Below are 45,171 nucleotides of genomic sequence, written 5' to 3'. Positions count from 1 at the left end.
AGCCTGAAGGCCTTTTTTACCCTGAGTCACTTCAAAGCTGACTTTTTGACCATCCTGGAGGGTCTTGAAGCCTTCAGCTTGAATTTCGGAGAAGTGGGCGAACAGATCGTCTCCGCCGTCATCAGGAGAGATGAAGCCGAAGCCTTTAGTATCGTTGAACCACTTAACTGTGCCAGTTGCCATTTTCCAATTTCCTTAACATGCTTAGTAATCAAACGGGCAACTCAATTGTCCACCCGCTACAATTACTCTAGATGTAAATTTGGCTGTCGTCCAGCCAGATTCCTAAGATTTTTTTTCATTTCGTGACGAGCAAGCAATCATGATGCAGTTTGGCTTTATTGATCCACAGTTTCTGTCTTTTCTAGTGGCGATCACGCTATTAACCATTAGCCCTGGGGTGGATACGCTGCTGGTGATTCGCAATACCGCGCGTGGCGGTATTCGTGATGGAGTCACTACCAGCGTTGCTATTTGCTGCGGGCTATTTGCTCATGCAACTATTTCTGCGCTGGGGATCTCACTGATTCTACTGCAGTCAGCGTGGGCGTTTCACTTGCTTAAACTGGTCGGGGCGGGCTATCTGATTTGGCTGGGCGTGACGAGCCTTTTGGCGGCACGCCGTGGGCAGCCGCTACCCGTTAACGGCGTGTTGCAAGGGGGCGCTGCCGTCTCTCGCTGGCAGCCTGTTAAAGAAGGGTTCTTGTCTAATGTGTTGAACCCCAAGACGGTGGTGTTCTATATGGCCTTTTTGCCTCAGTTTATTGCACCAAGCGACCCTGTTTTACTGAAGTCTCTGTGGCTTGCGAGCGTGCATTTTATGGTTGCCAACGTTTGGCAAATTGGTGTCGTGCTGATGGTCGGCAGTGCGAGTAAGTGGCTGGCTAGTGCGCGGATTGCGCAAATCTTAAACGCTGTGACCGGCACGGTGTTGATTGCCTTTGGCATTCGGCTTGCGCTAACGCAGCGCCCCCTATAGAAGGGGCGCTGCGCAATGCATGGTTTTGTGAGTGGCGATTTCGCGCTAAGCGGCTTCGCCAGTTGGCTTAGATTCAGCGGCGGGCAAGTAGCGCACGGTCATAGCGTACTTGCTGTTCAGCGCCGCTAAGCAGAGAAACGCCTTCACTATCACCGCCGTTTGCAAGGCTTTCGAAAATCACTCGATAGCTGAGCACCGCTTGCACATAGTCGCGAGTTTCACGAAAAGGAATGCTTTCCACGAACAGATCAAACTCTTCTACGCTATTGCCGAGCCACTGGTCAACGCGCCCTGGACCTGCATTGTAAGCCGCCGTCGCTGCAAGGCGGTTGCCTTGATAGCGCTGTAGCTTATCGCGCAGATAGGTGCTGCCTAAACGAATGTTTAGCTCAGGCTCCAACACGCCATAAGGCCCCGGATCGCTAATCCCCAGTTCGCGGCTGACCTGGCTGGCAGTGCCCGGCATTAGCTGCATTAATCCACGCGCGCCTGCAGGTGAAAGGGCATTGGGGTTATAGGCGCTTTCACGGCGCGTAATGGCCATGAGCAGGTAAGGATCTACGCCGGTTAGCCTGCCCCAGTGTAAAAAGCTGTCGTGATAGGCCTGCGGGAAGCGCCAGTCGAGTGCGTCCCATAGTTCTGCTGCAATCGTGGTTTGTACTAATCGTGCGTGCCACTGCTGGCTGGCGGCATAGTCTGCCAACGCCCTGGCCTGTTGGGGCGTGCCGCTCTGAACGGCGTGTAGCCACTCGCTGTTAGCTAGCCCATCTTCACCAATGCGCAGTAATGCTTCAGTACGCTGGACGGCCGGTAGTTGGGCGATGCGCTGCCGCGATGCTTCGTCAAAATGATTGCGTTCAAGATTCAACTGGTAAGGCTGGCCAAGTTTTTCGGCAGCGGCAAAGCCATAAAAGCTGCGATCCGAGGCGGCCTGCTGATAGCTCGATTCGGCGGCTACCTGATTGCCAAGTTGGCCATTTGCACGTCCCAACCAATATTGCCAGCGGCTGTTTTCCTGCTGGTCGGCCGGCATTTCGGCAATCCAATGGACGACATCATTCCAGCGGTGTTCTGCCAGTCCACGGCGCACGCGTAGCTCTAGTACGCGTGCGCTATCCAGTGACGGGAGTACGCTGTCGACCCAACTAAGTGTGCCCGGCACTTCGCGTACCAGCGCATAAAAAGCTAACTCTTCCTCAATGGCCTGTTGATCACTGGGAAGCAAGCTTAGGCGCGGGGCTATTTCTTGCCAAGCGGCAAAAGCGGCGGGGGTATCTTCGCGGGTAAAGCGCTGCATCGCCGCTCGATAGAAGCTTGCGGTTGCTGCGCACTCAGGACCCAAACATAGCGGCGCCTGAGTAATAGCTCTGCTGCGTGTTGAAACGTCATCGACAGTATCTAGAGCCGTTTGCCACTGCCCGCTTAATAGCCCGCTCAGGTAGCTTGAGAGGCTGCTTTCTCCCGCTTGCCACGCCAACATCTTGCGCTCCCAAATTGCCGTGGCGTCAATCGTTCCATTGGCACGCAGTCGCTCAAACAACGTATCACAAGCATTCGGCTGAGAACCGCCAGTCAGCCACAGATCAAGCCCCGCCTGATTGGCCTGCTGCGGCTGCTCATTGAGTAGCGCTGTGTAGTAGTAACACTGGCGTGCGGTGCCCGCTGGTTCGCCATCAGCTACACTAAGTAAGTCGCTATAGCGTCCTGCATGGCCATAGTTGGCAATGGCTTGACCGCGAATCCAGCCGGCCAGTGGCGAATCTGCATACTGATCCATAAATTGCTGGACCCTTTCAGGAGACACGTTCGGCAGCTGTCCTCTTATGCGGTGATACTCCACGTAGCCGCGCAGCGGGTGGCTCTCAATCAGGCGCTCGTCAATACGTTGCCACTGCTGCTCCCTTGCTGCGCTAAGGGCGTCACGTAGATCGCTATCTGAAGCGGCCCAGGATAGCGTGGGAATTCCGGCCAGCAATGCCGTACATAGCACACGAGCGGTATGGCGAAATGGCGAAACCAGCATGATGCTCTCTCTTTATTGATTGACGTCGATTTAAACCTGAGGGATTGCTGTGCAACCGCTACACTGAACCAATATTAACGCTGATGATCTGACAGTTTAGAAGCGAGGAGGATTCAATTACGATGGCCCCATTATCCACTTGGTGGTTCTTGCGTCGACTCAAATCACGCGTTTGGGTCACAAAACGTATTTTGCGCGCTTTAAAATTGTTTCTACCCATGACGCGGGACGTCGTGAGAGGCGACTTCCGGCCCGTTCCTTGGTCGGCATTCGCCATGATGGCATTGGCGCTGGCGTATTTAGTCATGCCGTTCGATCTCATTCCCGATTTTTTGATGCTGATTGGCATTATTGATGATGTGCTGATAGTCGGGTGGCTGCTAAACCGTATTGATCAGCGCTTAGAAGGCTATCGTGTTTGGCGATCGGCCGACCCTGGTATGGCACCCTCTTAATACTTGACCACTCGTTATTGCCTACCTGCTTGAAAAAAAGTTGCTTAGCACCATATAAGGCTCACGAAACCAGATTATGCCTCTGAGCGCATGTCGCAGAGGCGCATCTCAACCTGATCCGAAACGTGATCCATAAATAAGGGGCTAAGCGCATGACCACTGATACCCACGAAGAAACTCTTGGCTTTCAAACGGAAGTTAAGCAGCTCCTGAATCTGATGATTCACTCCCTGTATTCTAATCGTGAAATCTTCTTGCGCGAGCTTATCTCGAATTCGGCGGATGCCTGCGACAAGCTTCGCTATGCCGCGCTGGATAACGATGCCTTGTATGAAGGCGACAGCGAGCTACGCATCGAAATTGAGCATGACCGCGATGCCAATACCATCACTCTGCGCGATAACGGTGTGGGCATGAATCGCGAAGATGTCATTGCCAACCTGGGTACTATTGCGCGCTCAGGCACGGCTGAGTTCCTTAAGCAGCTTTCCGGCGAGCAGCAGAAAGATGCCAAGCTGATCGGCCAGTTCGGCGTGGGGTTTTACTCAGGCTTTATTGTGGCTGACGAAATTGCAGTGCGTACTCGTAAGGCGGGTGCCGACGCAGCCCAAGGCGTTGAGTGGCGCTCAAAAGGCGAGGGCGAATTTACCGTTGCTGATATCGAGCGCGCGCAGCACGGTACCGAAATTACGCTACACCTAAAAGAGGATGCAAAAGAGTTTGCCGACGACTATCGCCTGCAAGGCTTAGTGCGTAAGTACTCCGATCATATCGAAGTACCGGTCCGCATGCCGAAAACCGAAACGGCTAAAGACGACGAAGGCAACAGCATTGAAGGCAGTGAAGTAACGACGTGGGAAACGGTTAACGAAGCGACTGCGCTATGGGCGCGTCCGAAGAGTGATGTTTCCGAGGACGAGTACAAAGCGTTCTATAAGCACGTGGCGCACGATTTTTCTGATCCGCTGGCCTGGAGTCACAATAAGGTTGAAGGCAAGCTTGAATACACTAGCCTGCTGTATGTGCCCGGCCGTGCGCCGTTCGATATGTTCGACCGTGATGGTTCACGCGGCGTTAAGCTCTATGTTCAGCGCGTCTTTATTATGGATGATGCCGAACAGTTCCTGCCGCTATACCTGCGCTTTGTCAAAGGCGTGCTGGACACCCGGGAGCTGTCGCTAAATGTATCTCGCGAGCTGCTCCAGCAAGATCCTAAGGTTGACAAGATCAAGGCAGCGCTCACCAAGCGCGGCTTGGACATGTTGAAAAAACTTGCCAACGACAAAGAGCAGTATCAAACCTTCTGGAATACCTTCGGCAGCGTACTGAAAGAAGGCCCGGGAGAGGATTCAGCCAATCGTGAAAAAATTGCCAGCCTGCTGCGTTTTGCCTCAACGCATACCGATACTGCTGCCCAGGAACACGCCTTAGCCGATTACGTTGAGCGTATGAAAGAAGGTCAGCAAAAGATTTATTATGTGGTCGCTGACAGCCTCAATGCGGCAAAAAATAGCCCGCACTTGGAGATCTTCCGTAAAAAAGGTATCGAAGTACTGCTGCTTTCTGACCGTATCGATGATTGGCTGATGAGTCATTTAACCGAGTTTGATGGCAAAACCTTTGCCGATGTGGCCAAAGGCGAGCTCGATCTTGGCGATGTCGAGGACGAAGAGGAAAAGAAAGCTCAGGAAGAAACGGCTAAAGCCAAAGAAGATCTGGTCAAGCGTGTCAAAGAAGCGCTGGGTGACGGTGTCCAAGACGTTAAAGTGACCCACCGCCTGACCGATTCTCCGGCGTGCGTTGTGCTGCCTGAGCATGAAATGGGCTATCAAATGCGCCGTATTATGGAAGCTGCGGGACAGCCGCTGCCTGAAGTGAAGCCGATTCTTGAGCTTAATCCGGATCATGCGCTAGTAACACGCCTTGAAAGCGCCGAGGGCGACCTGTTCACACAGCTTTCCTACATATTGCTGGATCAGGCGATTATTGCCGAAGGCGGACACCTGGATGATCCCGCTGCTTACGTGAAGCGCCTTAATAGCGTGTTGACCGCCTAATGTAAGCGCTGTTTTACGCACGCCCTTAGGCAATGTCGGTAACGTAGCGTTGCTATGCCGTCGGCCCGTTTGGTTATCCAAGCGGGCCGTCTGCTTTAATAAACCGATTTTGATACAGTAGCTATACGTTCCGCGAGACTTATTAGGACATCATCATGGCTGAGCAGCAAACCAACGGCGCGGTTCCCATTAACGTTGCGGTACTTGGAGGCGGTAGCTTCGGTACGGCGCTGGCAAGCATTGCCGCGGATAATAACGCCCGCGTTCGCCAGTGGATGCGTGACGAAGCGCTGGTGGCGCAGATTAATCAGGAGCATCGTAACGGGCGTTATTTGCCCCATTACGCTATCAACCCCGCCGTGCAGGCCTCAACCGATCTTCAAGCCGTCCTGGCCGATGCCTCGCTAGTGCTGATCGCGATTCCCTCAAAGGCCTTTCGCGGCGTAGTGCAAGCGGCCAAAGCATGGTTAACGCCTGAGCAGATTTTGGTTAGCACGACGAAAGGGATTGAGTCAGATAGCTTTTTATTAATGAGCCAAGTGCTTGAGCAAGAAACCGGCTTTAAGCACATTGGTGTGATTGCAGGCCCCAACCTAGCCTCGGAAATTGCCGATAAGCAACTCACTGCTACCGTGATTGCAAGCGCTGATCCATTAACGCGCACGCGCGTTCAGCAGGCATTAGGCTGCCGCTACTTTCGAGTGTATGCCAGCGATGATAGCCATGGCGTCGAGCTGGGCGGTGCGTTGAAAAATATTTATGCGATCGCCGCTGGAATGGCCGCCGCGCTGGGCATGGGCGAAAACACCCGCAGTATGCTGATGACGCGTGCCCTGGCAGAGATGAGCCGCTTTGCCGTCGCTGAAGGCGCTAATCCGATGACGTTTTTGGGGCTGGCGGGGGTCGGAGATTTAATCGTTACCTGTTCGTCTAACTTGTCGCGCAATTATCGAGTCGGGCATGCCATGGGTGAGGGGCGCACGCTGGAAGAGGCCGTCAGTTCGCTTGGCCAGGTCGCGGAAGGGGTTAATACCGTCAAATTGGTGTGTGCTAAAGCGCGTGAAATGGGTGTTTATATGCCGTTAGCTGAGGGGCTTTCTCGCGTATTGTTTGACGGCGTACCGGCACAGGATATGGCGCGCACATTAATGATGGGGGAGCAGAGCAGCGACGTAGAGTTTATCTTGCCTCGCGAGTCCGTGCAGCAGGCCCATCGTGATCAGCCTAATCAGCATGCTTCTCTTCAAGCCCCCTCACCGCTAAAGAAAGGGTATTAGTATGCAGCGTATGCTGATCATGCGCCATGGTGAGGCAGCGCCGGGATTTCCCGATCATGCGCGCCAGTTGACGCCACGTGGCGTGCAGGAAGCTGAAGCAATGACTAACTGGCTGGCGCAGCGTGTTGCCAAGGGCGAGCTGCCCATGCCAAGGCTTTACGCTAGCCCCTATGTGCGCGCGCAGCAGACGGCACAAGTGTTGTGTGATGCGCTGGGCATTGGGCTTGAAACGCTGGATTTTATTACCCCTGATGACGCGCCCGCTACCGTTGGCAACTGGCTGCTTGAGCAGGCAGAAGGCGCGCCGATAATGCTGGTCAGCCATATGCCCTTGGTGGGAAATCTGGCGGGTTGGCTGGTGAAGGGTAGCCGGGCTCAGGGCGTTGGTTTTCCTACCGCGGCCATTGCCGAGCTGAAAGCCGAGGTCTGGGCCGCAGGCTGTGCGCAGTTACTGAGTTTTACCCAACCTAGCCAACTAGCTAGCCGCTAACGCGACATAAAAAAGCGGCTGCCGAGGCAGCCGCTAACGTCAAAGAATATTCAAGCGTGATTAAAGCAGCGCATCCAGTTTCTGTTTCAATATGCCGTTCACCTGCTGTGGGTTAGCGGTGCCCCTTGACGCTTTCATCGCCTGGCCAACAAAGTAGCCTATCATTTTGCCGCGCTTGTCGGGTTCCGAGTCTCGATACTGGGCCACCTGAGCGGGGCTGTCTGCGATCACTTGATCAATCATGGCTTCAATAGCAACGGTATCAGTGACTTGCTTGAGGCCTTTAGCGTCAATGATCTCATCGGCTGTTTCGCCCTGACCGTTCCAAAGCGCCTGGAAAACGTCTTTAGCCGCTTTGCCGCTAATCGTATCGTCGAGTACACGGCTAATCAGTTGGCCGAGCTGACGTGCGGAAATGGGGCTGTTGGCAATGCTCAGGTTTTCGCGATTAAGCGCACCGGAAAACTCTCCCTGCACCCAGTTGGCCGACTGCTTGGCATCACCGCAAGTGTTATGCACTGCTTCAAAGAACTCGGCGATGTCCCGGCTAGCGGAGATGACGTTGGCATCATATGCCGACAGTCCCAGCTCGCTTTGAAAGCGCTCGCGCTTATCGGCAGGCAGTTCGGGCAACTGGCCGCGAAGGTGGTCCAGGTAGGCCTGATCAAGCACTATTGGCAGTAGGTCTGGGCAGGGGAAGTAGCGGTAGTCGTTGGCTTCTTCCTTGGTACGCATGCTGCGCGTTTCATCGCGGTCTGGATCAAACAGGCGTGTTTCTTGAACGACCTTGCCACCGTCTTCAATGAGCTCAATTTGGCGCTCAACCTCGAAGGCAATCGCGCGTTCGACAAAGCGGAACGAGTTAACGTTTTTGATTTCAGCCCGAGTGCCTAACGTTGCTTGGCCTTTCGGACGCACCGAGACGTTCACGTCGCAACGCATGGAGCCTTCCGCCATGTTGCCATCGGAAATGCCCAGGTAAGTAACGATTGAGTGAATCGCCTTAAGATATGCAGCGGCCTCTTTGGCATTGCTCATGTCTGGCTCAGACACGATCTCTAACAGCGGCGTTCCCGCGCGGTTGAGATCAATGCCCGTCATGCCTTGGAAATCTTCATGCAGCGACTTGCCTGCATCTTCTTCAAGGTGCGCATGATGAATGCGAATGCGTTTGGTGCTGCCATCTTCTAAAGTGATCTCAACATCACCAGGGCCCACAATCGGGTGGTACATCTGGCTAGTCTGATAGCCTTTAGGCAGATCAGGGTAGAAGTAGTTCTTACGGTCAAATATTGATACTTCAGCAATATCGGCATGCACTGCCAGGCCAAACTGAACGGCCATGGCAACGGCCTGCTCGTTGAGCACTGGCAGCACGCCCGGTAGACCCAGGTCGACGGCGCAGGCCTGAGTGTTTGGCTCAGCGCCAAACGCCGTTGAGGCGCCGGAAAAGATTTTTGAACGCGTAGCGAGCTGAACGTGGACTTCAAGCCCAATCACGGTTTCCCATTGCATTAGGCGTTCTCCTCGGCAAAAGCAGGACGTTGTAGGTGCCAGTCCGTCGCTTGCTGGAACTGGTGGGCGACGTTAAGCAGCTGCGCCTCAGCAAAGTGGGTGCCTAGAATCTGCAGACCAACGGGACGCTTGTCGACAAAACCGGCGGGTACGCTGATGCCAGGAATGCCCGCTAGGTTAACGGCGATGGTGTAAATATCCTGTAGGTACATCGACACAGGATCTTTTTTAGCACCCAGGTCGAAAGCGGGCGTAGGCGACGCTGGCCCCATCAGTACATCCACCTCTTGAAAAGCGTCTAAGAAGTCCTGGCGGATCAAGCGGCGCACTTTTTGTGCCTTGGTGTAATAAGCATCAAAGAAGCCTTCAGAGAGCGTATGAGTGCCGATTAGAATGCGTCGCTTGACCTCTTCGCCGAAACCTTCCGCGCGTGAGCGGGTATATAAATCAATTAAGTCGCTGGGGTTTTCGCAGCGGTGACCAAAGCGCACGCCGTCGTAACGTGACAGGTTGGAAGATGCTTCGGCGGGAGCGATAACGTAGTAAGCCGGAATAGCGTAGTGCGTATGCGGTAAGCTGACTTCACGCACTGTGGCACCCAGCGACTCGTAAACGCTGACCGCTTCACGCACGGCTTTTTCGACGTCTGGGTCTAAACCGTCGCCAAAATACTCTTTGGGTAGACCGATTTTAAGGCCCGAGAGGGGCGCGTTGAGGCCTTCCACATAGTCCGGCACACCGCGCGCAACGCTGGTGGAGTCGCGGCCATCGTGGCCTGCAATTACCCCTAACAGGTGAGCGCAGTCTTCAGCACTACGTGCCATGGGGCCTGCCTGGTCAAGGCTTGAGGCGTAAGCGATGATGCCGTAACGCGATACTCGGCCGTAAGTAGGCTTTAAGCCGGTAATCCCACAAAACGCCGCCGGTTGGCGAATGGAGCCGCCAGTGTCGGTGCCCATCGCCGCGGGTACTAAGCCTGCTGCCACTGCTGCTGCGCTGCCGCCGGAGCTGCCGCCGGGTACAGCAGTCACATCCCAAGGGTTCTTTACCGGGCCGTAAAAGCTATTTTCATTGGAAGAGCCCATAGCGAACTCATCCATATTGGTTTTACCCACGCTGACCGTGCCCGCCGCGTTGAGCTTTTCAACCACGGTAGCATTGTAGGGTGCAATAAAATTATCCAGCATTTTGGAGCCACAGCTGGTCTTTACATCGCGAGTACAAAAAATATCTTTGAGCGCTAGAGGAATGCCCGTGAGCACTCCTGCTTTGCCAGCGGCGCGCGTGCTGTCAGCTGCGTCAGCCTGCGCCAACGCCTGCTCTGCGGTTACGCTGATGAAGCTATTGAGCTTGCTATCAGCCTGTTCGATACGCTGTAAATAATGTGTGGTCAGTTCGCGGCTCGAAAACTCGCCTTTTTTTAAGGCGACAGCGAGTTGCGTTAATGTTTTCTCATACATGACCCAGAAGCTCCGTTCAGGGGCGAAAAAAATAGCGGCGAAAGTGGTGGCTCAGTAATCTCGAATGCGCTTCTATTCAATAAATTCACTCAGCAAATTTATTCAACAAATTTATTCAACAACGCGGGGGACGAGATACAGGCCGTTTTCCACTGCCGGAGCACAGCGCTGAAAGGTATCGCGCTGGTTGGTTTCAGTGACTTCATCGGCGCGCAACCGTTGGGTTGCATCTAACGGATGAGATAGCGGTAAAACACCTTCGGTATCAACGCCTTGTAGTTGATCGACCATGTCCAGAATCCGGCTTAGGTCATCTACAAAGCCGCTGGCTTGGTCATCGCTGACGGCGAGTCGGGCTAGGTGGGCAGCCCGGCGCACATGAGATTCTTCAAGCGCCATGATCGGAATTTCCTCATAAACGTAAGGGAACATAATCCGCTTTAAGCGGTATACATACCGATATCAAAAAAACGTCTTGTGCCGCAGACGTGGAAAATAGCCGCAAAAGGTACCACATCTTGGCCTTCACGGGCAGTATTAGGCACGACTCGTGCTTGCTGCCAGGGGGTTGCGGTGATACCGTTTGCATCCGCACAGGGTTCCCGGTCTGCACTAGGTAACAACATCCATGTTTAAACGTTTGAGGGGGCTGTTTTCCAGCGATCTGTCGATCGACTTGGGTACGGCCAATACACTGATTTATGTACGCGGTCGCGGTATCGTGCTTGATGAGCCGTCCGTGGTCGCTATTCGCCAGTCTGGCACTATGCGCAGCGTTGCGGCAGTCGGTACTGATGCCAAGCGAATGTTGGGTCGTACGCCTGGCAATATCACTGCGATCCGTCCGATGAAAGATGGCGTTATTGCCGATTTCACCGTGACCGAGCAAATGCTTCAGCATTTTATCCGCAAAGTTCACCAAAGTACCTTTTTAACCCCTAGCCCGCGTGTGCTGGTGTGCGTTCCTTGCATGTCAACGCAAGTCGAGCGGCGGGCGATTCGTGAGTCGGCGGAAGGTGCCGGTGCCCGCGAGGTGTTCTTGATTGAAGAACCCATGGCGGCAGCGATTGGCGCAGGCCTTCCGGTTGATGAAGCCCAGGGTTCAATGGTGGTGGATATCGGTGGTGGTACCACTGAAATTGCGATTATCTCACTCAACGGCGTGGTCTATTCCGAATCTATTCGGGTCGGTGGCGACCGCTTTGATGAAGCCATTACCGCTTATGTTCGTCGTCACTATGGCAGCTTGATTGGTGAGGCGACGGCCGAGCGCATTAAAGAAGAGATTGGCTGTGCTTATCCGGGTGGCGAATTGCGCGAAATAGACGTGCGCGGACGTAACTTGGCTGAAGGTATTCCACGCAGCTTTACGCTAAATTCTCACGAAACGCTTGAGGCCCTGCAAGAAACCCTTGGCTCCATTGTTTCCGCGGTCAAAAGCGCTCTTGAGCAGTCGCCCCCAGAGTTGGCCTCTGATATCGCCGAGCGTGGCTTGGTGCTAACCGGTGGCGGTGCCTTGCTTCGCGATCTGGATAAGTTGATTGCTGAAGAAACAGGGCTGCCGGTGATTGTGGCTGAAGACCCGCTGACGTGCGTTGCGCGCGGTGGTGGTAAAGCGCTGGAAATGATTGATCAGCATACCTTTGAGTTGCTGTCGAGTGACTAATCTCAGCGGTTAATGCGGGGGATTGCCTATTAAACCGCTGTTTTCGCACGGGCCATTGCCGGGCTACCGGCTGTTTTTTTGCGTGTTGGCCGCCAGTGCTTTGATGTTTGTCGACCATCATTTCACGCGTATGGAGCAGGTGCGCGCACAAATGTCGATGGTTGTGGCGCCTGTTCAATGGATCGTTAGTGTGCCTAGCGACCTATTGAACTGGGGTTCGCTTGCGCTCTCCGATCAGCAGGCGCTGGTGGACGAAAACCGCCGTCTGCGCGAGCAAATCCTGACACTTTCTCATCGCGGTCAGCGTATGGCTAACCTGACGGCAGAAAATAGTGAATTACGTGATTTGCTAAATGCCGCCGAGCGACGTGATATTCCCTATATCACCGCCGAGTTGTTGTCGTTGGATAACGATCCCTTCAGCCATCAAATGGTTGTTAATCGCGGGCACCGCAACGGTGCCTACGTGGGGCAGCCGGTCATCGATGCATCGGGTTTAGTCGGCCAAATTACGGCGGTTTCGGCTTACTCTAGTCGCGTACTGCTATTGGCTGATGCCAGCCATGCTTTGCCTGTGCAGCTAAATCGCAACGGTTTGCGCTTTATTGTGCAGGGTGCTGGGCGCTACAGCAGCGTCAATGTAATGCACGTGCCGGATACGGCAGACATTCGTGAGGGTGATTTGCTAACCACGTCAGGCTTGGCCGGGCGCTTTCCTCCCGGGTATCCCGTAGCCCGAGTGACCGAGGTCTATCATGATCCGGGTCAACCTTTTGCACGCGTAACGGCTGAGCCAATGGCGCAGCTGCAGCGCTCGCGCCACTTCTTGCTACTTTTTCCACCTCCCCAGCAAGCAATTGACGAACATGCATGGGATGAGACGTTGGATATTTCCGCAGCAGCGCTGCGCTCTTCGCTTCAACTATCCAATCCCGATCAAAACGTATCATCCCAAGAGGTGCCCTGATGGCCCGCGCACCGATTGTTCCGCTGTTGTTTGTTTGGCTAAGCCTGTTATTAGCATTGTGCCTTCAAGTAATGCCGTTGGCCGATGGCTGGCAGGTATATCGCCCTGAATGGCTGGGCCTGATGCTGATCTACTGGTGTATGCGTACACCCGATAGAGTCGGCGTTTTTCACGGCTTTGTGCTGGGCATCCTGATGGATTTAATAGAAGGCACTGCGCTAGGCCAGCATGCGATGGTTTATGTGCTGCTGGCTTTTTTATGTGCCTTGGTATACCCCCGATTCCGCGCCTATTCGTTGGTGCAGCAGTCGGCGCTCGTGCTGGTGCTCATTGGCTTAGTGCAGCTTGTCGCGCAGTGGTTGCGTACTATCGTGGGAGATTTTTCGATCCATTTGGCCTTTTTGATTCCTTCCTTGATTAGCGCTCTGCTGTGGCCTTGGTTATCCACGATGTTCCAAGCATTGGAACGCCGGTTAGCCGCTTCATGAGCGCTTCAGTGCCGGCCTTGTGCCTGGCCTCCGCTTCGCCGCGTCGGCGTGCTTTACTGGCCTCCATCGGTGTGCCGGTAGCGGTTCATCCCTGTGATATTGATGAAACTCCGCTACCTGGAGAGTCAGCGACGGCCTATGTGAGTCGCTTGGCGATTGCCAAAGCAGGGGCGGCGATGTCGCTTACTGACTTGCCAATCTTAGGTTCCGATACCGCTATTGCTGTTGATGGGCGTATTCTAGGTAAGCCGGCGGATGCTCAAGAAGGAGCCTCGATGCTGCGCCTATTATCAGGGCGATCGCATCAAGTGCTCACGGCAGTAGCCGTGACCGGGCCGGAGGGCATGCTCTCTTGCTGCGTCACCACGCAAGTAACGATGCGCGTAATTGAAGAGCAGGAAATCTCTGCCTATTGGCAGACCGGTGAGCCGGCTGATAAAGCGGGAGGCTATGCCATTCAAGGTTTGGCATCGATATTTGTAAAAGAGATTCAAGGCAGCCATTCTGCAGTAGTGGGGCTGCCGCTATTCGAGACGACGAGCTTGCTGCGCCGACAGGGAGTTCCTATTTGGCAGTGCATTTAACACGCTAAGCATGATTAGATCGGCGCATGTATCGCTAGCAAGGAATACGTCAACCTATAAGGATTTGTGCATGAGCGGTGAAGTTCTCATCAATTTAACGCCAATGGAAACCCGCGTTGCGCTGGTGGAAAATGGCGTTTTGCAAGAGGCACTGATCGAGCGCTCCCGACGGCGTGGCATCGTGGGCAATATCTACAAAGGCAAAGTGGTACGCGTGCTGCCTGGTATGCAGGCTGCTTTTGTCGATATTGGCCTTGAGCGTGCAGCCTTCATTCATGTGCATGAAGTGATGTCGCCCGGCACGCCTCAGGATGAGCAGCAAACGATCGCTCAACTGCTACATGAAGGTCAGGCGCTCGTCGTGCAGGCGACCAAAGATCCTATTGGCAGTAAAGGTGCGCGCTTAACGACACATCTTTCGATCCCCTCGCGCTACTTGGTTTATATGCCTGATTCGCCACACCATGGTGTTTCTCAGCGCATTGAAGATGAGCATGAGCGTGAGCGCTTAAAGGCGCTGTTGGATGCCAGTATCAGCGAGCAGACCCTGGAAGTGGCCGGTGGATTTATTGTGCGTACGGCGGCCGAAGGGGTGGGTGACGAAGAGCTGAAAGGCGATATGAACTTTCTGCTGCGATTATGGCGTAATGTCAGCGAGCGGAAAGTCAGTACGGCCCCACAAACCGTTATTTATGATGATCTGCCGCTATTTATACGCACGCTGCGGGATGTGATGCGTGATGACATCGAAAAAGTACGTATCGATTCGCGTGAAAATTTTGTCAAGCTCGTCGAGTTTGCTGAAGAGTTTATGCCCAATGCCGTTGATCGCATTGAATATTATCCTGGCGAGCGACCCATTTTCGATCTCTATAGCGTCGAAGATGAAATCCAAAAGGCATTGGGTCGTAAGGTACAGCTGAAGTCTGGTGGTTATCTCGTGATTGATCCGACCGAGGCAATGACCACCATCGATGTTAATACCGGTGGCTATGTCGGCCACCGCAATCTTGAAGAGACGATCTTTAAAACCAACCTGGAGGCGGCAACAGCGATTGCTCGCCAGCTTCGGCTACGCAATTTGGGTGGCATCATCATTATCGACTTTATCGATATGATTGACGTTGAACACCAGCGCCAGGTCTTGCGCGTTCTAGAAAAAGCCTTAGAGCGCGATCATGCCAAAACCAAGTGCACGGGCGTCACAGAGCTTGGGCTTGTTCAGCTTACCCGTAAGCGTACCCGCGAAAGCTTGGAGCAAACGCTCTGTGAAGCTTGTACCACCTGCAGTGGCAGGGGAACGCTGAGAACGCCAGAAACCGTTTGCTACGAAATCTTTCGGGAAATTCTGCGCGAAGAGCGCGCCTACAGCGCTGAAACCTACATGGTGCTTGCCTCGCAGTCAGTCGTTGACCGGTTACTGGATGAGGAGTCAGCGGCGGTGGCAGACCTGGAAACCTTTATCAACAAAACGATTCGCTTCCAGGTTGAACAGCACTATTCCCAAGAGCAGTACGATATCGTGCTGATGTAAATCATGCAGATGCGTTTACTAGTGCGTTGGAGCTTGGCGGCCATGGCGTGGGTATTGGGCAGCATCGCCGTGCTGCTGCTGTTACTCCGCCTGGTGATGAGCCAGTCCGACGCCTTAACTCCGCGTATTGAAGCGCTGCTTGAAGCGCGTATTGGCGCGCCTGTCACTATCGAGCGCATGTCGTTATCTCTTTCTCGTAATGATCTGCTATTAAGTCTTGACGGCGTGAATGCGGAAACGCCGGATGGCCAGGCGCTGTTTTCGCTGGATCATGCGGGCCTGCGGCTGGATACATGGGCGTCACTTGCCAATTTAGCGCCGATCTTTAGCGACGCTCGCATCACCGGTACGGAGTTTCATCTTTATCAGGGCGCAGTCGCTTCGTGGCAGTGGCCTGAGCCGGCTAAGCTACCGCTATTGGCACCTGACCCCGATATGGATCTAGCCACTGTCGACGACTGGACCGGCTTGATTTTGCGCCAACGGCTGTGGGTCGATAACACGCGTGTCGTGCTGCATGGCCGGGAAGATACCGTGCTGCTGCACGCCCAGACCTTGCTGCTGACCGGTGATGAGCGGCGTACTCGGCTTGAAGGTGCTATCAATATTGCCCAGTCACTGCAGCAGGCACGCGAGATTACACTGCCTGCGGCTGAAATAAAGGTCGAAATGCAGCCTGGCCAGCATGGCTTTAGCGACTTTTCGGCTGCTTTGCAGTTGGATATTCAGTTAGATCAATTGGTCGTGCTAGCCGCTATGTTTCGCCCCGATCATATGCCTTATCTAGAGCAGGCGGGTGGCAGCGCGCGGCTGTGGGGGAGTTGGAGCGCGGGGCGTCTTGAAGAGGCCAGGGTTGCCGTTGAAGTTCCTGAACTGACGCTGCGTCATGACGTTCAATACGCGGTGTTAAGGGATATTAAAACCAGCGGTTTGTGGCAGCGTGACGGTGATGGCGGCGAGGCATGGCTCAGTGGCGATGCGGACAGGGTCGAGTGGGCGCAGCCACCTGGTGCTAGCGTTGGGCCCGCCTTGCCGAGACATTGGCATGCCTCGCATCAGCCGGGGCGGTGGGAAGTGCGCACCAGTGCCTTTGAGCTCGCATCGCTTACTGCTTGGCGTGACTATGTCTTGTTGCCTGAATCATTGACGCGCGTTTTGCAAACGCTCTCGCCGCGCGGTCAGGTACAAGGGCTGCAGGTGGGCCAGCAGGATGGTCGTTGGGGCGTAGACGCCGCGCTTAGCGATGTCGAGGTATCGCCTTGGGAGCAGGTGCCCGGCGGCGGCCCGCTTGATGCCTGGGTTCAAGCGCGCGATTTTCGCGGTCGTGTGCAGTTTAGTAGTAACGGCGATAGTACCCTTTATTTCCCCGAGTTTTTTGCCGCTCCCATGCAGCTGCAAAGCGCCGAAGGTGTGGTGGAGTGGGTATACGATGGCCCTAATACGATGGTTAGCGGCAAGCAGCTAAACGTTGAGTGGGATGGGGCTCAGGTATCGGGTGGCTTCGGACTGGTCAGCGGTAATCAGCGCGGTCATTTTGGTTTAGATCTGAATTTTAGCGACGTGGATGCTCTTGAACGCCCGTTGGCTCAATGGCTACCGCTAAGCGTTATGGATAATAAGCTTCAGGACTGGCTGCTTGATGATATTGGCGGCTACGTGACCGAAGGATCATTACAGCTGAGCCTGCCGATTGGTGAAACCGTCGGCGCTGATGACTTTACCGCGACGCTCGCGCTGGCCGTTACCCAAGGACATTTACCCATTGCGCCCGGCTGGCCGCGGCTTGACGATATTCAAGGCCGCCTCAAGTGGCAGGATAAAGTGCTAAAAGCGGAGATAGAAAGCGCCCAGAGCCATGGCGTGACGGCTGCCAAGGGGGAGTTGGTAATGGAAGATGAGACGCTTAAGTTCTCCGGAGAATTACAGTCGGAAGGCTCGGCGCTTATGTCGTTTCTTCAAGCCATGCCCGATATTGATCTTTCGAAACTGAGTGATTTGCGGGTAACCGGTGACGTTGATGGCGATATTGCGTTGTCGCTGCCGCTGGAAACGCCCGAGGCACTTCAGCTAGAAATCAATGCGCAGCCACGCTTCTCTGAGATTGTTTATCTACCGCTGGGGGTGCATCTTCGCTCGGCCGAAGGTGATCTACGCTGGTTACAAAATGACGAAAACGGAGGGCTGGTTGGCACGGCGAATGGTCAAGTCTTGGGCGGTGAAATAAACGCCGATATTGATACGCTGGGCGACGGGATTCAGCTGCAAGGTAGCGTCGCGACGGCGGCACTTTTCGGTTTGGCCGGATTAGACGATAGCCAGGGGCGCTTGCCGCTAGAGGGGCAGCTACAGTGGCAGGGCCACGTTGGCTTGTTGCCCACACCGACCGTAAGAGTGGAAAGTCGTTTAGTCGGCGTTACTAGCCACCTACCTGAACCCTTTGCAAAAACGTCCCAACAGTCCTGGCCATGGGTGTTGACCGCGGATATCGATTCCGGGCGCATTGAAAGTCGCCTAGCTGATATTTTCTCTGCGCGAGGGCTGTTCGGTCATCAAGCGCTGGCCGGCACGATGCATCTGGGCAGTGCCGCAGAGCAAGTGCCTGCTTGGCCTGCTCAGCCTGGGATAAATCTGGTTGCGAATGTGCCGCGTATTGATCCACTGGCGTGGCAGCAGGCTATTAAGCCAATGATGGCGCTAGGCGCATCTCAGTCGAGTGGCGCAGATAGCCAAATGCCGCTGAATGTCTCGCTAACGACGCCCTGTTTGATTTATCAGGCGGAATGTTTAGGCAATGTCAACGCATCAGGTAGTGTGAGCGGCGGCCAAGTCGATCTTGATGTGGGCGGTAATCTATTCACCGGGCATTTGCTGTACAATGGTGATTCGCCGCAGCCGCTGGATATTGCGATTGATGCCATTGCGCTAGACCGTTTGTTGAAACTTGCTAATGTCGAGCATGACAGCGAGGCGCCAGCACCCGATTCCTGGTGGCAGGCGGTTGAGACCCAGCGCAAGCCGCCGACCGTGATTCCCGATTGGCTGGCCGATGTGCCGAATGGCCGTTTACGCTTAGCGGAGATTGCCATGGGTACGCGTCGCTTTGGTCCGTTGACCGCTTACTGGCAAACCGATGGGCAGCGGTTTTCGCTGACTCCGGTTGGTCTCACCATGGGGCAGCTTTCCGCTCGTGGCGAGCTTCACTGGGAAGGAGATTCAACCACCAGCCACACTTGGGCGGATATCTCTATTCAAGGTGGAGACATCGGAACGGCACTTGAGCGGCTTGATCAGCCTGTGGTGATGCGTAGTCGTAGTACCGACGTAAAAGCATCGCTGGACTGGCCGGGAGCGCCTTGGCAGCTCGATTTACGCGATGCCGGTGGCTATCTAAGCACGGATATGCGTGATGGCCGTTTTGCCACCCTAGAATCTTCGCCTGCGCGTTTAATCGGACTGCTCAATTTCGATAATATTTTACGCCGCATACGCCTGGATTTTTCTGACGTTACCGGCCAAGGCACGGCGTTTGACCGTGTCAATGGCACTGCCGATGTCACCGATGGACTGCTAACGCTGCGAGGGCCATTGGAAATTGATGCCCCGGCTACCACCTTAACGCTTACCGGCAATGTCGACCTAGTTACGCGTGAACTTGATCAGCGGCTTGGCGTCACACTGCCAGTGACACAAAGTTTACCTATCGCGGCAATTGCTGTCGGTGCGCCCATTATTGGTGGTGCGCTATTTCTCGCAGACAAGCTTTTTGGTGACGCGCTAGATCGGGTCACGACACTTCATTATCGCGTGCGAGGCCCTTGGACCTCGCCGCAGGTTACTTTAGAGGGCCCCCTATGACCGTATATAAAAGTGATATAGACACGGCTGCCGCCATTTTGCTGACACCCGGGGGGCTGGATTTAGATGCTCTGGAAACCGGGCTTGGCTACGCGATGGGCGCGGGCATAGACTACGCCGATCTGTATTTTCAGCGTACTTGGCAAGAAGGCTGGGTATTAGAAGATGGCGAAGTAAAAGAGGCCAGCTACAGCATTGATGGTGGGGTTGGCGTGCGCTCCTTGGCGGGTGAAAAAACCGGCTTTGCCTACTCAAATCAAATTACCGCCGATGCGCTAATGGATACTGGCCGTACCGCGGCAGGCATTGTGCGCAGCGGTAACCGCCTTCCTGGGCAACTGGTTCGCCCGGTGTCTGCTATGTCACGCTATGCCGGGATTGATCCATTGGCTGGGCTGAGCGCGGAAGATAAAGTGGCTATGCTTAAGCAGGCTGATCGCGTGGCGCGTGCAGCGGACCCGAGCATTAGCCAGGTGAGTGCCTCTCTCTCTGGCACCTATGAGGTCGTACTGGTGCGTGCCAGCGATGGCACTCTGGCGGCGGATATTCGTCCGTTGGTTCGCTTCAACGTTAGCGTTATTGCTGTTAAAAACGGTCGTCGTGAGCGCGGCAGCGCGGGCGGTGGTGGCCGTTATTCAATGGCAAAGCTGCGCGATGAGCAGGTGGCGGAGAACTACGCTAAAGAAGCCGTGCGTCAAGCGCTGGTGAACCTTGAGGCCGTTGATGCGCCCGCGGGCCAAATGCCCGTGGTTCTGGCGTCAGGATGGCCGGGTATTTTGCTGCATGAAGCGGTGGGCCACGGTCTCGAAGGAGATTTTAACCGTAAGGGAAGCTCCGCTTTTTCCGGGCAGATGGGCAAGCGGGTCGCTGCGAAGGGCGTCAATATTGTGGATGATGCGACGCTAGTCGATTGCCGGGGCTCAATGAGTATCGATGATGAGGGTACGCCCGGCCAATACACGCCGCTTATCGAAGACGGTATTTTGACCGGTTACATGCAGGACAAGCTCAATGCTCGCTTGATGGGAATGGCGCCGACGGGCAATGCGCGGCGCGAGTCATTTGCCCACATGCCGATGCCGCGAATGACTAATACCGTCATGCTGGCTGGTCAGGATGAGCCTAGCGACATTATCAAAAGCGTAAAGCGCGGCATTTACGCGGTCAGTTTTGCGGGTGGCCAGGTTGATATAACGTCGGGTAAGTTCGTATTCTCCGCCAGTGAAGCTTACTTAATTGAAGATGGCAAAGTGACTGTGCCGGTCAAAGGCGCGACGCTTATTGGCAATGGCCCAGAGGCGATGGGGCGCGTTTCGATGATCGGCCACGATATGGCCCTTGATACGGGGATTGGTGTATGCGGTAAAGAAGGCCAAGGGGTGCCGGTCGGTGTTGGCCAGCCCACCCTCAAGTTGGATGAGCTGACGGTCGGCGGTACTCATTCATAATCGCCGTCTTAAGCTCGGGCTTAAAGTGCCAGAGTTTCGCGCAGGTGTTTGAAGAGCTTGCGCGAACTCGTTGGTGGCTTGCCCCCTTCGCGTTCTCGTTGGGCATTGCGAATGAGCTGACGCAGCGTTTGACGATCGGCGTCGGGGTATTCAGTCATGAACAGATCGACAGCCTCATCGCCTTCGTCAATTAAGCGTTCGCGCCATTTTTCGAGGCGATGAAAGGCGTGGTCGCGCTGCTCTTGTTCCTGGTCAATGGAATCGAAGACGCCTTGAATGGCAGTGAGATCTTCTTTACGAATTAATTTGCCAACGTACTGCATATGACGTCGGCGACCTTCATGAGAACGAATGCGCGCGGTCTCTTCAATTGCGCGCAGCATATCGTCAGAGAGAGGGAAGCGGGCACGTTCCGCTGGTCGCATAGCGATCAATGTTTCCCCAAGTGCCTGTAAGGCATGCATTTCGCGTTTGAGTTGCGACTTGCTAGGGCGTTCTTCCTGTTCTTCTACTTCAGCTGGATCGGGACGTTGCTTACGCATAATGTGACTCACAGACAAGATTCGTTGCGGCATTATACCAGCTGCGAGTACAACATTGATTCGCCGAAGACATTCTATTGAGAGAGAATCGGTGAAAAAAGGAGGCTATATGGCACAGGCATTTGATGCATCCGCGCAGCAGTCGCTACTCACCGCGCGGGCCGAAGAAGCGCTAGCGTTGGCAAAACGCATGGGCGCAGATGACGCCGAAGTGGGCGCAAGCGTTGATCAGGGTATAGGCGTGAGCGTGCGTCTGGGCGAAGTTGAGACGGTTGAGCTATCCCGAGACCAGGGTATTGCCGTGACGCTTTACGTAGGTCAGCGTAAGGGTAGCGCTTCATCGACAGATGCCAGTAGCGCGTCGATTCAGGCCGCCGTAGAGAAAGCGTTGGCGATTGCTCGATATACCGGTGAAGACCCCGCCGCAGGGTTAGCCGATGCGTCGCTGATGGCAAGCGAGCTGCCCGATTTAAAAGTGCACTATCCTTGGGCGCTTACCACGGATAAAGCGATTGAATTAGCGCTTGCCTGCGAGCAGGCTGGACGTGACGTGGAAGGCATTTCTCAGTCGGATGGCGCATCGCTGTCCAGCGGTGAAGGGGTGCGGGTTTATGCCAACAGCCATGGCTTTTTAGGCACTCAAAAAGGCAGCAGCCACTCACTATCATGCATGCTGATTGCCCAAGATGCCGGCGGCATGCAGCGTGACTACGACTATACCTCTGCGCGCGACCCCAAAGCGCTGCGTGACCCCGCTGACGTAGGGCGTGAAGCAGCCGCACGCACGCTGCGTAGGCTGGGTGCTCAGCGTCCGCCTACGGGGACCTTGCCGGTGTTGTTTGATCCGTCGTTATCCGGTGGTTTAATCGGGCATTTGTTGGGCGGTATCGCCGGTGGTGCGTTGTATCGCCAGTCGTCTTTTTTATGTGATCGGCTTGGTGCCACGCTCTTTCCCGATTGGTTTAGCCTTGAAGAGCGGCCTATGGAAGTAGGCGCTACCGCGAGCTCACCGTTTGATGGTGAAGGTGTGCAAACGCGCAATAATCGCTTTATCGATCAGGGGCGTATCGAAAGCTATATGCTGTCTTCCTACAGCGCTAGGCGGATGGGTATGCAGACCACGGGTAATGCCGGTGGGGCGCGCAACGTACGCCTGACCGCACCGTTGAAGCCTCGCGAAGCGCTGCTGCAAGAGATGGGGAAGGGCATTTGGGTGACGGAGCTGATGGGCCAGGGCGTTAATGGGGTTACCGGCGATTACTCCCGTGGCGCGGCCGGTTTTTGGGTCGAGAACGGTAAGGTTCAGTACCCGATCGAAGAGTTCACGATTGCTGGTAACCTGGAGCGGATGTTCGCGGGCCTGGTAGGTATTGGTGATGACACCGATACCCGTGGCAGCGTACATACAGGCAGTTGGTTGATTGATGAGATGACAGTGGCCGGTAATTAATCGGAATAAATGGCTACTGGTCTTCCTCAAAGCGGGCTTCGAACAACGCTTGAATTGCATCAAGCGCCTGTTCTGCGTCGTCGCCCTCGACGTGGATAGTTAACTCAGTACCGCACGGGGCGGCGAGCATTAATAGCGACATAATATTAGCGGCATCGGCAACTTGCTGCTGCTTATAGACACGTATACTGGCCGTGAACTGTTGGCCGCATTTAACGAGTTTCGTCGCCGCGCGGGCATGCAGTCCGCGCTGATTGGTGAGTGTGAGTGTTCTTTCTGGCACCCTGGTTCCTTTTCGCCGAGTGGTGTCATTAATCAATAGACGTGCTTAAGGCGTTGGTGATTGATCGCTGGTCAACGGCGTCGGGAGCTGTTCGCTCAGCGTATATTGCAGGCCTAGCTCGCGGTGGCGCAATTGAACTTCCCCGACGCGAGCCGCTAAGCCTTTTGCTAGCTGCTCCACCATATAGACGGAGCGATGTTGACCGCCCGTGCAGCCAATGGCAACAGTCATATAGCTACGCTGGCTATTCTGGTAAGCCGGTAGCCAGCGCTCAAGCCATGCTTGGATATCGTTACTCATGGCGTCCACGACGGGATAGCTTTTTAAGAAGGCAACGATGTTGGCGTCACGGCCTGTTGACTGTCGCAGCGTTGGATCCCAATAAGGATTGGGCAGGCAACGCACGTCAAAGACGAGGTCAGCATCTAACGGCACTCCGCGCTTGTAGCCGAACGATTCAAACGTCAACGTCAGCTGGTCGCGCTGCTGATGAGCTACCTGATCAGTAATCCGGCGGCGTAGGTCGTGTACTGACAGACGTGACGTGTCGATCAATAGATCGGCCAAATCACGTATGTCATGCAGCGTCTCTTCCTCTTTATTGATGGCCTCTTCAAGGGTCATTTCGCTATTGCGCGTCAACGGATGTCGGCGGCGCGTGGCTGAGTAGCGCTCTAGAAGGATGCGGGCATCAGTCGTTAGGTAGATAACTTGGAAATCAATGGTGCGTTGGCGTAACTCTTGTAATAGCGAGGGCAGGCGTTCAAGAGCCCCCGGTAAGTTGCGTGCATCGATGCTAACCGCCAAATGGGCTCGGTCACCCTGGTCGCGTAACTCGTCGACCAGTGACCCCAGCAACATGACGGGAAGGTTATCAATCGCGTAGTAGCCTAGGTCTTCCAGCGCCTGTAAAGCGATAGATTTACCAGACCCAGAACGACCGCTAATGATGACCAGTTGCATAGAGTTTCTCTTCGCTTTAATACGACGGCTTAAATGGGAGCTTACGAGACCGTTACAGCAGGCGGGTAATCATTAAGCGTTGTTTAATCCGCTGAATGCTCACGAATTTTAGCTGTAATGAGATCGAGTAGCTCGCGTTGACTGCCTGCTTTGCGTAGCTGCTGGCGAGTATCCGCATCATTCATGATGGTGGCTACTTGGCCTAGCAAAGAGAGGTGTGTGTCATCCGCTTGTTCCGGTACTAGCAGCACAAACACTAGGTCAACGGGGTCGCCGTCGATAGCATCAAAATCAATTGCTTCTGAGAGTTTTAAAAAACCAGCAATAGGCGTAGAGCAGTGAGGACTGCGGGCATGGGGAATAGCCACGCCGTTACCAATCCCTGTGCTACCTAAGCGCTCTCGGCCGATTAAGCGGCTGAACACTTCTTGGCTATCTAAACTGGGCGTATTTTGAGCGATAAAGGTGCTGAAAAATTCCAGCACCCTTTTTTTGCTGCCCCCAGGTACGTCGAAAAGAACGCGCTCTGGGGGGAGTATGGTTTCCAACGTCATTGAATTAACGCACACCTGCGCCTTGGGCGCGAGCTTGTGCTTTTTCCTTATGTTTAACGAGTTGACGATCGATTTTGTCCGCTAACGCATCGATAGCGGCATACATATCACTGTCTAGGGCTTCTGCATGTAAGTCAGCGCCTGCTGCATGCAGTGTGCAGGCAGCCTGTTGGCGTTCCTTCTCCACCGATAGGGTGACCTGCACCGTGGTTATATTGTCGTAATGGCGCTCAACACGGTCAAGCTTTTCATTAACATAGTCACGCAAGGCGTCAGTCAGTTCTACGTGATGACCAGTGATATTTACTTGCATTGACGTACTCCTTATCTATCGGGCTGTACTTAGGAACGGTACTTAGGGACTGTACTTAGTACTTAGATATGTAGCCCTTTTGATTGTAACCCTTTTTGCCCCGTTGCAAAGCCCTTGTCGCGAGTTTCGCTGAAACCTGACAGATCCTAGCGCAAACGGCGCCGCTCACTGGAAGAGGGAATGCCCATGGCTTCGCGGTATTTGGCTACCGTGCGTCTTGCAACCTGGATGCCACCTTCTTCTAATAATGTTACTAAGCGGCTATCAGAAAGCGGTTTGCCGGGCGCTTCTTCGTGAACCAGCTTTTTCAGGCGGGCTCGGATCGCGGTACTGGAGTGGCTATCGCCATCCTGGCCGCTCACTTGACTAGAGAAAAAGTATTTCAGCTCAAACACGCCGCGCGGCGTATGAATATATTTCTGCGTTGTCACTCGTGAAATCGTTGATTCATGCATTTCAACGGCTGTGGCTATATCGGCTAAAATCAGCGGTTTCATGGATTCTTCGCCATATTCCAGAAAGCCGATTTGACGGGTGATGATTTCACGGCCCACTCGCAGCAGCGTGTCGTTACGACTCGAAAGGCTTTTAATTAACCAGCGCGCTTCCTGCAGGTGTTCTTTCAAAAACTGATTATCCTGACTTTTATCCGCACGCTTTATCAGGCTGGCGTAGTCAGGTTGAATTCTCAGCCGAGGCAGGGCGTCCTGATTGAGCTCTAAATGCCAACCTTCATTATCATGGCGCACTACTAAGTCCGGCGTGATATAGCGGTCATTGGTCACGCCATAAGCGCTGCCTGGGCGTGGATCTAGGCTGCGAATTAGCTGGATGACATCGGCTAGCTGCTCGTCATCGAGCCCTAAGCGGCGCTTGAGTAAGCGCATGTCATCTTTGCTGAGCGCTTCAAGAAACTGGCGCACTAGCCTGCGAGCAGGCACCAGTAGAGGCGTATCATCTGGCAGGGCGGCGAGCTGCAGCATCAAGCATTCACGCAGGTCGCGGGCAAAAATACCGGTGGGCTCGAACTGCTGCAGTTTTAATAATGTTGTTTCCACTTCGCGCTGGCTAAGACCATCAATGCCCTGGGCGCGTAGCCCTTCACGAATATCATTAAGCGGCTGGGTCAAATAGCCGTTGGCGTCTAGTGCGTCAATGAGACTTTCGGAAACCAGCTGTTCACGCGCACTAAAATCGGTCATAGCGAGTTGCCACAATAGGTGCCCATGAAGGCTTTGTTCGGCAGCCTGACGCTCAAAATCAGGGCCCTCACTGTTGCTGCCAGTGCCGCCAAGATCTTGATAGGTGTCCGACCAGTCGCTATCAACGGAAAGCTCGGTGGGGATGCTCTCTGACCACTCCTCCTCTTTAGGCTCGCTTACGGCCTCTTCACCGAACTCATCTTCCTGTTCCAGCATAGGGTTGGCATCTAAGGCCTGCTGAATTTCTTGGCGAAGATCTAGAGTCGATAGCTGCAGCAGGGCGATAGCCTGCTGCAGCTGAGGTGTCATGGTCAGTTGTGTCCCAATGCGCAGTTGAAGAGAAGCTTTCATGACCATTTGAGAACCACTCGTTAATCGGAATGCTTTACCCTAGTGCGAGTGGGAGCTGTGTGCAAGTGCAATAAGCATGCCATTGGTAGTTAAAGCGTTATAAGGCGGGATTTATGGGCAAAAATAAGCCTACAGACGAAAATCTGCGCCCAGATAAACATCCCTGACTTGCTGGTTGGTGAGGATCGATGAGGGGGAGCCGCTGGCGATAATATGGCCATCTCCGACAATGTAAGCGATATCACAAATGTCCAGCGTTTCACGGACGTTGTGATCGGTAATTAGAACGCCAATATGACGTTGTTTCAGCGCGCGAATGATGGTTTTAATCTCGCCCACTGAAATGGGGTCGACCCCGGCAAAAGGCTCATCTAGCAAGATAAAGGCGGGCTCGGTCGCTAGCGACCGAGCAATTTCTACACGGCGACGCTCCCCCCCAGAGAGGCTCATGCCCAGGTTGTCGCGAATATGGGTGATATGGAAGTCTTCAAGCAGGGCTTCCAGGCGCTCTTCGCGACCTGGACGGTCGAGCTCTTTGCGCGTTTCTAATATCGCCATAATATTATCGGCAACCGATAATTTGCGAAAAATAGACGCTTCTTGGGGCAGGTAGCCAATGCCTGCCGCTGCGCGCTCATGCATCGGGGCTCGGGTTAAATCTAAGTCGTCAATACCCACTTTGCCGGCGTCAGATTTGACCAGCCCGACAATCATATAAAACGACGTGGTTTTGCCCGCGCCGTTAGGGCCGAGTAAGCCAACGACGCTGCCTTGGGAGATTTCCAAGTTAATATCTTTAACCACTCGGCGGCGCTTGTAACTTTTCGCCAAGTGGTGGGCATATAGTGTTTTTATCGGTGCATTGTCAGCAGTTGCCATCGATAGACTCTCTATTGTTCAGGCTGAATAGTCATGCGTATACGCTGCGGCTCGCTACCCTCAACGTCTGAACGCGCTTGAATCACTTCACGGTCAATGAAATATTCAAGCCGCCCGCCGGTAAATGTATCGTCCTGCTGGGTTAATTCAGCTTGATCAATGAGCTCAACTCGGCGTTCGGCGACGTGATAAATAATCCGCCGAGCCCAGCCTTCCGTCGGGCCTTCTTGCCCTTCGGCCTGATGGCGTAAGTAAGCACGCTCACCGGTTGACGTTGCGCGCGAAAGCTCGCCCGCCTCATTGCGTTGAATTTCCACTCGCTCGCCGCGCAGCTGCATTTCGCCCTGGCGAATATTGACATCCCCGGTGTAGACGGCGATGCCCGCGCGCTGATCAAGGTCTAAGCGATCGGCTTCAACCTCCACGGGGGCCTGTTGTGAAGACGAGCTGGTTTGGGCTGCCGCGGATAGCGGTACTGCAAGCGCAAAAAGGGCGGTGTAAATAAGTGCTTTCATGGCGACTCCTGTTAGCGTTGTGTGGCAGGTGGATGAGTGCCGCGGACACCGTCAGATAAGCGGACCTGGCTATCGTTTAACCATACATCCATATGTGAAGCGTTCATTTGCTGGGGCGGCTGTTGCAGTAATACCGGTGCTTCGCTCCATGCATGCTGAGTGGGGCCATCATAGTGCAGCTCTTCAGTATCCAGCTGCCATCCTTCGTCTGGCGCAATAAGTCGCGCGGAGCCTGACATAACGAGGGCCTGAGTGTTGGTATTAAGCGTGCCGACATCAGCGCTGGCTAGCCACTGGCGCTCATCGCTGTCATACAGGGTTGCCTGAGGGCTCTCAGACCAGGTTTCCCCGCTTTGCGGCGTATGGATGAGTCGCGGTGTTTTTAGTGACTGCAAGACGTTACCGTTGTCGCCAAACAGAGTGATTTCAGCATCCTCAAGTACGTGCCCTGGCTCTTGGGCCTGCGCTTCTGGGTCGATAGCGGTTTTTTGAGGCCCGCCTGGGCCAAGCCACACCAATAGCACGCCCAAGGCGATAAAAAGCCCTGTTAATCCTAGGCGTGTTTTAAGATGCTTAAGCATTTATGTGCGGCCGTGCAAGTAAGTGTCGAGTACTGCGCTCCAATGCCCTTGGGCTTCGAGCAGAGTATCGCAAATTTCGCGTACCGCGCCGTGCCCGCCAAGCCGCTCCGTTGTCCAGTCGGCACGAGTGTGCATATAGTCCGGCGCGTTGGGGACGGTAATGCCGACACCGCAGCGCTTGATAACCGATAGGTCAGGGAGATCATCGCCGCAATAGGCGACTTGCTCTAGCTCTATATCCAAGCGCTGGCACAGGCCGCGCAAGGTGGCGAGCTTATCCTCGCAGCCTTGAAAGACATGGTCGATACCCAGCGCTGCGGCACGCTTGCTAACCATGGGCGAATCGCGGCCAGTAATCAGCGCGACGTGGATGCCGACCCGCTTGAGCAGCTTTAGACCATGGCCATCCTGAGTATGAAAGGCTTTAATTTCGATGCCGTCAGCCTGAAAGTAAAGTCGACCATCGGTGAGTACGCCATCAACATCTAACGCCAATAGTCGAACGCGGCGGAGTCGATCAAGTAGGGCTGCAGATAGGGTCATAAAGCCTCCATTCTTTTAAGAAGTCGCTAAGTCTTGCGATAAATACGTTAAATAACGCCGCTAACAAGCAAGTCATGCATATGCAAGGCACCAACCGGGCGCTGTTGTTCATCAACCACCGCGAGTGCGGTAATTCGGCCCTCTTCCATAATGCGTACCGCCTCTGCTGCCAGTATGTCGGGGCTGATACGTTTACCTGGCCGAGTCATGACATCATCGACTAAGACGTCGCGTAAGTTGTGGTATTGATCCAGCGTGCGTCGTAAATCGCCATCGGTATATACCCCGGCTAAGCGACCGTCACTATCAACCACGCAGGTAAAGCCCAGCCCTTGGCGGGTAATTTCTAATAAGGCATCGCGCAGCGGGCTGCCTAGCGGAATTTGCGGCAAGCGCGCGCCATCGTGCATAAGATCCCTCACGCGCAACAGCAAACGCTTGCCTAAGCTGCCGCCCGGATGGGAAAGAGCGAAGTCTTCAGCGGTAAAGCCTCGGGCTTCCAATAATGCGACGGCGAGGGCATCACCCAGCGCTAGGGCGGCCGTGGTCGAGCTAGTGGGTGCAAGATCCAGCGGGCATGCCTCGCGCTCAACGCCGCTATTTAGATGCGCATCAGCATGCTTAGCGAGAGTGGAGCCAGGCCGCCCTGTCATGCTGACCAGCGGCGTACCTAAACGTTTCAGCAGCGGCAGAAGGGCGGTCACTTCGGCCGTTTCGCCTGAGTTAGACAGGGCCAGCACAACGTCGGCGCGAGTTATCATGCCCAGGTCGCCGTGACTGGCTTCGCCTGGGTGAACAAAGAAGGCGGGTGTGCCAGTGCTGGCCAGGGTGGCGGCAAGCTTGCCGGCTATATGGCCAGATTTACCCATGCCTGTAACCACGACGCGCCCCTGGCAGGCGAGTATAAGTTCGCAGGCGCGGTCAAAGTTTTCATCTAACTTGGCTTGCAGGCCACCAATAGCTGCCTGCTCAATTTGCAGCGTACGTAAGGCACTTTCGCGCAGTAGGCTGGGGGAGGCGAGAGGCTGGCGCATAGCGATATCTCTTGGCGATTTAAAATATAAAGGGCGACAAGCGCTAAGAATAACATCTTGGCAGTGCTCGTAGGCAGTACTTCAGCCGCTATTGAGGTAGATGTGCGTAGGCATGTAGTGCTTAACAATCGCAACATCGGTTAGCGTGATAGCGCTTAGTAGAGTTATAGTACGTTGTTCGATAATGTATTAGAACGCTGTTTTTTTAAATGCGGCAACGGCAAGTGGCGTATCGTATTATAATGGTTAGCCCTAGCCGCGTCGCGCTAAGAGTCAACTGAGCTATGACAGAGACACCCTTCATAGAAATTGAAGATCTTTATTTTTCCCGTGGCGATCACGAGATTTTTCGTGGCGTCAATATGACGATTCGACGGGGTAAGGTCACTGCTATCATGGGGCCCAGTGGCACCGGCAAGACAACGTTGCTTAAACTCATAGGCGGCCAGTTGGCGCCGGACCGAGGACGAGTCTTAATTGATGGCCAGGACGTTCATCGCCTGTCACGCAAAGCACTATTCACGTTACGCAAGCGCATGGGCATGCTGTTTCAAAGCGGTGCGCTATTTTCAGATTTAGACGTGTTTGAAAATGTCGCCTTTCCGCTGCGCGTGCACACCGACTTGCCCGACACAATGGTGCGTGATCTGGTATTGCTGAAATTGCAGGCGGTAGGTTTGCGCGGCGCGCGTGAGCTAACTCCCGCAGAGCTTTCAGGCGGAATGGCGCGGCGAGTCGCTTTGGCACGAGCCGTCGCGCTAGACCCCGAGCTGGTTTTGTACGATGAGCCTTTCGTTGGTCAAGACCCTATTTCAATGGGTGTTTTGGTTCAGTTGATTAAGCATCTCAATCAAGCGCTACAGTTAACCTCTGTCGTGGTCTCGCACGATATTAAAGAAACACTGAGTATTGCGGACTACCTCTATTTGATCGCTGATGGGCAGGTAGTGGCGCATGGCACGCCGCAAACGCTGGATACCAACCAGGACCCACGGGTTAGCCAATTTGTTCATGGCGAACCCGATGGTCCCGTGCCGTTTCACTACCCCGCTGAGGCGTTTTATCGCGATATTCTGGGGCAAGCCGCGCTACGACAATAGGCAAAATGTACATAGGCAGGGTCAATGCAGTCAAAATTCTCAAACGGCACCGCGCGTATTACCCGGCTGGGGCGCAGAGGGTGCGATTTAATGGAAGCCTTAGGCCGTGCTGGCGTGTTTCTTGCCCAGTCGGCAGTCGGCATTCCCTCTCGGGAGGGCTGGCGGCTATGGATGCAGCAAATGCACTTTGTAGGCGTGCTCTCGTTGGCTATTGTGCTGGTGTCGGGGCTGTTTATCGGCATGGTGCTGGCGCTTCAGGGTTACACCATTTTGGTGGGCTTTGGCGCTGAGCAAGCGCTGGGGCAAATGGTGGCGCTGTCTCTGCTGCGTGAGCTCGCGCCGGTGGTGGCCGCGCTGTTGTTTGCTGGCCGCGCCGGCTCTGCGTTGACCGCAGAAATTGGATTAATGAAAGCCACCGAGCAGTTAACCAGCATGGAGATGATTGGCGTTGATCCACTGCGCAGAGTCGTGGCGCCACGACTGTGGGCGGGGTTCGTGTCACTGCCTATTCTGACCGTCGGGTTTAGCGTGGTGGGTATTTGGGGTGGCTATCTCGTCGGCGTTGAGTGGCTAGGCGTGTTTGAAGGCTCCTACTGGAGCAATATGCAGGCCAGCGTTGCCTTCGTTAACGATGTTGGCAATGGCATGATCAAAAGCTTGGTCTTTGCCCTGGTGGTGACGTGGATTGCGGTCTTTCAAGGATATGACCTAGTGCCTACCTCTGAAGGTATCTCACGTGCCACCACGCGCACGGTGGTGTATTCGTCGCTTGCAGTTCTGGGGCTTGATTTTGTGATGACGGCCGTCATGTTTGGCGGCCTTTGATGGATGGAGTCGATTCATGAGACGTAGTAAAACCATGGAGTTTGGTGTTGGCCTGTTTATGATTGCCGGCATTCTGGGTTTGGTATTCCTCGGCTTGCGCGTCAGTGGACTAACGCTTTCAGCGCCCTCGCAATCGTTTCAGCTGGAAGCCAACTTTGCCAATATCGGCGGGCTCAAGCCGCGTGCGCGGGTCACCATGGCGGGCGTAACGGTAGGCCGGGTAGAAAGCATTGAACTAGACCAGCAGTGGTATGATGCCCGCGTGGTATTGAGCTTGAATAGCGAGCTTGAGGGCCAGCTGTCTAGCGACTCCATTGCCTCTATCCTAACCGCAGGACTTCTGGGTGAGCAGTATATTGGCCTGAGCGTAGGCGGTGATCCTGACATGCTCGAAGACGGCGACTCGATTCGTGACACCCAGTCGGCGTTAGTGCTAGAAGAACTTATTCAACAATTTGTGTCCAATATGGCAAGTAATTAATGGCAACAAGACGTTAAACGCCGTTTCCACGGAATAACGAGTAGGGAGATTAAAGTGATGAAAAAAGCAAATAACACCGTTAGCCGTTGGCTTGTGGCAGCCACGATGCTGGTTGCAATGTCGGTACCTTTTCAGGCGCTGGCACAGTCTCAATCGCCCGAAGATATGATCCGTGACAATATAAGTTCGTTAATGGCGGATCTTGACGGTAGAGAGGACTACTACGCCAATAACTTGAATGAGCTTGAAGCGCTGGTGGACAGTAGTCTCGATCAAGTAGCTGACTTTCGCTATATCGGTGCTAGCGTCATGGGTAACTATTTCCGCAACGCTTCGCCGGAGCAGCGTAGTCGCTTTGCCGATGTGTTTCGCCAAACATTGATTGACACCTATACGCGTGGATTGGTGACCTTTGATTACGACGAGCTGCGAGTGCTGGATTCCCAGCAGGCTCAGCGCTACGAAGACCAAGCTAGTGTTGCCATGGAAGTAGTGGCCAACAGTGGCCAAGTGTATCCCGTGAGCTATAGCCTGAGACTGTCAGGTGGCGAATGGCGGGTGGTTAATGTAATCGTTAATGGCATTAATTTGGGCCTAACGTTCCGTAATCAGTTCGACCAGGCGATGCGTGATAATAACCGCGATTATGATGCAGTTATCAATGGATGGTCACCTGAAGTTGGCGTTGAAGAGTTGGAACAAGGAGGCGGTGCGTGACAGTGCTGTACTCACACACTGACGTCTCTATTAACGTAGAAGCCACGACCTTAAAAGTCGTAGGCAACGTAAACGTAGCACTGGCGGCCGATTTGGCCGCTAGTGGCGTTAAGTGGCTGAACAGCACAGAGCTAGGCGCCGTGATGTTTGATTTTAGCGGCGTCGATAAAGCCAGCAGCGTTGCCATTAGCGTATTGTTTGAATGGCTGCGTATCTGCCAGCACCGTGCCATCACGGTTGAGGCGATCGATTTGTCTGAGCCGCTTAAGCGACTAGCGTCGCTGGCTGAGTTGAACGAATTAATTGAGCATCCTGCCACGACGCTAGCCGTTTAACGATGCGGCATCGCCAAGCGCACTGCTTTTCTTTATTATGTCGACCCGCTTACGCTCATTAATCACGATGACCCCAAAGGAGTTTTCTGCCCCATGCAACCCAACGAGGTAAAAGCACTGCTTGAGTCCCGTATCGACGGATGCCAGTTTCACATCCAGGGTGAAGGCTGTAATTTTCAGGTGATTGCGGTTGGCGAAGCCTTTGACGGCCTTTCTCCGGTCAAACGTCAGCAGTTAGTTTACTCTGCGCTCAGCGATGAGATCGCTTCGGGTGCCCTCCACGCTATTAGCATCAAAACGTTTACTCCGACGCAGTGGAAAACTGCGTCGGAGAACGTTCAATAACGGCATTTCTATGGATAAATTACTCATTACCGGCAACGGGTCGGTAGACGGCGAAGTGTGGGCAAGCGGCGCTAAAAATGCAGCACTGCCTATTCTGTGTGCCAGCCTGTTGGCCGATGGTCCCGTGATTATTGGTAATCTTCCGCATCTTCAAGATATTACCACCACGCTAGAGCTGCTAGGCCGTATGGGCGTTGAGCCGGTGATGGGCGAAAAGCTGAGCATACAGCTGGATGGTTCGCAGGTTACTCGCTGCCACGCGCCGTATGAACTTGTTAAAAAAATGCGTGCATCCATTCTCGTTTTAGGCCCCTTGCTGGCTCACTTTGGTAAAGCCGATGTATCGCTTCCCGGCGGCTGTGCGATTGGCTCGCGTCCGGTGGATTTGCATATTCGTGGTTTGGAAGCCATGGGTGCTGAGATACGCGTTGAAGCCGGCTATATCCGTGCACGCGTCGATGGCCGCCTGAAAGGCGCCACTATATATTTCGATACGGTCACGGTAACCGGCACCGAAAACCTGCTGATGGCTGCCACGTTGGCCGAAGGCAAAACTATTCTAGAAAACGCTGCCCGTGAGCCTGAAATTGTCGATTTGGCGCAGTGCTTGATCAAAATGGGCGCTAAAATCAGCGGCCATGGTACTGATACCATCATTATTGAGGGTGTCGAGAAGCTGCATGGCTGTGAGCACGATGTAATGCCTGATCGTATCGAAACCGGTACTTTCCTGGTCGCTGCTGCCATGACCGGTGGGCGGGTGAAGGTTAAGTGCACCCGTGCGGACATTCTTGACGCCGTTATTGCTAAGCTAGAAGAAGCAGGTGCCGAGGTTACCAGTGGCGATGACTGGATTGCGTTGGATATGCATGGTCAGCGCCCCAAGGCCGTTAATATTCGCACGGCGCCTTACCCTGCTTTCCCTACCGACATGCAGGCACAGTTTGTTGCTATGAATGCGGTGGCCGTAGGCAACTCTCGCGTGGTTGAGACCATTTTTGAAAATCGCTTCATGCACGTTCAAGAGCTTAATCGAATGGGCGCTAAGATCGTACTGGAGGGTAATACGGCCTTGATTGAAGGGGTTGAAAAGCTTTCCGGCGCGCCAGTGATGGCCACCGATCTGCGTGCCTCTGCGTCGCTAGTCATTGCGGCGATGATGGCCGAGGGTGAAACGCTGGTAGATCGGATCTATCACATTGATCGTGGCTACGAGTGTATCGAAGAGAAAATGCAGCTGCTGGGTGCGCGTATTCGCCGTATTCCAGGTTAAAACCGACGGGCTGACACGATGAGTAAGCAATTGATTTTAGCCCTCTCGAAGGGCCGTATTCTTGAAGAAACGCTGCCACTATTGGCCGATGCGGGTATCACGCCCGCAGAGGATCTAAGCAAAAGCCGCAAACTGCTATTTGATACTAATCTGCCCGATGTGAAACTGGTCATTCTGCGGGCGACCGACGTGCCAACCTACGTTCAGCTAGGTGCTGCGGACGTGGGTATCGCAGGTAAAGATGTGCTGCTTGAACATGGTGCTGAAGGCCTTTATGAACCGCTGGATTTAGATATTGCTCGCTGCAAATTGATGACAGCAGGTGTTAAGGGCCAGTTGCCTGCTCGCGCTCGGCGTCGAGTGGCGACTAAATTTGTCAATATTGCTCGCCGTTACTATGCCGAGCAGGGGATTCAGGCTGAGGTGATCAAGCTTTACGGCGCCATGGAGCTTGCGCCGCTGATGAACCTAGCCGATGAGATTGTCGATATCGTCGATACCGGCAACACTCTGCGCGCAAACGGGATGGAGCCGCGTGAATTCATTGCCCATATCAGTACGCGATTAGTGGTTAATAAAGCGGCCATGACAATGAAGCATGAGCGTATTCAGCCGCTCTTGGCGCGTTTAGAAAGCGCGGTCAAAAAGCGACAGATAGCGCTTGCCGATTGATCTGAGGTAATCCATGAACGAGCTCACAAGCAAACAAGGCACTGCCACCGTTTCACGCCTGTCGACCAGCGCGGCTGACTTCCACCAGCGTCTTGATGCTTTGCTGGACTGGGAGGGCGTTTCCGATAAAGCGGTGCAGGCACGGGTTGATGAAGTTCTTGCTAGCGTGAAGCAGCATGGCGATGCTGCCGTGATCGACGCCACTAACCGTTTCGATCGCCTCTCCGTTACTTGTATGGACGAGCTGCGGCTAACGCCCGAGCAATTGAAGCATGCGTATGATCACTTGCCCGCCGAGCAGCGCGATGCGCTGACGAAGGCAGCGGCGCGAATTAAGCGCTATCACGAGCGTCAGAAGCCGAGCTCTTGGCAGTATGAAGAGGCTGATGGCACGGTGCTAGGGCAAAAAGTGACGCCGCTTGATCGCGCCGGTATTTATGTGCCTGGCGGTAAGGCGGCTTACCCGTCGTCGGTACTGATGAATGCCATTCCCGCTCATGTGGCAGGGGTGCGTGAAATAGTCATGGTAGTACCCACTCCGGATGGCGTTTTAAACCAGTTGGTGCTAGCCGCGGCGCATTTGGCCGGTGTCGACTATGTGTTCACTATCGGCGGTGCTCAGGCGATCGCCGCGCTCGCTTATGGCACTGAAAGCGTGCCTTGGGTCGATAAAATTGTGGGGCCTGGCAACATTTACGTCGCGACGGCTAAGCGTGCGGTGTTTGGTCAGGTAGGCATTGATATGATCGCCGGTCCATCGGAGATCATGGTCGTTTCCGATGGGCAAACGGATCCTGACTGGCTGGCGATGGATTTGTTTTCTCAGGCAGAGCACGATGAAGATGCTCAGGCGATATTAATTAGTTGGGATGCCGAGCATTTGGACGCTGTCGAGGCTGCAATTGAGCGATTGCTGCCGAGTTTAGAGCGTGAAAGCATTGTGCGTGAGTCGCTGCACAACCGCGGTGCTCTCATTCATTGCCAGGATGCCGAAGAGGCCGTGACGATCATTAATCGCGTGGCGCCTGAGCATTTAGAGCTCTCGGTCGAGTCGCCTGAGGCGTGGCTAGACGATATTCGTCACGCTGGTGCGATCTTTATGGGGCGTTACACCGCGGAAGCATTAGGTGATTACTGTGCCGGGCCGAATCACGTGCTGCCTACGTCAGGCACCGCGCGTTTCTCTTCTCCACTAGGCGTGTATGACTTTCAGAAACGTTCATCCATCATTCACTGCTCTGCTGTTGGAGCATCTGAGCTGGGCAAGATCGCTTCGGTATTGGCCAGGGGCGAGTCGTTAACTGCTCACGCACGCTCCGCTGAATACCGCATCCGAGATTAAGTTTCTCGTCGCTTGCTTTGTGAATAGTGCTGGGGGCAGGCCTTCGCTGCACCAACGTGACGATGTTATGAGTCGCGTTGGCGCGGTACGACTTCGTTAATAGGGATAGCCGGCGGTGGCCGTTCGCCCACCACTAATGTCATATCCATACGCTCACCGCTACGTACGACGGTCAGCGCCAGCGAAGTGCCCGGTGGAATAGAGGCTATGTCACTCATCGCGGTGCGCGCATCCAAGATAGCCTGCCCATCAACGGCGAGCAGTACGTCGCCAGGCTCCAGTCCTGCTTGGGCGGCTGGGCCATCACTGACAACCCCGGCGACGATAACGCCCTGCGGTGTTTGCAGGCCAAAAGAGGCGGCAAGCTCGCGAGAAAGTGCCTGTGCCTCGATGCCCAGCCAGCCACGAATGACACGTCCTTGAGTGACAAGCTCATCAAGTATGCTGTGGGCGAGATTGGCCGGGATTGCAAAGCCAATACCCTGTGAGCCGCCTGAGCGCGAGAAAATGGCCGTATTGATGCCTACTAGCGCGCCGTCAGGATTGACTAAAGCGCCCCCCGAGTTGCCTGGGTTGATGGCGGCATCGGTTTGTATGAAGTCTTCGTAGGCATTGAGCCCTAAATGGTTACGCCCAGTGGCGCTAATAATGCCCATGGTTACCGTTTGGCCTACGCCGAAGGGGTTGCCGATGGCCAGCGCGACGTCGCCCACCGCCACGTCTGCTGAGTCGGTCAGTTCAATCACCGGCAAATCGTCTAGCTCAATACGCAGCACTGCAAGATCGCTTTCAGGATCAGTCCCAATCACTTCAGCTAGCGTCTCACGCCCATCGCGTAAGGCCACTTGAATTTCATCAGCACCGTTGATGACATGATGGTTGGTGAGCACATAGCCATCGTCACTGACGATAACGCCAGAGCCTAGGCTCGAAAGCATGCGCTGATGGGTGGTCGTGTCATCGCCCTGGTCATCAAAGAACTGCTGGAAAAAAGGATCAGACATAAGCGGGTGCTGGTCGCGCTCTACAATGCGTGAAGAGTAAATGTTGACGACAGCGGGGGCGGCTTGATCCACCGCATATGAGTAGCTAGAAGGCCCTTGGTTACGCGCCATCGGCTCTGCTTGGTGTATTTCGGGGGCGGGGCGGTTGGGGCTTGGCTCGACAACGGCCGGTACCGTGACTACTGCAGGAGTAGGGTCTTGCGACGCAGGGCTTTGAAACGGGTTTGATAACAGATTTGGAAGTCCCGGTAAGATCAGCAAAGCGATCAATACGCCAGTGATGACTGGCCATAAATAAGGCAGCACATAGCGTCTCATGCAAAAAATTCCTTAACGAGTCAGTCTTGCCAATCGTGACAAAAGAAGCGAGTTTAACAATAGCCGTATGGTAACACTTTCTTAGCGAGTTCCTCACGGGTGAAATTCAACCATTAACGAAAGGAGTCAGCATGATATATCGCGACCAACTAGTGGCAGCCTGTGATCATCAGCTGCGCGCCGCCCAATTCAAAGATTTTACGATTAATGGGCTGCAGGTCGCAGGCACTGACTGTGTGAAACGCGTGATGACGGGCGTGACAGCCTGCCAAGCACTGCTGGACGAAGCGGTTGCTTGGAAGGCCGACATGGTGCTGGTGCATCACGGCTACTTTTGGAAAAACGAGCCCGTTGCGATTACCGGCATGAAGCAGAAGCGCATTAAAATGCTGCTCGATCATGGGATTAATTTACTTGCTTATCACTTGCCTCTTGATGCACATGCAGAGTTAGGTAATAACGCTGAGCTGGCTAGGCATCTGGGTTGGAAAGTGGAGGGGTGCATTGATGGTGAGCTGGGAGTGGGACTCTTATGGTCAGGGCGTTTAACTCAGCCTAGCTCGATACACGCGCTAGCTGCGCAAATCTCGCAGTCGTTGCAGCGTGAGTCGCTGATGATTGAAGCGCCGCAAGTGGGCGAAGTCGAGCGTATTGCTTGGTGCACCGGCGGTGCTCAAGACATGATTGCCTCTGCGTATGAAGCCGGAGCACAGGTGTTTGTATCGGGTGAGATCTCGGAGCGAACCACGCATCTTGCACGCGAAATGGGCATTCATTATATCGCCGCTGGCCATCATGCTACCGAGCGTTACGGTATTCAGGCGTTGGGGGAGTGGCTGGCCGATGAATATGCGATTGAGCACCGGTTTGTGGATATTGATAATCCTGCCTAGAGGCCTTCCTAACCAGTGGGTCCCGACAGCCATCAGTCACGAATAACGGCTTTTGACGGCTGTCAGGGCCTGCTGTGCCGATTAATAGCGTGGTGGCTGGGGAGTGGCTACCTCATGGCTTTTTAAGCCGAAATTTTCGGATAGCGTGCCGCCTTTGCCGTCAGCGTAATCACGCGGCATCGTGGGCGTGGTGTTATCTTCTGTTGGTTGCTGCTTTGCATTGATGTCGGAAAGATCAAGGCTATGCTGAATGGTAGCATCCTGAATGTTCCATTCCGCGGCGTCCTCTTTGAGCTGAAGCTCCAACTGGTTAGCTTCATCACGAATATTGCTGAGACGTTCATATATGCCGGTTAAATGGTTGCCTACGTTGGTCTTCATTTCTGCGATTTGATGTTCGCGTTCAAGTAGCTGTTGGCGCATAGAGGCCGTCTCGCGCTGGCTTTTGCTGAATAGGCGATAGCAGCCCATTCCGATAATAAAACCGACGATAAGACCGATAACAGCAAAGGTTAATGGTGAGCTTGCGTCCACAGTGTTCTCCCTGGCGCCTTGTATATAACAGCCGACGTTATTAGCCAGCTGTTGTGAACTAACAGACTGCCATTATAGGCGTCAGTCCGCTAGTTGGGTCAATCCGCTCATGCGTTATGGTGCCTCAATGGGTATAATCGCAGCCTTTTAAGGTGTGCAGTAACGATTGTGGCTGCCGCTTTACACGCTGTAGGAGGCGATTGCATGTCATCAACATCTGCTGCGGGTAGGTCTGAGCCAAAAGCGCGTTCTGCGACGCCTATAGAGCGCTATCGCGCGGACTTAGAACGCGATGATTTTCAACATGATGCAGCACAAGAGTTAGCGGTAAAACACTTGCAGCGACTTTACGATGAGCTTGTCGCGGCGCCAACAACCATGCCCAAGGCGTTGGTTGCCCACAAGGGGCTTAAAGCCAAAATGGCGGGGCTAATGGGAAAGAGGTCTTCTTCGCGTGAGCCCATGTTACCTCAGGTGAAAGGGCTCTACTTTTGGGGCGGTGTAGGGCGTGGAAAGACCTACTTAGTCGATACCTTTTATGAGGCGCTGCCTTTTTCCGACAAAATGCGCACTCACTTTCATCGCTTTATGCAGCGCGTTCACAATGAGCTGACGCACTATAAAGGCGAAAAAAATCCCTTAACGCTGATTGCTGGAAAGTTTGCGACCGAGTATCGAGTGATCTGCTTTGATGAGTTTTTTGTCAAAGATATTACCGACGCAATGATTCTTGCCAACCTGCTGGAGGCGCTCTTTGAGCGAGGCGTGGTGTTGGTCGCGACCTCTAATATCGTGCCTGACGATTTGTACAAAGAAGGATTGCAGCGGGCACGTTTCCTACCGGCTATTGAGCTTGTTAATCGTCATTGCGACGTGGTGAATGTGGACTCTGGCGTTGACTACCGGTTGCGTGCGCTTGAGCGTGCCGCCATTTTTTACTCGCCGCTGGATGATTCAGCTGAGCGTGAGCTGTCGCGAAGCTTCAGAGAGATAGCGGGGCATGAGGGCGAGTCAGACGCCTCGTTAGAGATAAATGGTCGCGTGCTAAAAGCACGTCGGTTGTATGAAGATATTGTTTGGTTTGAGTTTTTAGAGCTATGTGATGGCCCGCGCAGCCAAAATGACTACATTGAGCTGGCGCGAGAGTTTCATACCGTATTGGTGTCTAACGTTGTGCGTATGAATGCCAAAACGGATGATCAGGCGCGCCGTTTTATCAATATGGTCGATGAGTTTTATGATCGCGGCGTCAAGCTACTGATGTCGGCAGAGGTGTCCGTCGAGCAGCTGTATAGCGGTGGAAAGCTGACGTTTGAGTTCCAACGTACTCTCTCTCGCCTGCAAGAGATGCAGTCGCAGGAGTATTTGGCGCTAGCACATAAACCCTAACCATTGCTGGTAGTGTAAAAAAGTGGCGATGCGGCTTAACTTGTCTCGGTCCTTGCTGTAGTATAGCGCCCCGCTACATGTTGCTTGCAGTGCAGGCAACCAAGAAAAATAGGGATGGTGCTTCGCCGTGTAAACGGTGTGAGTCGCCCAATACATTTAATCTGGTGATTTCATCCATGAAGACGTTCAGTGCTAAGCCGCAGTCCGTCCAGCGCGACTGGTATGTTGTCGACGCTAAGGACAAAACGCTCGGTCGCCTGGCAACCGAGATTGCTCGTCGCCTGCGCGGCAAGCATAAGCCCGAATTTACCCCTCACGTTGATACCGGCGACTACATTGTTGTTATCAACGCAGAGAAAGTCCACGTAACTGGTAATAAGGCGAAGGCTAAAACCTACTACCGCCACACTGGTTACCCGGGCGGTCTGCGCTCTATGACATTCGACAAAATGCTTGATCATGCGCCCGAGCGTATTATTGAATCAGCCGTTAAAGGCATGTTGCCGAAAGGTCCTTTGGGTCGTGCCATGTACGCTAAGTTAAAAGTGTACGCCGGTGCCGAGCATCCGCATGCTGCCCAACAGCCGCTTGAACTAGACATCTGAGGAAATCTTCGCCATGACACAGCAGTATTACGGTACCGGGCGCCGCAAGACTTCCACCGCTCGCGTGTTTATGAAGCCGGGCTCTGGTAAAATTACCGTTAACAATCAAGATCTTGATCTTTATTTTGGTCGTGTGACGGGTCGTATGGTTGTTCGTCAGCCGCTTGAGTTGACTGAAACGATCAGCCAGTTTGACATCTTTGTAACTGTCGCTGGTGGCGGTGGCTCTTCTCAAGCTGGCGCTATTCGTCACGGCATTACTCGCGCCCTGATGAACTACAACGAAGACCTTCGTCCTTCGCTACGTGCCGCTGGCTACGTAACGCGTGACGCACGCCAAGTTGAGCGTAAGAAAGTTGGTCTACGCAAAGCACGTCGTCGTCCGCAGTTCTCCAAGCGCTAATTTTAACCAGCGCTGCAAAACGCCCAGGTCATCGACCTGGGCGTTTTTTATTGGAATCTCAAAAAGATAGGCTATTCGAATTGTCATCGCCGCGTGCGGTTATTCTTGTGCACGGCGAATTGTTTTTTTAGCATGGCGTCATTAATTTTTGTCCAGGGCACGGCTTTTCAGCGTAGCGGGTAGGCTAGAGGGAGAGACCTGAAATGGCAGATAGCGGCATTAACAAAAGCCGGCGCCGATTCCTCGTGGTGGCCACCTCCGTTGTCGGAGCGGTGGGGGCTGTCGGGGCGACGGTTCCCTTTGTGGCTTCTTGGCAGCCTAGTGCCCGAGCCAGGGCGGCCGGCGCTCCCGTTCGGGCGGATATCTCGCGTCTTGAACCCGGTCAGAGAGTGACCGTTGAGTGGCGCGGCCGTCCTGTGTGGATTATTAGTCGCACGCCCGAAATGATTGCGCGAACGCAGGCAGTCGATGTGGCGAGCTTGGCAGACCCAGATTCCAATGTCCCCCAGCAGCCAGCCTATATTGCCGGCGGTTTGCGCTCTGTGAAGCCAGAAATTGGCGTGCTTGTGGGTATTTGCACTCACTTGGGGTGTTCACCGCTTTTCCGGCCAGAGCCAGATGCCGCCGGGGTGGGTGTTGATAACTGGCCGGGCGGTTTCTTTTGTCCTTGCCACGCCTCGCGCTTTGACTTGGCGGGCCGCGTGTTCAGTAACGTTCCTGCGCCAACCAATCTTGAGGTGCCGCCTTATCGATTTGCAAGCGATGACATTATTGTCATTGGCGAAGATGAGGAGGCCTGATGGAAGAGCGCAATAAGGCTAAGGCTGAAAAAGGGGTTATGCGCTGGATAGATGACCGCTTCCCCGCTACACGAATGTGGCAAAATCACCTTTCCCGCTACTACGCACCAAAGAATTTTAACTTTTGGTACTGCTTTGGCTCATTGGCGCTGCTGGTTTTAGTTAATCAAATTCTGACGGGCATTTGGCTGGCGATGAGTTTTAATCCCTCTGCTGAGGGTGCATTTGCATCTATCGAATATATTATGCGCGACGTGGAGTGGGGGTGGTTGATCCGCCATATGCACACCACGGGCGCTTCAGCCTTCTTTATCGTTGTTTATCTGCATATGTTTAGGGGGCTTTTATATGGCTCTTATAAGGCGCCGCGCGAGCTAGTGTGGATATTTGGCATGAGCATCTATCTCGTATTAATGGCCGAGGCTTTTATGGGCTATCTGCTCCCATGGGGTCAAATGTCTTATTGGGGCGCGCAGGTCATTACGTCGCTATTCTCTGCTATTCCGGGGTTAGGACCTGATTTGGCGCAGTGGATACGCGGTGACTATCTTATTTCAGGGATCACCCTTAACCGTTTTTTTGCGTTACATGTTATTGCTCTACCCATCGTTATTCTGGCGCTTGTGGTGCTGCATATTATTGCGCTGCATGAGGTGGGTTCCAACAACCCTGATGGTATTGATATCCAGCAGCACAAAGATGGGGCAGGAGTGCCGTTAGATGGAATACCTTTTCACCCTTACTACACTGTCAAAGACCTTGTTGGCGTAGCCATATTCTTGTTCGTTTTTTGCGTGGTGGTGTTTTATTTTCCGGAAGGCGGCGGATATTTTATTGAAAAATCCAACTTTGAACCCGCCAATCCCCTGCAAACGCCCGATCATATTGCGCCCGTTTGGTACTTCACGCCCTTTTACGCCATTCTGCGTGCTATCACCTTCTCGGTATTTGGCTTAGAGGCTAAGTTTCTGGGCATTATGTTTATGGGGGGGGCCATTGCGGTGCTTTTCGTTTTGCCTTGGCTTGATCGCAGTCCGGTGCGGTCTATGCGCTATAAAGGATGGATGTCCAAAGCCATGCTGCTTTTGTTCGTTGTTAGTTTTGTGCTCCTAGGATTTTTAGGTGTTCTGCCGTCAACCGCGGGACGAACCATGTTAGCGCAGGTATGTACCTTTGTTTATTTTGCTTTCTTCCTGTTAATGCCGATTTATACCAAGATTGAGAAGACAAAGCCGCTTCCTAGCAGGGTGACCGGCTAATGAGAATGCGCCGATTGAGAATGTTAGTCGTTGGGTGTTTTAGCGCCACGTTGGCAGCCGCTAGTGCTGACGCGGCCCATTCGATGGAACCTGACCTGCAGAATCAAGCGTCGCTGCAAAATGGCATGAAACTCTATGTGAACTACTGCATGGGCTGCCATTCGCTGGAATATCAGCGTTTTTCTCGGGCGGCTGATGATTTAGGGATTCCGCAGGACTTGGTCGAGGCGAATCTAATTTTCTCGTCTGAATTAGCCTATAACGATCAAATGCTTATAGCGCTTGAAAGTGACGATGCCCAGGGGTGGTTTGGTGCGGTGCCGCCAGACTTAACCTTGCAGGCGCGCCTGCGCAGCCCTGATTGGATTTACGCTTTTTTACTCGGTTTTTATCAAGATTCTAGTCAGCCGATGGGTGTTAACAATACGGTATCCGATTTAGTGGCAATGCCTAATGTGTTGGAGCCTTTGCAAGGAGTGCAGACGCTGGTCTGCGCTGAGCAAGATGGCCGAGATGCGAATACGTTGTCGGCTCAAAGCCAACCCTGCGAAGGACTGGAAGTCATGATGCCAGGCGAGCTGGCGCCCGCTGAGTTTGAGAAGGCGGTTTATGATTTAACTAATTTTCTCGCTTATGTCGGTGAGCCTTCCCGGCTTAAGGCTCAAGCGTTGGCGCCTAAAGTACTGATCTTTATTTTCATTTTTGGGGTGATGGCTTACCTGCTCAAGCGCGAGTATTGGCGAGACATTCACTAACTCGCCGGTTCTGGCGGGCAATGGGGCGTGCAACAAAGGCTGCGCACCTTTTTGACTGCCAGCATGGCAACAAAAGCAAAGCAAGCTAGCTTCCCCTAAGGGAGTGCTGGCGT

48 protein-coding genes are annotated in these 45,171 nt (G+C 54.0%); 29 read left to right on the top strand and 19 right to left on the bottom strand.

The genetic code is table 11. The annotated features are described in order from the left end of the window. A partial coding sequence (locus ACTH5D_RS06575; protein ID WP_441669459.1) for a cold-shock protein occupies positions 1-183 on the bottom strand: 183 nt, incomplete at its 3' end. Positions 184-322: 139 nt separating this feature from the next. On the opposite strand from ACTH5D_RS06575, the gene ACTH5D_RS06570 reads away from it, so the two are divergent. After that, positions 323-979: a LysE family translocator gene (locus ACTH5D_RS06570; RefSeq protein WP_441669457.1), complete on the top strand. Its 657-nt coding sequence runs from the start codon at positions 323-325 to the stop codon at positions 977-979. A 73-nt stretch (positions 980-1,052) separates the two neighbouring features. Here ACTH5D_RS06570 and ACTH5D_RS06565 read toward each other — a convergent pair whose 3' ends face one another. Continuing rightward, positions 1,053-3,002 carry a transglycosylase SLT domain-containing protein gene (locus tag ACTH5D_RS06565; protein ID WP_441669455.1) on the bottom strand — a complete coding sequence of 650 codons (1,950 nt, stop codon included), beginning with the start codon at positions 3,000-3,002 and terminating at the stop codon, positions 1,053-1,055. 122 nt (positions 3,003-3,124) lie between these two features. Between ACTH5D_RS06565 and ACTH5D_RS06560 the strand changes: the two genes are divergently transcribed. From ACTH5D_RS06560 to sixA, 4 genes are all read left to right on the top strand, one after another. Beyond that, positions 3,125-3,457 carry a YkvA family protein gene (locus ACTH5D_RS06560; protein WP_441669453.1) on the top strand — a complete coding sequence of 111 codons (333 nt, stop codon included), beginning with the start codon at positions 3,125-3,127 and terminating at the stop codon, positions 3,455-3,457. A gap of 152 nt (positions 3,458-3,609) precedes the next feature. Further along, the gene (htpG, locus tag ACTH5D_RS06555) at positions 3,610-5,514 is read left to right on the top strand and encodes a molecular chaperone HtpG (RefSeq protein WP_441669451.1); all 1,905 of its coding nucleotides are present in this window, start codon (positions 3,610-3,612) and stop codon (positions 5,512-5,514) included. Positions 5,515-5,669: 155 nt separating this feature from the next. After that, positions 5,670-6,791: an NAD(P)H-dependent glycerol-3-phosphate dehydrogenase gene (locus tag ACTH5D_RS06550; RefSeq protein ID WP_441669449.1), complete on the top strand. Its 1,122-nt coding sequence runs from the start codon at positions 5,670-5,672 to the stop codon at positions 6,789-6,791. Position 6,792: 1 nt separating this feature from the next. Continuing rightward, a complete protein-coding gene (gene sixA / locus ACTH5D_RS06545; protein WP_441669447.1) occupies positions 6,793-7,281 on the top strand; it encodes a phosphohistidine phosphatase SixA in 489 nt (162 codons plus the stop codon). A gap of 60 nt (positions 7,282-7,341) precedes the next feature. Here sixA and gatB read toward each other — a convergent pair whose 3' ends face one another. From gatB to ACTH5D_RS06525, 4 genes are all read right to left on the bottom strand, one after another. Beyond that, positions 7,342-8,796 (bottom strand): Asp-tRNA(Asn)/Glu-tRNA(Gln) amidotransferase subunit GatB, encoded by a 1,455-nt coding sequence (gene gatB / locus ACTH5D_RS06540; protein ID WP_441669445.1) that lies wholly within the window; start codon positions 8,794-8,796, stop codon positions 7,342-7,344. Beyond that, positions 8,796-10,256 (bottom strand): Asp-tRNA(Asn)/Glu-tRNA(Gln) amidotransferase subunit GatA, encoded by a 1,461-nt coding sequence (gene gatA, locus ACTH5D_RS06535; protein ID WP_441669443.1) that lies wholly within the window; start codon positions 10,254-10,256, stop codon positions 8,796-8,798. The genes gatB and gatA overlap by 1 nt, the downstream gene beginning before the upstream one ends. 111 nt (positions 10,257-10,367) lie before the next feature. Beyond that, positions 10,368-10,655: an Asp-tRNA(Asn)/Glu-tRNA(Gln) amidotransferase subunit GatC gene (gene gatC / locus ACTH5D_RS06530; protein ID WP_096282380.1), complete on the bottom strand. Its 288-nt coding sequence runs from the start codon at positions 10,653-10,655 to the stop codon at positions 10,368-10,370. A gap of 41 nt (positions 10,656-10,696) precedes the next feature. Next, positions 10,697-10,882 carry a hypothetical protein gene (locus tag ACTH5D_RS06525; RefSeq protein ID WP_441669441.1) on the bottom strand — a complete coding sequence of 62 codons (186 nt, stop codon included), beginning with the start codon at positions 10,880-10,882 and terminating at the stop codon, positions 10,697-10,699. A 2-nt stretch (positions 10,883-10,884) separates the two neighbouring features. Between ACTH5D_RS06525 and ACTH5D_RS06520 the strand changes: the two genes are divergently transcribed. The 7 genes from ACTH5D_RS06520 to tldD all read left to right on the top strand — a co-directional run bounded on the left by ACTH5D_RS06520 (position 10,885) and on the right by tldD (position 20,798). Further along, positions 10,885-11,922: a rod shape-determining protein gene (locus ACTH5D_RS06520; RefSeq protein ID WP_096280814.1), complete on the top strand. Its 1,038-nt coding sequence runs from the start codon at positions 10,885-10,887 to the stop codon at positions 11,920-11,922. 22 nt (positions 11,923-11,944) lie between these two features. Then, positions 11,945-12,889 carry a rod shape-determining protein MreC gene (mreC, locus tag ACTH5D_RS06515; protein WP_441669439.1) on the top strand — a complete coding sequence of 315 codons (945 nt, stop codon included), beginning with the start codon at positions 11,945-11,947 and terminating at the stop codon, positions 12,887-12,889. Further along, the gene (gene mreD / locus ACTH5D_RS06510) at positions 12,889-13,377 is read left to right on the top strand and encodes a rod shape-determining protein MreD (protein WP_441669437.1); all 489 of its coding nucleotides are present in this window, start codon (positions 12,889-12,891) and stop codon (positions 13,375-13,377) included. Before mreC ends, mreD begins: the two co-directional genes overlap by 1 nt. After that, a complete protein-coding gene (locus tag ACTH5D_RS06505) occupies positions 13,374-13,961 on the top strand; it encodes a Maf family protein (protein ID WP_441669435.1) in 588 nt (195 codons plus the stop codon). Before mreD ends, ACTH5D_RS06505 begins: the two co-directional genes overlap by 4 nt. A 70-nt stretch (positions 13,962-14,031) precedes the next feature. Then, on the top strand, positions 14,032-15,495 hold the full coding sequence (rng, locus tag ACTH5D_RS06500; protein WP_441669433.1) for a ribonuclease G: 1,464 nt from the start codon (positions 14,032-14,034) through the stop codon (positions 15,493-15,495). Positions 15,496-15,498: 3 nt separating this feature from the next. Continuing rightward, on the top strand, positions 15,499-19,350 hold the full coding sequence (locus ACTH5D_RS06495) for a YhdP family phospholipid transporter (protein ID WP_441669431.1): 3,852 nt from the start codon (positions 15,499-15,501) through the stop codon (positions 19,348-19,350). After that, complete coding sequence (gene tldD / locus ACTH5D_RS06490; RefSeq protein WP_441669429.1) at positions 19,347-20,798, top strand: metalloprotease TldD; 1,452 nt, start codon at positions 19,347-19,349, stop codon at positions 20,796-20,798. The genes ACTH5D_RS06495 and tldD overlap by 4 nt, the downstream gene beginning before the upstream one ends. A 20-nt stretch (positions 20,799-20,818) precedes the next feature. On the opposite strand, the gene yjgA is transcribed toward tldD, so the two are convergent. Then, positions 20,819-21,340, bottom strand: a complete 522-nt coding sequence (gene yjgA, locus ACTH5D_RS06485; protein ID WP_441669427.1) for a ribosome biogenesis factor YjgA — start codon at positions 21,338-21,340, stop codon at positions 20,819-20,821. A gap of 109 nt (positions 21,341-21,449) precedes the next feature. Between yjgA and pmbA the strand changes: the two genes are divergently transcribed. Beyond that, positions 21,450-22,790: a metalloprotease PmbA gene (gene pmbA / locus ACTH5D_RS06480; RefSeq protein WP_441669425.1), complete on the top strand. Its 1,341-nt coding sequence runs from the start codon at positions 21,450-21,452 to the stop codon at positions 22,788-22,790. Positions 22,791-22,803: 13 nt separating this feature from the next. Here the strand turns inward: pmbA and ACTH5D_RS06475 are convergent, their stop codons facing one another. The 10 genes from ACTH5D_RS06475 to ACTH5D_RS06430 form a co-directional block, all read right to left on the bottom strand. Next, complete coding sequence (locus tag ACTH5D_RS06475; RefSeq protein ID WP_441669423.1) at positions 22,804-23,073, bottom strand: HPr family phosphocarrier protein; 270 nt, start codon at positions 23,071-23,073, stop codon at positions 22,804-22,806. 45 nt (positions 23,074-23,118) lie between these two features. Next, complete coding sequence (gene rapZ / locus ACTH5D_RS06470; RefSeq protein ID WP_441669421.1) at positions 23,119-24,036, bottom strand: RNase adapter RapZ; 918 nt, start codon at positions 24,034-24,036, stop codon at positions 23,119-23,121. 83 nt (positions 24,037-24,119) lie between these two features. Further along, positions 24,120-24,590 carry a PTS sugar transporter subunit IIA gene (locus tag ACTH5D_RS06465; protein ID WP_441669419.1) on the bottom strand — a complete coding sequence of 157 codons (471 nt, stop codon included), beginning with the start codon at positions 24,588-24,590 and terminating at the stop codon, positions 24,120-24,122. A gap of 4 nt (positions 24,591-24,594) precedes the next feature. After that, positions 24,595-24,903 carry a ribosome hibernation-promoting factor, HPF/YfiA family gene (gene hpf / locus ACTH5D_RS06460; RefSeq protein WP_441669417.1) on the bottom strand — a complete coding sequence of 103 codons (309 nt, stop codon included), beginning with the start codon at positions 24,901-24,903 and terminating at the stop codon, positions 24,595-24,597. Positions 24,904-25,049: 146 nt separating this feature from the next. Next, positions 25,050-26,462: an RNA polymerase factor sigma-54 gene (locus tag ACTH5D_RS06455; RefSeq protein WP_441669415.1), complete on the bottom strand. Its 1,413-nt coding sequence runs from the start codon at positions 26,460-26,462 to the stop codon at positions 25,050-25,052. A gap of 123 nt (positions 26,463-26,585) precedes the next feature. Then, entirely contained in the window at positions 26,586-27,335 is a 750-nt protein-coding gene (gene lptB / locus ACTH5D_RS06450) for an LPS export ABC transporter ATP-binding protein (protein WP_441669413.1), read from the bottom strand. A gap of 11 nt (positions 27,336-27,346) precedes the next feature. Then, positions 27,347-27,850, bottom strand: coding sequence for a lipopolysaccharide transport periplasmic protein LptA (lptA, locus tag ACTH5D_RS06445; protein ID WP_441669411.1), 504 nt, complete (start codon positions 27,848-27,850; stop codon positions 27,347-27,349). An 11-nt stretch (positions 27,851-27,861) separates the two neighbouring features. Beyond that, positions 27,862-28,431: an LPS export ABC transporter periplasmic protein LptC gene (lptC, locus tag ACTH5D_RS06440; RefSeq protein WP_441669409.1), complete on the bottom strand. Its 570-nt coding sequence runs from the start codon at positions 28,429-28,431 to the stop codon at positions 27,862-27,864. Then, positions 28,432-28,974 (bottom strand): KdsC family phosphatase, encoded by a 543-nt coding sequence (locus tag ACTH5D_RS06435; RefSeq protein ID WP_441669407.1) that lies wholly within the window; start codon positions 28,972-28,974, stop codon positions 28,432-28,434. 47 nt (positions 28,975-29,021) lie between these two features. Continuing rightward, positions 29,022-30,008 (bottom strand): KpsF/GutQ family sugar-phosphate isomerase, encoded by a 987-nt coding sequence (locus ACTH5D_RS06430; RefSeq protein ID WP_441669405.1) that lies wholly within the window; start codon positions 30,006-30,008, stop codon positions 29,022-29,024. 284 nt (positions 30,009-30,292) lie between these two features. Between ACTH5D_RS06430 and ACTH5D_RS06425 the strand changes: the two genes are divergently transcribed. The 9 genes from ACTH5D_RS06425 (at position 30,293) to hisD (ending at position 37,098) form a co-directional block, all read left to right on the top strand. Beyond that, the gene (locus ACTH5D_RS06425) at positions 30,293-31,108 is read left to right on the top strand and encodes an ABC transporter ATP-binding protein (RefSeq protein WP_441669403.1); all 816 of its coding nucleotides are present in this window, start codon (positions 30,293-30,295) and stop codon (positions 31,106-31,108) included. 24 nt (positions 31,109-31,132) lie between these two features. Then, positions 31,133-31,933 carry a lipid asymmetry maintenance ABC transporter permease subunit MlaE gene (mlaE, locus tag ACTH5D_RS06420; protein WP_441669401.1) on the top strand — a complete coding sequence of 267 codons (801 nt, stop codon included), beginning with the start codon at positions 31,133-31,135 and terminating at the stop codon, positions 31,931-31,933. 16 nt (positions 31,934-31,949) lie between these two features. Next, positions 31,950-32,414 carry an outer membrane lipid asymmetry maintenance protein MlaD gene (gene mlaD, locus ACTH5D_RS06415; protein ID WP_441669399.1) on the top strand — a complete coding sequence of 155 codons (465 nt, stop codon included), beginning with the start codon at positions 31,950-31,952 and terminating at the stop codon, positions 32,412-32,414. Between the two features lie 57 nt (positions 32,415-32,471). Then, positions 32,472-33,131, top strand: coding sequence for an MlaC/ttg2D family ABC transporter substrate-binding protein (locus tag ACTH5D_RS06410; protein WP_441669397.1), 660 nt, complete (start codon positions 32,472-32,474; stop codon positions 33,129-33,131). Then, positions 33,128-33,466 (top strand): STAS domain-containing protein, encoded by a 339-nt coding sequence (locus ACTH5D_RS06405; RefSeq protein ID WP_441669395.1) that lies wholly within the window; start codon positions 33,128-33,130, stop codon positions 33,464-33,466. The genes ACTH5D_RS06410 and ACTH5D_RS06405 overlap by 4 nt, the downstream gene beginning before the upstream one ends. Positions 33,467-33,559: 93 nt before the next feature. Further along, positions 33,560-33,811 (top strand): BolA family protein, encoded by a 252-nt coding sequence (locus ACTH5D_RS06400; RefSeq protein ID WP_441669393.1) that lies wholly within the window; start codon positions 33,560-33,562, stop codon positions 33,809-33,811. A gap of 10 nt (positions 33,812-33,821) precedes the next feature. Continuing rightward, entirely contained in the window at positions 33,822-35,084 is a 1,263-nt protein-coding gene (gene murA / locus ACTH5D_RS06395) for a UDP-N-acetylglucosamine 1-carboxyvinyltransferase (RefSeq protein ID WP_441669391.1), read from the top strand. A gap of 18 nt (positions 35,085-35,102) precedes the next feature. Beyond that, entirely contained in the window at positions 35,103-35,756 is a 654-nt protein-coding gene (gene hisG, locus ACTH5D_RS06390) for an ATP phosphoribosyltransferase (RefSeq protein ID WP_096280745.1), read from the top strand. A 13-nt stretch (positions 35,757-35,769) separates the two neighbouring features. Next, a complete protein-coding gene (gene hisD, locus ACTH5D_RS06385) occupies positions 35,770-37,098 on the top strand; it encodes a histidinol dehydrogenase (RefSeq protein ID WP_441669388.1) in 1,329 nt (442 codons plus the stop codon). Between the two features lie 65 nt (positions 37,099-37,163). Here hisD and ACTH5D_RS06380 read toward each other — a convergent pair whose 3' ends face one another. Beyond that, positions 37,164-38,420 (bottom strand): Do family serine endopeptidase, encoded by a 1,257-nt coding sequence (locus tag ACTH5D_RS06380; protein WP_441669386.1) that lies wholly within the window; start codon positions 38,418-38,420, stop codon positions 37,164-37,166. Between the two features lie 131 nt (positions 38,421-38,551). Between ACTH5D_RS06380 and ACTH5D_RS06375 the strand changes: the two genes are divergently transcribed. Beyond that, on the top strand, positions 38,552-39,313 hold the full coding sequence (locus tag ACTH5D_RS06375) for a Nif3-like dinuclear metal center hexameric protein (RefSeq protein WP_441669384.1): 762 nt from the start codon (positions 38,552-38,554) through the stop codon (positions 39,311-39,313). Positions 39,314-39,394: 81 nt separating this feature from the next. Here ACTH5D_RS06375 and ACTH5D_RS06370 read toward each other — a convergent pair whose 3' ends face one another. Continuing rightward, complete coding sequence (locus ACTH5D_RS06370) at positions 39,395-39,847, bottom strand: ZapG family protein (RefSeq protein WP_441669382.1); 453 nt, start codon at positions 39,845-39,847, stop codon at positions 39,395-39,397. 204 nt (positions 39,848-40,051) lie between these two features. On the opposite strand from ACTH5D_RS06370, the gene zapE reads away from it, so the two are divergent. From zapE to ACTH5D_RS06340, 6 genes are all read left to right on the top strand, one after another. Then, positions 40,052-41,236, top strand: a complete 1,185-nt coding sequence (zapE, locus tag ACTH5D_RS06365; RefSeq protein WP_441669380.1) for a cell division protein ZapE — start codon at positions 40,052-40,054, stop codon at positions 41,234-41,236. Between the two features lie 176 nt (positions 41,237-41,412). Then, positions 41,413-41,841 carry a 50S ribosomal protein L13 gene (gene rplM / locus ACTH5D_RS06360; protein ID WP_427030716.1) on the top strand — a complete coding sequence of 143 codons (429 nt, stop codon included), beginning with the start codon at positions 41,413-41,415 and terminating at the stop codon, positions 41,839-41,841. A 13-nt stretch (positions 41,842-41,854) separates the two neighbouring features. Next, positions 41,855-42,244 carry a 30S ribosomal protein S9 gene (gene rpsI / locus ACTH5D_RS06355; protein ID WP_441669378.1) on the top strand — a complete coding sequence of 130 codons (390 nt, stop codon included), beginning with the start codon at positions 41,855-41,857 and terminating at the stop codon, positions 42,242-42,244. Positions 42,245-42,447: 203 nt separating this feature from the next. Then, positions 42,448-43,044 carry a ubiquinol-cytochrome c reductase iron-sulfur subunit gene (gene petA / locus ACTH5D_RS06350; RefSeq protein WP_441669376.1) on the top strand — a complete coding sequence of 199 codons (597 nt, stop codon included), beginning with the start codon at positions 42,448-42,450 and terminating at the stop codon, positions 43,042-43,044. Further along, on the top strand, positions 43,044-44,303 hold the full coding sequence (locus ACTH5D_RS06345; protein ID WP_441669374.1) for a cytochrome b: 1,260 nt from the start codon (positions 43,044-43,046) through the stop codon (positions 44,301-44,303). Before petA ends, ACTH5D_RS06345 begins: the two co-directional genes overlap by 1 nt. 5 nt (positions 44,304-44,308) lie before the next feature. Then, a complete protein-coding gene (locus ACTH5D_RS06340) occupies positions 44,309-45,058 on the top strand; it encodes a cytochrome c1 (protein WP_441669461.1) in 750 nt (249 codons plus the stop codon). Positions 45,059-45,171 lie beyond the last annotated feature (113 nt).

This window comes from Halomonas sp. (assembly GCF_052095695.1).
Taxonomy (GTDB): Bacteria; Pseudomonadota; Gammaproteobacteria; order Pseudomonadales; family Halomonadaceae; genus Vreelandella.
This window is presented reverse-complemented; position numbering and strand designations above follow the sequence as displayed.

Bases quoted from the DNA above. Each gene is read 5' to 3' on its own strand.
- ACTH5D_RS06570 (WP_441669457.1), top strand. From the start codon at position 323: ATGATGCAGTTTGGCTTTATTGATCCACAGTTTCTGTCTTTTCTAGTG.
- ACTH5D_RS06565 (WP_441669455.1), bottom strand. From the start codon at position 3,002: ATGCTGGTTTCGCCATTTCGCCATACCGCTCGTGTGCTATGTACGGCA.
- ACTH5D_RS06560 (WP_441669453.1), top strand. From the start codon at position 3,125: ATGGCCCCATTATCCACTTGGTGGTTCTTGCGTCGACTCAAATCACGC.
- htpG (WP_441669451.1), top strand. From the start codon at position 3,610: ATGACCACTGATACCCACGAAGAAACTCTTGGCTTTCAAACGGAAGTT.
- ACTH5D_RS06550 (WP_441669449.1), top strand. From the start codon at position 5,670: ATGGCTGAGCAGCAAACCAACGGCGCGGTTCCCATTAACGTTGCGGTA.
- sixA (WP_441669447.1), top strand. From the start codon at position 6,793: ATGCAGCGTATGCTGATCATGCGCCATGGTGAGGCAGCGCCGGGATTT.
- gatB (WP_441669445.1), bottom strand. From the start codon at position 8,796: ATGCAATGGGAAACCGTGATTGGGCTTGAAGTCCACGTTCAGCTCGCT.
- gatA (WP_441669443.1), bottom strand. From the start codon at position 10,256: ATGTATGAGAAAACATTAACGCAACTCGCTGTCGCCTTAAAAAAAGGC.
- gatC (WP_096282380.1), bottom strand. From the start codon at position 10,655: ATGGCGCTTGAAGAATCTCATGTGCGCCGGGCTGCCCACCTAGCCCGA.
- ACTH5D_RS06525 (WP_441669441.1), bottom strand. From the start codon at position 10,882: ATGTTGTTACCTAGTGCAGACCGGGAACCCTGTGCGGATGCAAACGGT.
- ACTH5D_RS06520 (WP_096280814.1), top strand. From the start codon at position 10,885: ATGTTTAAACGTTTGAGGGGGCTGTTTTCCAGCGATCTGTCGATCGAC.
- mreD (WP_441669437.1), top strand. From the start codon at position 12,889: ATGGCCCGCGCACCGATTGTTCCGCTGTTGTTTGTTTGGCTAAGCCTG.
- ACTH5D_RS06505 (WP_441669435.1), top strand. From the start codon at position 13,374: ATGAGCGCTTCAGTGCCGGCCTTGTGCCTGGCCTCCGCTTCGCCGCGT.
- rng (WP_441669433.1), top strand. From the start codon at position 14,032: ATGAGCGGTGAAGTTCTCATCAATTTAACGCCAATGGAAACCCGCGTT.
- ACTH5D_RS06495 (WP_441669431.1), top strand. From the start codon at position 15,499: ATGCAGATGCGTTTACTAGTGCGTTGGAGCTTGGCGGCCATGGCGTGG.
- tldD (WP_441669429.1), top strand. From the start codon at position 19,347: ATGACCGTATATAAAAGTGATATAGACACGGCTGCCGCCATTTTGCTG.
- yjgA (WP_441669427.1), bottom strand. From the start codon at position 21,340: ATGCGTAAGCAACGTCCCGATCCAGCTGAAGTAGAAGAACAGGAAGAA.
- pmbA (WP_441669425.1), top strand. From the start codon at position 21,450: ATGGCACAGGCATTTGATGCATCCGCGCAGCAGTCGCTACTCACCGCG.
- rapZ (WP_441669421.1), bottom strand. From the start codon at position 24,036: ATGCAACTGGTCATCATTAGCGGTCGTTCTGGGTCTGGTAAATCTATC.
- ACTH5D_RS06465 (WP_441669419.1), bottom strand. From the start codon at position 24,590: ATGACGTTGGAAACCATACTCCCCCCAGAGCGCGTTCTTTTCGACGTA.
- hpf (WP_441669417.1), bottom strand. From the start codon at position 24,903: ATGCAAGTAAATATCACTGGTCATCACGTAGAACTGACTGACGCCTTG.
- ACTH5D_RS06455 (WP_441669415.1), bottom strand. From the start codon at position 26,462: ATGGTCATGAAAGCTTCTCTTCAACTGCGCATTGGGACACAACTGACC.
- lptB (WP_441669413.1), bottom strand. From the start codon at position 27,335: ATGGCAACTGCTGACAATGCACCGATAAAAACACTATATGCCCACCAC.
- lptA (WP_441669411.1), bottom strand. From the start codon at position 27,850: ATGAAAGCACTTATTTACACCGCCCTTTTTGCGCTTGCAGTACCGCTA.
- lptC (WP_441669409.1), bottom strand. From the start codon at position 28,431: ATGCTTAAGCATCTTAAAACACGCCTAGGATTAACAGGGCTTTTTATC.
- ACTH5D_RS06435 (WP_441669407.1), bottom strand. From the start codon at position 28,974: ATGACCCTATCTGCAGCCCTACTTGATCGACTCCGCCGCGTTCGACTA.
- ACTH5D_RS06430 (WP_441669405.1), bottom strand. From the start codon at position 30,008: ATGCGCCAGCCTCTCGCCTCCCCCAGCCTACTGCGCGAAAGTGCCTTA.
- ACTH5D_RS06425 (WP_441669403.1), top strand. From the start codon at position 30,293: ATGACAGAGACACCCTTCATAGAAATTGAAGATCTTTATTTTTCCCGT.
- mlaE (WP_441669401.1), top strand. From the start codon at position 31,133: ATGCAGTCAAAATTCTCAAACGGCACCGCGCGTATTACCCGGCTGGGG.
- mlaD (WP_441669399.1), top strand. From the start codon at position 31,950: ATGAGACGTAGTAAAACCATGGAGTTTGGTGTTGGCCTGTTTATGATT.
- ACTH5D_RS06410 (WP_441669397.1), top strand. From the start codon at position 32,472: ATGAAAAAAGCAAATAACACCGTTAGCCGTTGGCTTGTGGCAGCCACG.
- ACTH5D_RS06400 (WP_441669393.1), top strand. From the start codon at position 33,560: ATGCAACCCAACGAGGTAAAAGCACTGCTTGAGTCCCGTATCGACGGA.
- murA (WP_441669391.1), top strand. From the start codon at position 33,822: ATGGATAAATTACTCATTACCGGCAACGGGTCGGTAGACGGCGAAGTG.
- hisG (WP_096280745.1), top strand. From the start codon at position 35,103: ATGAGTAAGCAATTGATTTTAGCCCTCTCGAAGGGCCGTATTCTTGAA.
- hisD (WP_441669388.1), top strand. From the start codon at position 35,770: ATGAACGAGCTCACAAGCAAACAAGGCACTGCCACCGTTTCACGCCTG.
- ACTH5D_RS06380 (WP_441669386.1), bottom strand. From the start codon at position 38,420: ATGAGACGCTATGTGCTGCCTTATTTATGGCCAGTCATCACTGGCGTA.
- ACTH5D_RS06375 (WP_441669384.1), top strand. From the start codon at position 38,552: ATGATATATCGCGACCAACTAGTGGCAGCCTGTGATCATCAGCTGCGC.
- zapE (WP_441669380.1), top strand. From the start codon at position 40,052: ATGTCATCAACATCTGCTGCGGGTAGGTCTGAGCCAAAAGCGCGTTCT.
- rplM (WP_427030716.1), top strand. From the start codon at position 41,413: ATGAAGACGTTCAGTGCTAAGCCGCAGTCCGTCCAGCGCGACTGGTAT.
- rpsI (WP_441669378.1), top strand. From the start codon at position 41,855: ATGACACAGCAGTATTACGGTACCGGGCGCCGCAAGACTTCCACCGCT.
- petA (WP_441669376.1), top strand. From the start codon at position 42,448: ATGGCAGATAGCGGCATTAACAAAAGCCGGCGCCGATTCCTCGTGGTG.
- ACTH5D_RS06345 (WP_441669374.1), top strand. From the start codon at position 43,044: ATGGAAGAGCGCAATAAGGCTAAGGCTGAAAAAGGGGTTATGCGCTGG.
- ACTH5D_RS06340 (WP_441669461.1), top strand. From the start codon at position 44,309: ATGCGCCGATTGAGAATGTTAGTCGTTGGGTGTTTTAGCGCCACGTTG.